51 protein-coding genes and 1 pseudogene (2 of these 52 cut by a window edge) are annotated in these 56,457 nt (G+C 72.0%); 32 read left to right on the top strand and 20 right to left on the bottom strand.

Going from position 1 to position 56,457, the window contains the following annotated elements; genetic code table 11:
- Both ACNJ93_RS29795 and ACNJ93_RS29790 read right to left on the bottom strand, forming a co-directional pair.
- Positions 1-707, bottom strand: partial view of a potassium channel family protein gene (locus ACNJ93_RS29795; protein WP_418960558.1) — the 5' portion only. The gene continues 10 nt to the left of window position 1, outside the view; only the first 707 of its 717 coding nucleotides appear in the window; it begins with the start codon at positions 705-707; the stop codon falls past the left edge of the window.
- Entirely contained in the window at positions 700-2,073 is a 1,374-nt protein-coding gene (locus ACNJ93_RS29790) for a TrkH family potassium uptake protein (protein WP_418960557.1), read from the bottom strand. The genes ACNJ93_RS29795 and ACNJ93_RS29790 overlap by 8 nt, the downstream gene beginning before the upstream one ends.
- Positions 2,074-2,430: 357 nt before the next feature.
- Here ACNJ93_RS29790 and ACNJ93_RS29785 point away from each other — a divergent pair, with 357 nt between their 5' ends.
- Both ACNJ93_RS29785 and ACNJ93_RS29780 read left to right on the top strand, forming a co-directional pair.
- Positions 2,431-3,150 carry an alpha/beta fold hydrolase gene (locus ACNJ93_RS29785; RefSeq protein WP_418960556.1) on the top strand — a complete coding sequence of 240 codons (720 nt, stop codon included), beginning with the start codon at positions 2,431-2,433 and terminating at the stop codon, positions 3,148-3,150.
- A gap of 157 nt (positions 3,151-3,307) precedes the next feature.
- The gene (locus tag ACNJ93_RS29780) at positions 3,308-5,200 is read left to right on the top strand and encodes an NAD-binding protein (protein ID WP_418960555.1); all 1,893 of its coding nucleotides are present in this window, start codon (positions 3,308-3,310) and stop codon (positions 5,198-5,200) included.
- Between the two features lie 68 nt (positions 5,201-5,268).
- Here the strand turns inward: ACNJ93_RS29780 and ACNJ93_RS29775 are convergent, their stop codons facing one another.
- From ACNJ93_RS29775 to ACNJ93_RS29765, 3 genes are all read right to left on the bottom strand, one after another.
- Positions 5,269-5,466, bottom strand: a complete 198-nt coding sequence (locus ACNJ93_RS29775) for a hypothetical protein (protein WP_418960554.1) — start codon at positions 5,464-5,466, stop codon at positions 5,269-5,271.
- A 48-nt stretch (positions 5,467-5,514) separates the two neighbouring features.
- Positions 5,515-6,438 carry an RNA polymerase sigma-70 factor gene (locus tag ACNJ93_RS29770; RefSeq protein ID WP_418960553.1) on the bottom strand — a complete coding sequence of 308 codons (924 nt, stop codon included), beginning with the start codon at positions 6,436-6,438 and terminating at the stop codon, positions 5,515-5,517.
- A 160-nt stretch (positions 6,439-6,598) separates the two neighbouring features.
- Positions 6,599-7,072, bottom strand: a complete 474-nt coding sequence (locus ACNJ93_RS29765; protein WP_418960552.1) for a carboxymuconolactone decarboxylase family protein — start codon at positions 7,070-7,072, stop codon at positions 6,599-6,601.
- A 184-nt stretch (positions 7,073-7,256) separates the two neighbouring features.
- On the opposite strand from ACNJ93_RS29765, the gene ACNJ93_RS29760 reads away from it, so the two are divergent.
- Positions 7,257-7,643: a DoxX family protein gene (locus ACNJ93_RS29760; protein ID WP_418961576.1), complete on the top strand. Its 387-nt coding sequence runs from the start codon at positions 7,257-7,259 to the stop codon at positions 7,641-7,643.
- Between the two features lie 48 nt (positions 7,644-7,691).
- Here ACNJ93_RS29760 and ACNJ93_RS29755 read toward each other — a convergent pair whose 3' ends face one another.
- Positions 7,692-8,939: an SLC13 family permease gene (locus ACNJ93_RS29755; RefSeq protein WP_418960551.1), complete on the bottom strand. Its 1,248-nt coding sequence runs from the start codon at positions 8,937-8,939 to the stop codon at positions 7,692-7,694.
- Between the two features lie 187 nt (positions 8,940-9,126).
- Between ACNJ93_RS29755 and ACNJ93_RS29750 the strand changes: the two genes are divergently transcribed.
- The 3 genes from ACNJ93_RS29750 to ACNJ93_RS29740 all read left to right on the top strand — a co-directional run bounded on the left by ACNJ93_RS29750 (position 9,127) and on the right by ACNJ93_RS29740 (position 13,075).
- Positions 9,127-10,176, top strand: a complete 1,050-nt coding sequence (locus ACNJ93_RS29750; protein WP_418960550.1) for an LLM class flavin-dependent oxidoreductase — start codon at positions 9,127-9,129, stop codon at positions 10,174-10,176.
- A 59-nt stretch (positions 10,177-10,235) separates the two neighbouring features.
- Positions 10,236-12,662: an ATP-binding cassette domain-containing protein gene (locus tag ACNJ93_RS29745; protein WP_418960549.1), complete on the top strand. Its 2,427-nt coding sequence runs from the start codon at positions 10,236-10,238 to the stop codon at positions 12,660-12,662.
- An 86-nt stretch (positions 12,663-12,748) separates the two neighbouring features.
- Positions 12,749-13,075 (top strand): DUF2071 domain-containing protein, encoded by a 327-nt coding sequence (locus ACNJ93_RS29740; protein ID WP_418960548.1) that lies wholly within the window; start codon positions 12,749-12,751, stop codon positions 13,073-13,075.
- 52 nt (positions 13,076-13,127) lie between these two features.
- On the opposite strand, the gene ACNJ93_RS29735 is transcribed toward ACNJ93_RS29740, so the two are convergent.
- The gene (locus ACNJ93_RS29735; RefSeq protein WP_418960547.1) at positions 13,128-13,820 is read right to left on the bottom strand and encodes a TetR/AcrR family transcriptional regulator; all 693 of its coding nucleotides are present in this window, start codon (positions 13,818-13,820) and stop codon (positions 13,128-13,130) included.
- 165 nt (positions 13,821-13,985) lie between these two features.
- Here ACNJ93_RS29735 and ACNJ93_RS29730 point away from each other — a divergent pair, with 165 nt between their 5' ends.
- The 5 genes from ACNJ93_RS29730 to ACNJ93_RS29710 are packed head-to-tail and all read left to right on the top strand — an operon-like array spanning position 13,986 to position 21,987.
- Positions 13,986-15,425 (top strand): M6 family metalloprotease domain-containing protein, encoded by a 1,440-nt coding sequence (locus ACNJ93_RS29730; protein WP_418960546.1) that lies wholly within the window; start codon positions 13,986-13,988, stop codon positions 15,423-15,425.
- Positions 15,426-15,478: 53 nt separating this feature from the next.
- Complete coding sequence (locus tag ACNJ93_RS29725; protein WP_418960545.1) at positions 15,479-17,623, top strand: CHAT domain-containing protein; 2,145 nt, start codon at positions 15,479-15,481, stop codon at positions 17,621-17,623.
- A gap of 13 nt (positions 17,624-17,636) precedes the next feature.
- Positions 17,637-19,052 (top strand): lipase family alpha/beta hydrolase, encoded by a 1,416-nt coding sequence (locus tag ACNJ93_RS29720; RefSeq protein WP_418960544.1) that lies wholly within the window; start codon positions 17,637-17,639, stop codon positions 19,050-19,052.
- A gap of 35 nt (positions 19,053-19,087) precedes the next feature.
- On the top strand, positions 19,088-20,029 hold the full coding sequence (locus ACNJ93_RS29715; RefSeq protein WP_418960543.1) for an SIR2 family NAD-dependent protein deacylase: 942 nt from the start codon (positions 19,088-19,090) through the stop codon (positions 20,027-20,029).
- Positions 20,026-21,987: an ATP-binding protein gene (locus ACNJ93_RS29710; RefSeq protein WP_418960542.1), complete on the top strand. Its 1,962-nt coding sequence runs from the start codon at positions 20,026-20,028 to the stop codon at positions 21,985-21,987. Before ACNJ93_RS29715 ends, ACNJ93_RS29710 begins: the two co-directional genes overlap by 4 nt.
- A gap of 49 nt (positions 21,988-22,036) precedes the next feature.
- On the opposite strand, the gene ACNJ93_RS29705 is transcribed toward ACNJ93_RS29710, so the two are convergent.
- On the bottom strand, positions 22,037-22,489 hold the full coding sequence (locus ACNJ93_RS29705; protein ID WP_418960541.1) for a DUF5709 domain-containing protein: 453 nt from the start codon (positions 22,487-22,489) through the stop codon (positions 22,037-22,039).
- Positions 22,490-22,673: 184 nt separating this feature from the next.
- Here ACNJ93_RS29705 and ACNJ93_RS29700 point away from each other — a divergent pair, with 184 nt between their 5' ends.
- Together ACNJ93_RS29700 and ACNJ93_RS29695 are read left to right on the top strand one after the other, a co-directional pair.
- Entirely contained in the window at positions 22,674-24,134 is a 1,461-nt protein-coding gene (locus tag ACNJ93_RS29700) for a catalase (RefSeq protein ID WP_418960540.1), read from the top strand.
- Between the two features lie 203 nt (positions 24,135-24,337).
- The gene (locus tag ACNJ93_RS29695) at positions 24,338-25,957 is read left to right on the top strand and encodes a hypothetical protein (RefSeq protein ID WP_418960539.1); all 1,620 of its coding nucleotides are present in this window, start codon (positions 24,338-24,340) and stop codon (positions 25,955-25,957) included.
- A 105-nt stretch (positions 25,958-26,062) separates the two neighbouring features.
- On the opposite strand, the gene ACNJ93_RS29690 is transcribed toward ACNJ93_RS29695, so the two are convergent.
- Both ACNJ93_RS29690 and ACNJ93_RS29685 read right to left on the bottom strand, forming a co-directional pair.
- Positions 26,063-26,506, bottom strand: a complete 444-nt coding sequence (locus tag ACNJ93_RS29690) for a hypothetical protein (RefSeq protein ID WP_418960538.1) — start codon at positions 26,504-26,506, stop codon at positions 26,063-26,065.
- 125 nt (positions 26,507-26,631) lie between these two features.
- Positions 26,632-27,060, bottom strand: coding sequence for a hypothetical protein (locus tag ACNJ93_RS29685; protein WP_418960537.1), 429 nt, complete (start codon positions 27,058-27,060; stop codon positions 26,632-26,634).
- A 303-nt stretch (positions 27,061-27,363) separates the two neighbouring features.
- Between ACNJ93_RS29685 and ACNJ93_RS29680 the strand changes: the two genes are divergently transcribed.
- The 4 genes from ACNJ93_RS29680 (at position 27,364) to ACNJ93_RS29665 (ending at position 30,871) form a co-directional block, all read left to right on the top strand.
- Positions 27,364-27,804: a hypothetical protein gene (locus ACNJ93_RS29680; protein WP_418960536.1), complete on the top strand. Its 441-nt coding sequence runs from the start codon at positions 27,364-27,366 to the stop codon at positions 27,802-27,804.
- Positions 27,805-27,862: 58 nt separating this feature from the next.
- Positions 27,863-28,441 (top strand): ImmA/IrrE family metallo-endopeptidase, encoded by a 579-nt coding sequence (locus ACNJ93_RS29675; RefSeq protein WP_418960535.1) that lies wholly within the window; start codon positions 27,863-27,865, stop codon positions 28,439-28,441.
- The gene (locus ACNJ93_RS29670; protein WP_418960534.1) at positions 28,438-29,649 is read left to right on the top strand and encodes an MAB_1171c family putative transporter; all 1,212 of its coding nucleotides are present in this window, start codon (positions 28,438-28,440) and stop codon (positions 29,647-29,649) included. The genes ACNJ93_RS29675 and ACNJ93_RS29670 overlap by 4 nt, the downstream gene beginning before the upstream one ends.
- Positions 29,650-29,911: 262 nt before the next feature.
- Complete coding sequence (locus tag ACNJ93_RS29665) at positions 29,912-30,871, top strand: Acg family FMN-binding oxidoreductase (protein WP_418960533.1); 960 nt, start codon at positions 29,912-29,914, stop codon at positions 30,869-30,871.
- Positions 30,872-30,934: 63 nt separating this feature from the next.
- On the opposite strand, the gene ACNJ93_RS29660 is transcribed toward ACNJ93_RS29665, so the two are convergent.
- Positions 30,935-31,246 carry a universal stress protein gene (locus ACNJ93_RS29660; RefSeq protein ID WP_418960532.1) on the bottom strand — a complete coding sequence of 104 codons (312 nt, stop codon included), beginning with the start codon at positions 31,244-31,246 and terminating at the stop codon, positions 30,935-30,937.
- Between the two features lie 162 nt (positions 31,247-31,408).
- Between ACNJ93_RS29660 and ACNJ93_RS29655 the strand changes: the two genes are divergently transcribed.
- From ACNJ93_RS29655 to ACNJ93_RS29645, 3 genes are all read left to right on the top strand, one after another.
- Positions 31,409-32,611 (top strand): PP2C family protein-serine/threonine phosphatase, encoded by a 1,203-nt coding sequence (locus tag ACNJ93_RS29655; protein ID WP_418961575.1) that lies wholly within the window; start codon positions 31,409-31,411, stop codon positions 32,609-32,611.
- A 191-nt stretch (positions 32,612-32,802) separates the two neighbouring features.
- Positions 32,803-33,408 carry a dihydrofolate reductase family protein gene (locus ACNJ93_RS29650; protein ID WP_418960531.1) on the top strand — a complete coding sequence of 202 codons (606 nt, stop codon included), beginning with the start codon at positions 32,803-32,805 and terminating at the stop codon, positions 33,406-33,408.
- Positions 33,409-33,578: 170 nt separating this feature from the next.
- The gene (locus tag ACNJ93_RS29645) at positions 33,579-34,142 is read left to right on the top strand and encodes a dihydrofolate reductase family protein (protein ID WP_418960530.1); all 564 of its coding nucleotides are present in this window, start codon (positions 33,579-33,581) and stop codon (positions 34,140-34,142) included.
- 56 nt (positions 34,143-34,198) lie between these two features.
- Here the strand turns inward: ACNJ93_RS29645 and ACNJ93_RS29640 are convergent, their stop codons facing one another.
- Complete coding sequence (locus ACNJ93_RS29640) at positions 34,199-34,591, bottom strand: hypothetical protein (RefSeq protein WP_418960529.1); 393 nt, start codon at positions 34,589-34,591, stop codon at positions 34,199-34,201.
- A gap of 286 nt (positions 34,592-34,877) precedes the next feature.
- Here ACNJ93_RS29640 and ACNJ93_RS29635 point away from each other — a divergent pair, with 286 nt between their 5' ends.
- From ACNJ93_RS29635 to ACNJ93_RS29615, 5 genes are all read left to right on the top strand, one after another.
- On the top strand, positions 34,878-36,320 hold the full coding sequence (locus ACNJ93_RS29635; RefSeq protein ID WP_418960528.1) for an ABC transporter substrate-binding protein: 1,443 nt from the start codon (positions 34,878-34,880) through the stop codon (positions 36,318-36,320).
- Positions 36,317-38,032 (top strand): ABC transporter permease subunit, encoded by a 1,716-nt coding sequence (locus ACNJ93_RS29630; protein ID WP_418960527.1) that lies wholly within the window; start codon positions 36,317-36,319, stop codon positions 38,030-38,032. The genes ACNJ93_RS29635 and ACNJ93_RS29630 overlap by 4 nt, the downstream gene beginning before the upstream one ends.
- Positions 38,033-38,261: 229 nt before the next feature.
- Positions 38,262-39,218 (top strand): ABC transporter ATP-binding protein, encoded by a 957-nt coding sequence (locus tag ACNJ93_RS29625; RefSeq protein ID WP_418960526.1) that lies wholly within the window; start codon positions 38,262-38,264, stop codon positions 39,216-39,218.
- Positions 39,215-39,895 carry an ABC transporter ATP-binding protein gene (locus ACNJ93_RS29620; RefSeq protein WP_418960525.1) on the top strand — a complete coding sequence of 227 codons (681 nt, stop codon included), beginning with the start codon at positions 39,215-39,217 and terminating at the stop codon, positions 39,893-39,895. The genes ACNJ93_RS29625 and ACNJ93_RS29620 overlap by 4 nt, the downstream gene beginning before the upstream one ends.
- Positions 39,892-41,118: an MFS transporter gene (locus tag ACNJ93_RS29615; RefSeq protein WP_418960524.1), complete on the top strand. Its 1,227-nt coding sequence runs from the start codon at positions 39,892-39,894 to the stop codon at positions 41,116-41,118. The genes ACNJ93_RS29620 and ACNJ93_RS29615 overlap by 4 nt, the downstream gene beginning before the upstream one ends.
- A 50-nt stretch (positions 41,119-41,168) precedes the next feature.
- Here the strand turns inward: ACNJ93_RS29615 and ACNJ93_RS29610 are convergent, their stop codons facing one another.
- Entirely contained in the window at positions 41,169-41,675 is a 507-nt protein-coding gene (locus tag ACNJ93_RS29610; protein WP_418960523.1) for a hypothetical protein, read from the bottom strand.
- A gap of 236 nt (positions 41,676-41,911) precedes the next feature.
- Here ACNJ93_RS29610 and ACNJ93_RS29605 point away from each other — a divergent pair.
- Positions 41,912-42,588, top strand: a pseudogene (locus ACNJ93_RS29605) (alpha/beta fold hydrolase); the annotation flags it as partial.
- Positions 42,589-42,681: 93 nt separating this feature from the next.
- Positions 42,682-44,085 (top strand): FAD-binding oxidoreductase, encoded by a 1,404-nt coding sequence (locus ACNJ93_RS29600; RefSeq protein WP_418960522.1) that lies wholly within the window; start codon positions 42,682-42,684, stop codon positions 44,083-44,085.
- A 61-nt stretch (positions 44,086-44,146) separates the two neighbouring features.
- Here the strand turns inward: ACNJ93_RS29600 and ACNJ93_RS29595 are convergent, their stop codons facing one another.
- Complete coding sequence (locus ACNJ93_RS29595) at positions 44,147-45,214, bottom strand: threonine/serine dehydratase (RefSeq protein WP_418960521.1); 1,068 nt, start codon at positions 45,212-45,214, stop codon at positions 44,147-44,149.
- 379 nt (positions 45,215-45,593) lie between these two features.
- Here ACNJ93_RS29595 and ACNJ93_RS29590 point away from each other — a divergent pair, with 379 nt between their 5' ends.
- Positions 45,594-46,406 carry a hypothetical protein gene (locus ACNJ93_RS29590; RefSeq protein ID WP_418960520.1) on the top strand — a complete coding sequence of 271 codons (813 nt, stop codon included), beginning with the start codon at positions 45,594-45,596 and terminating at the stop codon, positions 46,404-46,406.
- A gap of 255 nt (positions 46,407-46,661) precedes the next feature.
- Positions 46,662-47,996 (top strand): PQQ-binding-like beta-propeller repeat protein, encoded by a 1,335-nt coding sequence (locus tag ACNJ93_RS29585; protein WP_418960519.1) that lies wholly within the window; start codon positions 46,662-46,664, stop codon positions 47,994-47,996.
- Between the two features lie 73 nt (positions 47,997-48,069).
- Here the strand turns inward: ACNJ93_RS29585 and ACNJ93_RS29580 are convergent, their stop codons facing one another.
- The 6 genes from ACNJ93_RS29580 to ACNJ93_RS29555 all read right to left on the bottom strand — a co-directional run bounded on the left by ACNJ93_RS29580 (position 48,070) and on the right by ACNJ93_RS29555 (position 53,637).
- Positions 48,070-48,690: a hypothetical protein gene (locus tag ACNJ93_RS29580; protein WP_418960518.1), complete on the bottom strand. Its 621-nt coding sequence runs from the start codon at positions 48,688-48,690 to the stop codon at positions 48,070-48,072.
- A 166-nt stretch (positions 48,691-48,856) separates the two neighbouring features.
- Positions 48,857-50,134, bottom strand: a complete 1,278-nt coding sequence (locus ACNJ93_RS29575) for an HTTM domain-containing protein (RefSeq protein ID WP_418960517.1) — start codon at positions 50,132-50,134, stop codon at positions 48,857-48,859.
- 1 nt (position 50,135) lies between these two features.
- Complete coding sequence (locus ACNJ93_RS29570) at positions 50,136-50,678, bottom strand: DUF5819 family protein (protein WP_418960516.1); 543 nt, start codon at positions 50,676-50,678, stop codon at positions 50,136-50,138.
- A gap of 371 nt (positions 50,679-51,049) precedes the next feature.
- A complete protein-coding gene (locus tag ACNJ93_RS29565; protein WP_418960515.1) occupies positions 51,050-51,838 on the bottom strand; it encodes a hypothetical protein in 789 nt (262 codons plus the stop codon).
- 339 nt (positions 51,839-52,177) lie between these two features.
- Entirely contained in the window at positions 52,178-52,468 is a 291-nt protein-coding gene (locus tag ACNJ93_RS29560) for a hypothetical protein (protein WP_418960514.1), read from the bottom strand.
- A gap of 173 nt (positions 52,469-52,641) precedes the next feature.
- Complete coding sequence (locus ACNJ93_RS29555; protein ID WP_418960513.1) at positions 52,642-53,637, bottom strand: helix-turn-helix domain-containing protein; 996 nt, start codon at positions 53,635-53,637, stop codon at positions 52,642-52,644.
- Positions 53,638-53,720: 83 nt separating this feature from the next.
- On the opposite strand from ACNJ93_RS29555, the gene ACNJ93_RS29550 reads away from it, so the two are divergent.
- From ACNJ93_RS29550 to ACNJ93_RS29540, 3 genes are all read left to right on the top strand, one after another.
- Entirely contained in the window at positions 53,721-54,602 is an 882-nt protein-coding gene (locus tag ACNJ93_RS29550) for an NAD(P)-dependent oxidoreductase (protein ID WP_418960512.1), read from the top strand.
- A gap of 171 nt (positions 54,603-54,773) precedes the next feature.
- Positions 54,774-56,138: a Fic family protein gene (locus tag ACNJ93_RS29545; RefSeq protein ID WP_418960511.1), complete on the top strand. Its 1,365-nt coding sequence runs from the start codon at positions 54,774-54,776 to the stop codon at positions 56,136-56,138.
- 98 nt (positions 56,139-56,236) lie between these two features.
- Positions 56,237-56,457, top strand: partial view of an antibiotic biosynthesis monooxygenase family protein gene (locus tag ACNJ93_RS29540; RefSeq protein WP_360641535.1) — the 5' portion only. Its footprint extends 127 nt past the window's final position; the window shows 221 of its 348 coding nt (coding positions 1-221); the start codon lies at positions 56,237-56,239; its stop codon lies off the right edge, out of view.

Raw genomic sequence — 56,457 nt, 5'->3', positions numbered from 1 at the left:
TCCGTGAAGGCCTCGACCGCCCTCGTCTTACCGGTGACGACGATGATGTCGCCCTTCTCGACGACCGTCTCGGCCGTCGCGTAGGTGAAACCCTCACCCGGGCGTTTGATGCCGACGACGGTCACGCCGTACTCGCTGCGGACCTGCGAGACGCCGAGGGGCCTGCCGGTCGCCACCCGCGGCGCGACGGTCTTGACCAGTGCGTAGTCGTCGTCGAACTCGATGAAGTCGAGCATGCGGCCGGTGACCAGATGGGCGACCCGCTCCCCCATCTCGTGCTCCGGCAGCACCACGTGGTGGACGCCGAGGCGTTCGAGGATCTGCCCGTGCTGGCGGCTGACCGCCTTGGCCCAGATGTTGGGGACACCGGCGTCGAGGAGATTGGAGCTGATCAGCACGCTCGCCTCGACGGAACCGCCGATGCCGACGACCGCGCTGGTGAACTCGTGCACACCGAGCTGGCTCAGGACGTCGGGGTCGGTGGAGTCGGCCACGACGGCGTGGGTGAGCACATCGCTGTACTTCTGGACCAGGCGCGCGTCGACGTCGATGCCGAGGACGTCCCAGCCGCGCCGCATCAGCTCGTTGGCGAGGGAGAAGCCGAACCGGCCCAGGCCGATGACGGCCACCCGCTGGTCCGGTTGGCCGCGGCGCTCGCGGGCGGGGCTCTGGCGGCGTTTGCGCAGGTGACGGAAGTAGTCAGCCAATGACGGGTCGCTCCTCGGGCAGTTCGTAGCGTCGCGTGCGCTCGCGCAGGGCTAGCGCGGAGACCAGGGTGATGGGGCCGATGCGGCCGATGAACATCAGGGCGATGAGGACGGACTGGCCGGTGCCCGGCAGGTCGGCGGTGATGCCCGTCGACAGCCCCACCGTCGCGAAGGCGGAGACAACCTCGAACAGCACCGCCTCGAACGACGCCCTGCTCACCGAGAGCAGCGTCAGTGTGGCGGTCATGACCAGCCCGACACCGAGCAGGGCGACGGTCAGGGCCTGACGCAGCACGTGAGGGGCGAGGCGGCGGCCGAGGACGGTGGAGGTGGGCTCGCCGCGGACCTCCGCGACGATCGCGGCGGCCAGGACCGCGAAGGTGGTCACCTTGATGCCGCCCGCGGTGCCGGCGCTGCCGCCACCGATCAGCATCAGCATGCAGGTCAACAGCAGGGTGGAGGGCTGCATCGCGCCGATGTCGAGCGAGTTGAAGCCGGCGGTGCGGCTCATCGCCGAGTGGAAGAAGCTGTTGAGCAGCTTGCCCCAGACGTCATGAGCGCCGAGCGTGGCGGGGTTCGTCCATTCCAGCAGGCCGGTCAGGACGGTGCCGACGAGGAGCAGGGCCGCGGTGGTGATGACGGTGAGCTTGGTGTGCAGGGTCCAATTCCTGCGGCCGGTGGCCCGGGCGCGGTGGCGGTGGCGTAGCGCCTCCAGCAGCACCGGAAACCCGATGCCGCCGAGGATGACGGCGACGGCGATCGGCAGGGTGATCCAGGCGTCCTGCGCGTAGCGGGTGAGGCTGTCGGCGTGGAGGCCGAAGCCGGCGTTGTTGAAGGCGGACACGGAGTGGAAGAGTCCGAGGTACGCCGCGTCGCCGATCCCGTTGCCGTATCCGTAGCGGAAGCGCAGCGCCAGGACGGCGCCGACGCCGAGTTCCACCGTCAGGGTCGTGCCGGCCACCCCCAGCAGGACCCTGCGGACATCCCCGATGCCCAGGCTCTTGGTCTCGGCCTGCGCCGTCAGCTGCATGCGCAGCCGCAGCCGGCCCGAGACCAGCAGCGCGAGCAGCGAGGCCATGGTCATGATGCCGAAGCCGCCGATCTGGATCAGCGCGAGGATCACGCCCTCGCCGAAGCCGCTCCAGTACGTGCCGGTGTCGACCACGGCGAGACCCGTGACGCAGACGGCGGACGTGGAGGTGAACAGCGCGGTCAGCGGACTGGTCGCCCGCCCGTCCGCGGACGCCGCCGGAAGCATCAGCAGACCGGTCCCGATCAGGACGGCGCTCGCGAACGCGATGACGACGGTGCGGGCCGGATGGGCGGAGAAAAACGAGCGGCTCCGTCGGCGTACGGCGGACACCACGTGAGGGGCCCCTTCTTCCGGTGAGCGGGCGCACGGTCGCGTCGTAGGACGGGACCGCATCAGCAATACGTCAAGAACGGCCGTCACCCTACCCGCCGCCCCTCGGCAGACCCAGCACCGTCCCTACGATGCCGCCATGGCGTCCTCGATCTACCGAAGCCCGGCCGCGGAGGCGCGGATACGCGCCTGGTGCGAGACACGTCTCGACGCCTGGCCGGTCCCCCACCAGCGGCGGCGGATCGAGACGTCGGCCGGACTCTCGCACGTCGTCCGCGTCGAGGCCCGGCCGTCGGCAGGCTCGACGACGGTGGTGTTCGTCCCCGGGACGAACATGAACGCGGCCGTGTCGCTGGGCACATGGAGGCACTGGCCGACGTCGGGCCGCTCGTCGTCCTCGACGTGCCGGGGCAGCCCGGTCTCAGCTCCGGGCTGCGGCCCCGCCGGAACCGTATGGACGCCTACGCCACCTGGCTCGCCGAGGCCCTCGCAGAGGTCACGCGGGAGCCGGCGGTGGTCGTGGGCCACTCCCTCGGCGCCGCGATCACGCTCGCCTGCCCGTCGGACCTCGTCGCCGTACGCGTCCTCGTGTCGCCCGGCGGGCTCGTACGGCTGCGTGTCGGAGCCTCCGTACTCGCGGCGACCGTCCCGTGGCTGCTCCGCCCCTCGTATGTACGGGCCCGACGGCTGCTGGGATGCATGACGGCGCCCGGACACGCCGTACCGGACGAACTCAGCACGTGGATGTCGCTGGTGGGCCGCTCCTGCCACAGCAGCCTCGCGCCCTCACCGCTGCCGGACGCCGTGCTCGCCAGGGCGGCAGCGACGACGCCCTGTCTGACCCTCGTGGGCTCGGAAGACGTGTTCCTGCCTCCCAAGCTGCTCGGCCCCGTGGTCGAGCGGCGACTCGGCAGCCGCGCGCGGGTGCTCTCCGGTTCGGGGCACCTCCTCCCCGAGGAGGCGCCCGAGCAAGTGGCGGCTCTCGTGGCCGAGTTCCTGCGGTCCGTTCGGCGATGCCATGGAGGCGAAAGCGCGCCGTCGGCCCCGGAAAAGCAGCAGAACGGCACGGTGGACCGGTGAAGCACTGCCGGATCCCGGCAACGACTTGAACGCCGCGCGGTGGCACGATCCATGCGACGCCGTCGGCACCCGTGGGTGCGCTGGGGAACGGCGGCGAACGCAGAGGGGGACGGTCGTGCTGCCGCACCAGAACACTCGGGTACCGACGGCAGGGCACATGGTGGTCTGCGGGGACGACGGTCTCGCCCACCGTCTGGCGGCCGAACTGCGCGAGGTCTACCGCCAGCGGGTCGTCCTCGTCGTCCCCGGGAGCCGGGTCCGGTCCGACGCGGACCGCAGTCCGGCCGCCCTCGCGTCGCGGGCCGCCGGACTCATGAGCAGGCTCGCCACGGTGCGGCAGCCGGGCACTCCCGAGGCGGACGACACGAGCGGAGGAGCCCCTCTTCCTGTGCAGGAGATCCTCTCCGACTCCCCCGGCGACGACGTGCTGCTGCGTGCCGGGGTGGGGCGGGCCTCCGCTCTGGCGCTGCTCTACGAGGACGACGAGACGAACCTCCGCACGGCGCTGGCCGCCCGTCGGCTGCACCCGGACCTGCGGCTGGTGATCCGTATGTACAACCGGAAGCTCGGCCTGCACATGGAGGAACTGCTCGACCAGGCAGCGCTCTTGGCGATGCCGGACATGGACCGGGCGACGCTGGAGGCGTCCACGACGGTCCTCTCGGACGCGGACACGGCCGCCCCCGCCCTCGCGGCCACCGCCGTCGCAGGCACGAGCAAGGTCGTCCAGGCGGACGGTCTGCTCCTGCGGGCCGTCGAGCGCACGCCGCCCGGACGCGGTGAGGTACCGGACTCCGGACTGTGCACCCTGGCGTTGCTGTCGTCCACCACCGCGGATCCCGCGGGAGCCGAGGGCTCCGAGGCGAGCGGTCCGCAGGCCCCACAACTCCTCCCCGACGACTGGACCGTGGCGAGCTCCGCGGGCCGCGGGAGCATCGTTCTGGAGACTGTGCGGTACGCGGGTCCGCTCCTGCCCGCCCGTCGCCTCGGACGCCGGGGAGCGCCCCTGACGGAGGTCCTTTCGGGGCGTCTGCGCTGGTCGCTCGCCGCCATCGCCGGTTCCGTGCTCGCCCTCGCGGTGGCGGCGTGGCTCACCGGCGACAAGGGGTTCCTGCAGTCCGCGTACCTCACACTCCTCGACCTGTTCTCGATCGGCGACCCGGCGGTCGGCGAACCCGCCTCCCGGCAACTGCTCCAACTCCTGTCCGGCCTGGTGGGCCTCGCACTGCTGCCGCTGCTGATCGCCGGCGCGCTGGAGGCGCTGGGCACCTTCACGGGCACGGCGGCCCTGCGCCGCCCGCCCCGCGGCCTGTCCGGGCACGTCGTGCTCCTGGGCCTGGGCAAGATCGGCAGCCGCGTGCTCGCCCGGCTGCGGGAACTCGACATCCCGGTGGTGTGCGTGGAAGAGGACCTGGACGCGCGAGGCATCCCGCTCGCCCGCAGCCTCGGCGTGCCCGTCGTGGTCGGCGACGTCACGGACGAGGGCGTCCTGGAGGCGGCGCGGATCCACCGGGCCCACGCTCTGCTCGCGCTCACGAGCTCCGACACCACCAACCTCGAGGCCGTCCTCTCCGCCCGCACACTCAAGGCCGACCTGCGCGTGGGGCTGCGCCTGTACGACGACGACTTCGCCACCGCGGTGTACCGCACCCTCCGCACCGCCCACCCGGACGCCCTCACCCGCAGCCGCAGCGTGACCCACCTCGCCGCTCCCGCCTTCGCCGGCGCCATGATGGGCCGCCAGATCCTCGGCGCCATCCCCGTCGAGCGCAAGGTGCTTCTCTTCGCGGCCCTGCCCGTCGCCGGCCACCCCCAGTTCGAAGGCCGCACCGTGACGGAGGCCTTCCGCCCCGGCGCCTGGCGCGTCCTGGCCCTCGACACCGCCGACCCCGCCGCGCGCCGCCCCGACCTGGCCTCCTCCCCCGACGGCGAAGGCTCCCGGCTCCTGTGGGACCTCCACCCCGGCTACGTCCTGCGCCCCGAGGACCGCATCGTCATCGCCGCCACCCGCCGCGGCCTCGCCGAACTCCTGGGAAGGGCGTCGGCCTAGAGGCGGGGAAGGGCTTCGCCCGCCCGCGGCTCGCGGCGCTGGTCGAGCCAGAAGAGGTAGCCGCGCAGCTAGGGCTCCAGGCCGTCGTCGATGTAGGCGATGAAGTCACGATGCCCCTGAGCCGCGTCGTGGTAGTGGCCGAGGTGGCGCGGGTCGGCGTTGAAGTCCCCGTGGGGGTGGGTGTCCGCGCCCCAGTCGGCGGCTATGGCGACAGCCCATTCCCGGACACGGGCTCGCTCCCGCCACCAGTCGCGGACGGCTTCCACCGTCCAGTGGTCGTCGCCGTTTCGCTTCCCCGGGGCCGCCGGGGACGGCTACCTCGTCATTCCGCGGGTCCGCTTGAACTCGCGGTCGACGGCCCAGGCGTCGGCGACCGGGCCGAGGTGGCCGAGCTTGTCGGGGTTGATGACCGAGCGGATGGTCTGGATCCGCCCGTCGAGGACATCGAGGGCCAGGGTGTGCAGGATCCTGCCGTCCCGGTCGCGGAAGACGGCGCCCGGCTGGCCGTTGACCTCGTGCGGTTCGAAGGTGATGTCGATCCGGGCCATGAGCGGGTAGACCCCGGCGAGGAGCTTGGCCACGTTCCGGGCTCCGGCGACGGCCCTGGCCAATTGCGGGGCCTTGCCGCCGCCGTCACCGACGAGTTGGACGTCCTCGGACAGCAGACGCTGCAGCCCGTCGACATCGCCCTGCGACAGCGCCTCGAAGAACCGCTCCGCCAGGGCCTGCCTCTCCTGCCGGTCGGCCTCGAACCGAGGCCGCCCCGCCTCCATGTGACGACGGGCGCGTACGAGCAGCTGCCGGCAGGCGGCTTCCGAACGCCCCACCGCCGAGGCGATCTCGTCGAAGCCGAACGCGAAGACCTCGCGCAGCACGAACACCGACCGTTCCAGCGGACTGAGCCGTTCCAGGAGCAGGAGCGCCGCCATCGACACCGAGTCGGCCAGCTCCGCAGCCCGTGCCGGGTCCTGGTACGGGTCCTGGAGCAGCGGCTCGGGCAGCCACGGGCCGACGTACTCCTCCCGTCGTACGCGGGCGGAGCGGAGCACGTCGATCGCGATCCGGGTCACGGCGGCCGACAGGAACGCCTTGGCCGACACGGGCCGGGTCGTCGAGGCGTCGAAGCGGAGCCAGGTCTCCTGCACCGCGTCCTCGGCCTCGCTGACGCTGCCCAGGATCCGGTAGGCGATCGAGAACAGCAGCGGCCTGAGCTCCTCGAACTCCTCGACCTTGTTCACCTTGTCCCCCTCGTGGTCGCGGTGCCGACGCGCCGGGGGTGCCGGCGCGTCGGGCTTGTCGTGATCATCCGGTCGACCGTCGAGTCCGGCAAGAGTGGCGCTGCTGAAGCCTGGAGCCTGAAGCCTGGAGCCGACCGGGTACCTGCTACAGGCGCCGCTCTCAGTGGAACTGGCCGACCTGGTAGTCGCCGGCGGGCTGCTGGGTGATGACGTTCAGCCGGTTCACCGTGTTCATGAACGAGACGAGGAGTACGAGGGCGGTGAGCTGTTCCTCGTCGTAGTGCTCGGTGACCCGCGCCCACACGTCGTCGCCGACCCCGCCGGCCCCGTCCGCGATCCGCGTCGCCCGCTCGGCCAGCTCCAGCGCCGCCCGTTCCGCCTCGGTGAAGACCGTCGCCTCACGCCAGGCCGCCACCAGCGCGAGCCTCACCGCCGACTCACCGGCGGCCGCGGCCTCCTTGGTGTGCATGTCCAGGCAGACCGCGCAGCCGTTGATCTGGCTCACCCGCAGGGCCACCAGCTCCTGGAGGGCCGCGGGCAGCGGCGACTCCTTGAGCACCTTGCCCACCGCCATGAAGTGCTTGAAGGCCTTCCCGGCGGTCGGGCTGGCGAAGTAGTTCAGTCGCGCGTCCATCGATTGCTCCTCGGTGCTCGTCGGGTGCTTCCCGGTGCCTTCACCTCCCGAGACGAGGCAGCACCCGTCCCTGTGACACGACGGCATGTGACCCACGTCTCCCCCGCCGGCGCGACCGCGCATGTCACAGGACCGGCCGCTGTCTCGTCTCGGGTGACGGAAGACCACGATCAGGGAGCTGATGATGAACGTCGCACTGTGGATCACCGCCGGCCTGCTCGCCGTTGTCTGCCTGGTCGGCAGCGCCAAGATGTTCGTGTCGCAGGACAAGATGTCCGCCATGGGCGGTGCCGCCGCGCAGTGGGTCCACGACTTCAGCCCCACCGCGCTCAAGGCGATCGGCGCGGTCGAGCTCCTTGCCGCGACCGGGCTGATCCTGCCGGCGGTGCTCGGCATCGCGCCGGTCCTCGTGCCGCTGGCCGCCACCGGACTCGTCCTGCTCTTCACCGGCGCGATCACCATGCGGCTCCGGCGGGGCGAGCGAGCGACGATCGCGGGCGACGTGGTCTACCTCGTGCTGGCGGCGTTCGTCGCCTGGGGGCGCTTCGGTCCGGAGTCCTTCACGGGCTGATCACGCAGCGGTGCCGCCCACCCGACGACGTTCACGGGTGAGCGGATCTCACGGACCGATCACCTCCAGCGAGATCCACAGGGCGACCGTGGCCGCGAGAAGGGCGGCGGGAACGGTGAGCAGGCCCAGGAGGGTGAACTCCCTCAGCCGGATCTCGTGGTCGTGGCCGTGGGCGATCCGCCGCCACAGGAGGGTGGCCAGCGAGCCGGCGTACGTGAGGTTGGGGCCGATGTTCACGCCCAGCAGGACGGCCAGGACGGCGCCGGGACCGGAGGGGGCGGCCAGCGGGATGAGGGCGAGGACGGCGGGGAGGTTGTTGATCAGGTTGGCGAGCAGGGCCGCGAGCGCCGCGGTGCCGAGCAGCGCCGGCAGGGAGGTGCCGTCGGGCACCAGCCGCCCGAGCGCCTCGCCGAGTCCTTGGTCGACGACGGCCCGTACGACGATGCCGAGGGCGAGGACGAACGCGAGGAACGGTACGGCGGCGGAGCGGACGATCGCCGCCGGTGTGGTGTGACGCCGGGCCAGCGCGCGTACCGCCATCACCGTCGCCCCCGCGGCCGCCGCCCAGGCCGGGTCCACGCCGATCGCCGAGGCCACGGCGAACCCCACCAGCGTCGCCGCCACGGTGACGAGCGCGAACAGCGGAAGCTCCGGCGGCTCGTCCGGCTCCACCGGTTCGGCGGGTGCGTCGAGGTCGCGGGCGAAGAACCGGCGGAAGACCGCGTACTCGACGGCGATGGCGGCCAGCCACGGCAGGGTCATCAGCAGGGCGAAGCGCGTGAAGGTGAGCCCGGCGGCGGTGAACGCGAGCAGGTTCGTCAGGTTCGACACCGGCAGCAGCAGCGAGGCGGTGTTCGACAGGTGGGCGCTGGCGTAGACGTGCGGCTTCGGCCGGGCGCCCATCCGGGCGGCGGTGGCGAAGACCACCGGGGTCAGCAGGACCACGGTGGCGTCCAGGCTCAGCGCCGCCGTGATCGCGGACGCGAGGGCGAACACCGCCCCGAGCAGGCGCCGCGGCCGGTGCCGCGACCAGCGCGCCATCCAGGTCCCGCAGGCGTGGAAGAGCCCCTCGTCGTCGCAGAGCTTCGCGAGCACCAGCACGGCGGCCAGGAAGCCGATCACCGGCCCGAGCCGGGCGGCCTCGTCCCGGACGTCGGCCATCGGGATCGCCCCGGCCACGACGACGAGCGCGGCGGCGGGCACCGCGAACGCGGCCTCCGGCCAGCGGAAAGGACGAACGACCGCGCAGACCAGCACCACGACCAGCGCGGCGACGGACAGAAACTCCAGCACCATGCCCCCGATCATCCGGGGCGGGCCGCCGAGGGGAAGCAGCGGCCCCATGCGAGGGCCTGCGTGTCGGCCTCGGCGCGAACCTGTTTCCCCGAGGCATTCGCGCTGGTGCCCGGCCTGCCGCACAAGGACCCGCGGTCACTTCCGCGCGCACCGCAGGACCGTGAGCCCGCGGGAATCCCGGGGCCGCGTGAACGTTGAACCGTACGTGAGCTTCCTCGGCGCGGACATCCGCTTCTCCGTTCTCGACCGTTCCCGGACCCGTGAGGGCCAGGACGGCGCCCGGGCCCTGCGTGACACCGTGCGGCTGGCCCAGGAGGTGGAGCGGCTGGGCTACCACCGGTTCTGGGTGTCCGAGCACCACGGCGTGCCCGGAGTCGCGGGGTCCGCGCCGACCGTGCTCGCCGCCGCCGTCGCCGGGGCGACCCGGACGATCCGGGTGGGCACCGGCGGAGTGATGCTGCCCAACCACCAACCCCTCGTCGTGGCCGAGCAGTTCGGCGTCCTGGAGGCGCTGTATCCGGGACGGATCGACATGGGCCTCGGGCGTTCCGTCGGGTTCACCGACGGGGTCCGGCGGGCGCTGGGCCGCGAGAAGGAGGAGGCCGGGCGTTTCGCCGAGCAACTGGACGAGCTGCTCGGCTGGTTCGACGGCACCCAGACGGCCCATCCGCACGTGCACGCCCGCCCCGCCGAGGGCCTGCGCGTCCCGCCGTACGTGCTCGCCACCGGCGAGGGCGCGGCGATCGCCGCGGCGGCCGGGCTGCCGCTGGTCATCGGCGACCTGCGCGGCCGCGACCGGATGCTGTCCGCGATCGACCGGTACCGGGCCGCGTTCCGGCCGTCGTCGTGGGCGGCGGAGCCGTACGTCGTGGTGTCCGGCACGGTTGCCGTCGCCCGGACGGAGGCCGAGGCGCACCGGCTGCTGCTCCCGGAGGCCTGGTCGCAGGCGTATTCCCGGACCCACGGGACCTTCCCGCCCCTGCTGCCGCCGGAGCGGATCGAGGCCCTGACGATGACGGACAAGGAGCGCGGCTTCTACGAGCAGGGTCTGCGCGGCCACCTGTACGGCACCGGGGACCAGGTCCGCGAGGCGCTGGAGGGCCTGGTGAAGGAGGGCGGGGCGCAGGAGGTGCTGGTGACGACGAGCACGTACGACCGCGCCGCCCTGCTGGATTCCTTCCGCCTCCTGGCCGACGCGGTCGGGCTCGCCCCCGAGGGGGCGGCGGCGGGCGCGTAGGGCGGGACGTCGGCAGCGCGCTGCGGCTGGGCCTCGCAGACCCGCCTAGACTCGGGGGAATGCACGGCAGCCCCACCCCGCAGGACCCGCAGAACCCCGGTGACCTCCGCACTCCCCCGCCCGGCGCGCCCGGGCGCGATCCGTTCGTGAGGGTGCGGGGCGCGCGGGAGCACAACCTGCGGGACGTCGACGTGGACCTGCCGCGCGACGCGCTCACGGTGTTCACCGGGGTCTCCGGCTCCGGCAAGTCGTCGCTCGCGTTCGGGACCGTGTACGCCGAGGCGCAGCGGCGGTACTTCGAGTCGGTGGCCCCGTACGCGCGCCGGCTGATCCACCAGGTGGGCGCGCCGAAGGTCGGGGAGATCACCGGGCTGCCTCCGGCGGTCTCGCTGGAGCAGCGCCGTTCCGCGCCGAACGCCCGCTCCTCCGTCGGCACGGTCACCACGCTGTCCAACTCGCTGCGCATGCTGTACTCGCGCGCCGGCGACTACCCGCCCGGCGCGCCTCGGCTCGACTCGGACGCCTTCTCGCCCAACACCGCCGCAGGGGCCTGTCCGGAGTGCCACGGCCTGGGCCGGGTGCACACCACGAACGAGGAGCTGCTCGTCCCCGACCCGTCGCTGTCGATCCGGGAGGGCGCGATCGCGGCCTGGCCGGGCGCCTGGCAGGGCAAGAACCTGCGGGACGTGCTCGACGCGCTCGGGTACGACGTGGACCGGCCGTGGCGTGAGCTGGCGGCGAAGGACCGCGAGTGGATCCTGTTCACCGACGAGCAGCCCGTGGTGACGGTGCACCCGGTACGGGAGGCGGGCCGCATCCAACGCCCGTACCAGGGCACGTACATGAGCGCCCGGCGGTACGTGACGCACACCTTCGCCGAGTCGAAGAGCGCGACGCTGCGGGCGAAGGCGGAGCGGTTCCTGACCAGCGCGCCGTGCGCGGTGTGCGGGGGCCGGCGGCTGCGCCCGGAGGCGCTGGCGGTGACGTTCGCGGGGCGGACCGTCGCGGAGCTGGCGGCGCTGCCGCTGACGGAGCTGGCGGAGGTGCTGGGCGACCCGGCGGTGCGGGGCGACGAGACGGCAAGGGTGCTGACCGAGGACCTGGTCGCGCGGATCGCGACGGTGACGGAGCTGGGCCTCGGCTATCTGAGCCTGGACCGCGCGACGCCGACGCTCTCCAACGGCGAGCTGCAGCGACTGCGGCTGGCCACGCAGCTGCGGTCCGGGCTCTTCGGCGTCGTGTACGTCCTGGACGAGCCGTCGGCCGGGCTGCACCCGGCGGACGCCGAGGCGCTGCTCGTGGTCCTGGACCGGCTGAAGGCCGCCGGGAACACGGTGTTCGTGGTGGAGCACCACCTGGACGTGGTGCGGCACGCGGACTGGCTGGTGGACGTGGGCCCGCGGGCGGGGGTGCACGGGGGCCGGGTGCTGCACAGCGGCCCGCCCCAGGAGCTGGCCGCGGTGGCGGAGTCGGCGACGCGCCGGTACTTGTTCGACCGGGAGTCCCGGCCGGGGCGGGAGGTGCGGGAGCCGACGGGCTGGCTGCGCACCGGCCCGATCACCAGGCACAACCTGGTGGACCTGGACGCGGCCTTCCCGCTGGGCGTACTGACGGCGGTGACGGGTGTCTCGGGCTCCGGCAAGTCCACGCTGGTGGGCACACTGACGGAGGAACTCCCGGGCGTGGAGCGGGTCGTGACGGTCGATCAGCGGCCCATCGGCCGTACGCCCCGCTCCAACCCGGCGACGTACACGGGCCTGTTCGACATCGTCCGCAAGCTGTTCGCCGCCACGGACGAGGCCCGGGCGCGCGGCTACAAGGCGGGGCGTTTCTCGTTCAACGTGGCTGGGGGCGCCTCCTCCGGGGGAGGCCGCTGCGAGACCTGCCAGGGCGAGGGGTTCGTCGCGGTGGAGCTGCTGTTCCTGCCGAGTACGTACGCGCCCTGCCCGGACTGCCACGGCGCGCGCTACAACGCGGAGACCCTGGAGGTCCGCCTGCGCGGGCTGACGGTCGCGGAAGTCCTGGACCTGACCGTGGAGTCGGCGGCTGAGTTCTTCGCCGGCACCCCCGCCGCGGCCCGGATCCTGCGGGCCCTCCTCGACGTCGGCCTGGGCTACCTGCGCCTGGGCCAGCCGGCCACGGAGCTGTCCGGAGGCGAGGCCCAGCGCATCAAACTGGCCGCCGAGCTCCAGGCCGTACGCCGCACGCACACCCTCTACGTCCTCGACGAGCCCACGACCGGCCTGCACCCGGCGGACGTCGAGGTCCTGATGGCGCAGCTGAACGCCCTCGTGGACAGCGGCCACACCGTCGTCGTGGTCGAGCACGACATGGACGTGGTCGCCGGCGCCGACTGGGTCCTGGACCTCGGCCCCGGCGGCGGCGCGGCGGGCGGCCGCATCGTCGCCCAGGGCCCACCGGCAGCGGTCGCCGCGGACTCCGACAGCCGCACGGCCCCCTACCTCGCGCGTGCTCTGGGAACCTGACCCGCGGCGCAGTGGGTTGCCGTGCCGCGGGCGGGGCGTAGCGTCGAAGGGGAAGAAGCCCCCGCCGAGGAGTGGGATGACGTGAGGTGAACGGTCTGCCGCAGGGTGGAGCCGCCGCCGCCGCGCCTGCCGTGCGTCTGCCGGTGCTGTCGATGCACTGGCGGCGGCAGGCGTTCGTGCACTGGCCGTACCGCCCCGACGACGTACGGACCTTGCTGGCGCCCGGACTCGAAGCCGATCTGTACGGGGGGCGGGCGTGGGTGAGCCTGACGCCGTTCGTGATGACCGCGGTGCGCGCGGCGGGGGGTGCCGATGGCGACCCGTACGGGGACCCCCTGGCCCACACCTCGCCCGGCGTCGGCCCGGTCGCCCTGGGCGCCGCCCGCCCCGCCCGAGCCACGTTCGCGTCCTGACAAAGGTCACGCCGACCTCGCGGGCGGCTTCGCACAGTCCGCGCCGGACGCGTCAGAGGTAGCGGCTGAGGATCGCGTCGAGCCCCGCGGACAGCTGCTCCTCGCCGCCGCGCGCGGCCAGTGCCGGGCCGAGGGAGCGCAGCCGGGGGAACTCCTTGACCGGGAGGCGGTGCAGGCCGAAGCGGAAGGCCGGATCCGACTCGTCGGGGTTGTCCACGACTTCGCGCAGCTCGATGACGATGTAGCCGAGCACCCACGAGATGAACGCCCGGTAGAGCTTCAGCGTGGTCTCCTCGTCCAGACCGGCCGAGCCCAGCAGGGCGAGCAGACGTTCGTGGGCGCGCAGCACCGCCGGGGGCCGGCGCGTCAACGGCACGGTGAAGGGGCGCGTGGCGACGAGCGGCACGACGTTGGGGTGCGCGAGGGCGACCCGGTACATCGCCTGCGCTATGCACAGGAGCGTCTCCCGCCACAGCAGCGCGGCAGCGCCCCGCGGGCCGGGAGCCGGATGCGGGGCGGGGGGCACGGCGCCCTCCAGCATCTCCTCCAGCTCGATGAACAGGTGCTCGACCAGCCCGTCGAGCAGGTCGTCCTTGCTGGTCGTGTACCGGTAGATCGCCATGGCCTCCACGCCCAGCTCGTCGGCGACCCGGCGCATGCTCAGGCTGTCCAGACCCTCGTGATCCACGACGCGCAGCGCCGCTTCCACCACGCGCTCGCGGCTGAGCCGACTACGGGCGGCCATGGCCGCACCTCCCTCGTTCCCGGCGCGACCCGGCCTGCGCTTGACGTCGATCCGGGGCGGGTGGAGCCTGTATGTGTACAGCATAAACGGATGACGTACGTAGACGTCTTCAGCGCCGCGGTCTCCCCGGCGCCCGGTGATCATCCGAACAGAAGAGTGGTCGCGATGCGACGCACGAACCCAGTCCCCCGGCGACACGATCCGATCTGTACCGGCCCCTGCCCGGTCCCCCTGTCCCCCGAAGCACTGGCCCAGCTCTACGCCGACTACCGGGATCTGCTGACGTCCCGACGACTGCCGGACGGCACCACCTTCGAGGAGTACTACCTCACGTGGCGGTCCACCCGGCGCGGCGAGCGGCTCGTCGGCCTCGACGACGGCGCCGTACGGGCCGAACCGGCTCCCGGACGGCGGCTGATCACACGGCCCGACAAACAGCTGAAGGGAGTCGTCCGCACCCTCGTGCTGCTGGTCGACTTCCCCGACAAGCCGCACGACCCGGACCATCGTCCGGGCCACTACGAGCAGCTGCTGTTCAGCACGAATTCCCTGCCCACCGGCAGCATGCGCGAGTACTACCGCACGGTGAGCGGCTTCGAGGCCCTCGGCGATCGCGGCATCGACGTCCAGGGCGAGGTCCACGGCTGGTTCCGGATGCCGCGGCCGCTGTCGTTCTACGCCGACGGCAACTCCGGCATGAACGGGTTCCCCCGCAACGCGCAGGGCATGGCCCGGGACGCGGTGCACGCGGCCAAGGACGAAGGCGTGGACTTCACGCCCTTCGACGCGCTGGAGGAGAACATGGTCACGGCCCTGTTCATCGTCCACGCGGGGTCCGGAGCCGAGAAGACGAAGAGCGCCGACGACATCTGGAGCCTCAAGTGGGGCGTGCCCGGAGGCGTCCGCGTCGGCCCCAACCTGACCGTCGAGACGTTCCTCACCGTGCCCGAGGACTGCGCCATGGGCGTCTGCGCGCACGAGTGGGGCCACCTGGCGGCGCGTTACGCCGACTACTACGACACGGGCGAGCTGGACGCGACCAAGTCCAACGGCCTCGGCAACTACTGCCTGATGGCGTCCGGCTCCTGGGGCAACAGCGGACTCACCCCCGTGCTCCCCAACGGCATGCTGCGGATGTTCCACGGCTGGGCCACCCCGAAGCGCATCAGGAGGACCACCAAGGACGTGGTGCTGACGCCGGCCGCGGAGGGCGGCGACCTGCTCTTCGTCCAGAACGAGGACAGGATGTCGGAGATGCAGTACATCCTCGTCGAGTACCGGCGCCGCCGGGGGCAGGACGCCTTCCTGCCGGACGAGGGCATCTCCGTCTGCACGGTCGACGAAGCGATCCCCGACGTGAACGACGAGGACCGCCTCGCGATCGAGCTGCTGCAGGCCGACGGCCGACGCGATCTGGGCGCGATCTTCGGCCTGGGCAACCGCGGAGATTCCAACGACCTGTACCCGTCCCTGGGGAACAGGATCGTCGGCGAGACGACGAACCCGGCGCTCAACCTGCCCGACGGCACGTGGACCGGCGTCACCCTCGAGATCGAGGGCGATCCCGCCGCCGGCTCGATGGCCGTCGACATCCACATGGAGTGAGGCCGGGCGAACGGCCGTTCCGACGGAGCTCCCGCGCGGAAGGGAGGAACAAGGTGAGCACCCCCGTCGTCCGCATCGCCGACCTGCTGGAGGACGCGCCCACGGACTCCGCGCCGCCCCCGCGCCCCTCCGCTCCGGCGTCCCGCGAGCCGCCGCCGGCCGGCCGCCCCCCGCTCACCGTGACCGTGGTCTGGGGCGACCTGCCGGAGGTGCCGGCCGATCTGCACGTCACCGGGCACTACCAGGCGGTCCTGCCCACGGCCGCCGAACGCGCCCTGGACCACGCCATCTCCACCGAGCCGCGCCGGCTCATCACCGAGCACACCAAACTCGGCTGGATCGACGCGCAGCTGGGAGAGGTGACGTACTTCCCCTGCCGGGAGGGCACGGTCCGCTCCGCCGCCGTCGTCGGGATGGGCCCGATGGGCACCCTGACGGAGCGCCGCGCCGCCCAGTTGCACAGGTCGCTGCTCGTCGAGGTCATGGGGCTCGGCCACGTACGGACGCTCGCCACGGTGCTCATCGGCTCGGGGACCGGCAATCTCACCGTCGCCGAGGCGGCGCGGGCCCTCGTGCACGGCTTCGCCGGCGCGCTGCGCGCCCAGGCGCCGGCATCGGCGGCGGCCGGGCTCACCGAGGTGCTCGTGGTGGAGATCGACCGGCTGCGGGCCGAGCAGCTCCTCCGGGCCCTGCGCGAGTGCGCCGGGGAGCAGACGTCGGTCCGGATCGCACCGCGGCTGCGCGAGGAGAGCAGCGGGAGCCTGTCGCCCCAGTCCGCGGCCGTGTACGCGCTCACGGCGCTGACGGGGCTCACCGGTCGCACGGGCACGACGCCCGACGGAGCCGGTCCGCCGGAGGGCGCCGGGTCACCGCCCGACGGCGACCTGCTGGGCGAGGTACTGGCCGGCCTGGAGCCCTCGCTGCGCCACCGGGTCCGGGCCCAGCTGGGCCGGCTCGCCGACGTCGACCGGACGGACCTGTCCCTGAAGGTGCGCCGGACCATGGACGCCGTGCAGGGCGCCACGCCGGTGCGGGTCTCCGCCCTGTCGGGCGTCGGCGGACTGCGCTGGGCGGCCCTGACGGAGCGGGCCACCGTTCCCGAGCGGCTCGTCCCGGTGGACATGGACCTGTTGCGCCAGCTCGTGGACCGCTTGACCGAACCGAGCGCCGAGGACGCGAGGGACCTGCCGGACCTGTTGTCACGGTTCGTGGTCCCCGCGGACTTCCAGCAGCTCCTCACGGACGAGGCGACCGTGCTGATGGAGCTGGACCAGGAGACCGCGCTCGTGCCCTGGGAGTTCCTGGCCGACGTCAAGCAGCGCAGCGGCGAGAGGGACGCCCCGCTGGCCGTCCGCACCCCGCTCTCCCGGCAGCTGCGGACCCCCTACTCGCGAGTGATCACCGAAGAGGTCGCGGCGGGCCCGCTGAAAGCCCTGGTGATCGGCGATCCCGGCGATCCGGAGAAGGGTTTCGAGCTGGCGGGAGCGCGCGACGAGGCGTTCGCCGTGTCGAGCCGGCTCAGCAGCCTGGGCGTCGAGGTCACGCTGTTCGTCGGCGCGGCGGGGGCCGGCCGCCTGGCGGGCGTTCCGCCTGCGAGCCGCCTGGACGTCCTGCGCGTCCTGCTGGCCGGCGGCCATCACATCGTCCACTACTGCGGCCACAGCTCCTTCGACGCCTCCGCCTCCGGGGTCCGGTCGGGTTGGGTCTTCGCGGACGGCCTGCTCACCGCCCAGGAACTGGCCCAGCTCGAACGCCCGCCGCGGATCGTGGTCGCCAACGCCTGCTACTCCGCTCTGCTCGCGGGCACCGGCAGGGCCGCGCCGCCGGCCGAGCCGCCGCCCGGCACGCCCTGGGGAAGTCCGCAGGCCCGTCTCGTACCCAGCCTCGCCGACGAGTTCCTGCGGGTGGGCGTCGCGCACTACATCGGAGCGGGCTGGCGCATCCCCGACGACCAGGCGACCGCGTTCTCCGAGGCCTTCTACACGCATCTGCTGGAGACCGGGCCGGGCGAACCCGAGCACACCGTCGGCGCCGCGGTGCACACGGCACGCCGAGCGCTGTACGACGACTCCCCGCACGCCGCCTCGACTCAGCACCCGGCGGGCACCGCGCCGGAACGGCACCGGAACAGCACCTGGGCCGCCTACCAGCACTACGGAGACCCGACCGACCCGTTCGTCAGGGCGAGGAGCGACTAGAAAGGGCCCGCTCATGACCAGGATCCCCATGACCGACGTCGTCGTACTCCTCCCCGGCATCACCGGGAGCGTGCTCACCAAGGACGGCAAGGACGTGTGGGCCCCCTCGCTGGGCGCCGTGCTCGGAGCGCTCACCAGCCTGGGCCGCTCCCTGGACGCGCTGGAGCTGGAGGACGACGACTGGCGGGCCGACGACCTCGGTGACGGCATCGTCGCCGAGCGGCTGGTGCCCGATCTGCACACCCTGCCCGGCCTGTGGAAGATCGACGGCTACAGCCGGATCGAGACCTTCCTGACCTCGCGGTTCGACCTCAAGGAGGGCGAGAACTACTTCCCGTTCCCCTACGACTGGCGGCGGGACAACCGGGCCGCCGCGCGCCGGCTGAGGGACCGGAGCCACGGCTGGCTCACGGAGTGGCGCCGGATCAGCGGCAACGACGACGCCCGACTGGTTCTGATCGGCCATTCCATGGGCGGTCTGGTCGCCCGCTACTTCGTGGAGGCGCTGGGCGGCTGGAAGGACACGAGGGCCGTCGTGACCTTCGGGACGCCGTACTACGGTTCGCTCAACGCCGTCGAGTTCCTCGCCAACGGCTTCGCCAAACGGTTCGGCCCCTTCACCCACGACCTCAGCCGGATGCTCCGCTCCCTCACCGCGATGCACCAGCTCGTCCCCGTCTACAAGTGCGTGTACCCGCCGAACGGCGAGCCGGTCACCCCGGTGAAGGCGGGGCTGCCCGGCTGGCAGCCGAACTGGACCGCCCATCTGACCGAGTTCTTCGGCGAGATGGAGTCGGCCGCCGCCGCCAACCGCCAGGATCCCGCCTGGGCCGCGCGCGGGGTGACCTACCACCCGATCGTCGGCCTGGACCAGCCCACCCGGCAGTCCGCACGGCTGGTGGACGGGAAGGTGGAGACGCTGCTGACCCGCGGGGACCAGGAGGAGAGCGGCGACGGGACCGTCCCCAAGCTGTCCGCCGCGCTCTCGGGCACCGAGAACGCGCGCACGTTCGTCCCGCAGCGGCATGCGAGTCTGCAGAACCAGGACGCGATGCTCGACCATCTCAAGGGCGTCCTCCAGTCCCTGCACGACGTGCGCATCGACGACCTGCGGGCCGCCGTGACCTCCTGGTTCAGCTACCTCGGCGACGACCTCTATCTGACCAGCGAGCCCGTGGTCTGCGAGATCGGCTTCGTGAGCGCCCTCGGCGAGGCCCAGCTGCCCGAGGTGCGGGCGCGCGTCACCGTGACCGACCGGCTCACCGGCCGGCCGGTCCACGACCGTCCCGTCACGGTGACGCGGCAGCGCCGGCCGTTCAGCCTCGAACCGCTGCCCCCCGGCACGTACGACCTGCTCGTCAGCGCGGGGGCCGACACCGCGCCGCTGTCCGAGGTGTTCGTCGTCGCACCGGACGACGCCGACGGCTGAGCCGCGGGCCCGCAGGGGCGACAGGAGGCGACACGATGAACTCCAGCGACATCGAACCACCCCCGTACGGCTTCATCGCCAAGGAACTCGTCGACGGCCGCGCCGTGCCGTTCCTCGGCGCGGCCGCGTCCTACGCCGGGGTGCCCGACGACGCACCGCGCCGGCTGCCCGGCGGCCAGGGCCTCGCGGAACGCCTGATCGACCTCTGGAAGGGGTACCCCGGCACCGCCAGCGACCCGCTCACCCAGGTCACGCAGTACTACGAGGAATGCGTGGCCAGCCATACCGACCTGTGCCGCTGCTTCCGCCAGGTGTTCTACGAGGAGCAGCTCGAACAGACCCCGCCTCCCACCGCCCGGCTGCTCGCGGCCATCGAGCCGCCCGCCGCGCGGCCCTTCGTGATCATCACCACCAACTACGACTGCCTGGTGGAGAAGGCGCTCGACGAGGCCGGCCGTCCCTATGCGGTGGTCATCCAGGACTCGAACCCCGGGAGCCCGCACAACCTGAGGGTCCGAGAGCGCGAGAGCCAGGGCTTCAAGGGGGTGCAGAGCCAGGACCTGGTGCTCGACGACTACGCGGGAGCCACCCTGATCTACAAACTGCACGGCGGCTTCGCCGACGGCCTGGACGAGGACGTCGACACCCTCGTGGTGACCGAGGGCGACTACATCCGGTTCGTCGCCTCGCTCGCCTCCAACACGGTGCCGCCCAGCGCCATCGCCACGCACCTGCTCAACGACCGGCGCATGCTCTTCCTCGGCTACTCCATGGCCGACTGGAACATGCGGGTGATCCTCTACCAGCTCGCCCAGCGGCGCCCCAACCCCAAGGACGTCCTGAGGTCCTGGGGCGTGCGCCGGAACGTCTCCGTGGTCGAGAAGCGATTCTGGGACAAGCGCGACGTCGAACTCTTCGACATGGACCTCGCCGAATTCGTGGCCCAACTGGACGAGGCGATCGGAGCGGCGGCATGACCACGACACCGGCAGCCCACGGCAACGCCCCCTACGTGGGCCTGCGGCCCTTCACGGAGGACGACCGCCACCTGTTCTTCGGCCGCGAACGCGATGCCGAGGTGCTGTTCAACCTCGTCTACTCGACCCCCCTCACCCTCGTCTACGCACCGAGCGGCGTCGGCAAGTCCTCGTTGCTGCAGGCCGGTCTGAGGCCCATGCTCGACAAGGCGGGGAACTTCGAGGTCGCCCACGTCCACTCCTGGCGGCCCCCCGTCGCCGAGCAGCTCACCGAGGTGATCGCCGAGACCTTCCCGGCCCGCAGGGCCGGCCGCTCGTGGTGCGAGGGGCTGCGGGCGCACGCCGCCGACACCGGCCAGTGCCCGGTGCTGATCCTCGACCAGTTCGAGGAGGCGCTGCACTACCCGTCGGGGCTGGAGGCGGTGTGGGAGGAACTCTCCGTCATCGGCACCCACCCGCGCAGCGGCGCCCGCGTGGTGCTCGGCATCCGCGAGGACCACTTGGCCGAACTCGACGAGCTGCTCCGGCGCGTCCCCATGCTGATCGAGAACGGCCTTCGACTGGGCCGGCTGAACGAGAAGAGCCTCTACCGTGCGTTCCACGAACCGCTGCGGGTCCTGGATCCGCCGTTCGAGGCCGACCCCGAGCTGTTCCCCCAGATGATGGGCGACCTGGCCGAGAACCGACCGGACGGAGCGAGAGGCTTCGCCGAACCGGGCTACTTCCAGGTGGTCTGCCAGCACCTGTGGGAGCTCGACCGGGACCGCCCCGACCGCACGCTCACCCTCGGCACCTACGAACGGGAGGGCCGCGCCCCCAAGGTCGTACGGTCCTACGTCCGGGGCAAGCTGGACGATTCGCTGCCGTCCGAGCATCTGGAGGTGCTCTACGCCATCACCCGGTACCTGGTCACCCCCACGGGAGCGAAGATCCCGCTCGGTGTCGACGACCTGACCGAGATGGCGACCGTCCACGACTTCACCCCGCAGGCCCGGCGGAGATTCGGACTCGGGGACGACGAGTCGGAGACGGAGTGGCCGTTCAAGAAACCGGCCCTGCAGAGGCTGCTGTCGGACGTGCTCGAAGAACTGTGCGGCAGCAGTGTGCTCATCCTGCGCCGCGTGTCCCACGGCGCGACCCCCCGGTACGAGCTCTTCCACGACCTGCTCGGTCCGATCCTGCGCAAGTGGCGCGCCCGGCGCCGGTCTCAGGCGGAGCGGGAACTGGCACAGCTGGCGGCACCGGTCGAGGGACTGCGGGGGACGGCCATGGAGTCCTTGGAACACGCGAGCCGGCTGGAGGAAGCGGACGAGGAGGCACGCCGCCAGGTCGTCAGGGAACTGCGCGAGGTGCTGTTCCAGTCGACGGCCCTGAAGGACGAGGCCCTGTCCAGCGACGCACGCAAGCGGCTGGAGGCCCTGCGCAGACACGAGGACGACTGGAAACTGCGGCTGGAGGCGGGGCGCGCGCTCGGACAGTCCTCCGTCATCGAGAGCCCGTCCTGGGTCCGTGCTCTGCCGGCGCTCGTCGTCTACACGTTCTTCAGCATGGCCACCGTCTTTCTCCTCGCCTACGGCACGAGGGAGGCCATCACGGCCGTCGGCCCGCCGAGCCTGGCGGTGCCGTGGCCGAGCCTGATCCTCGGTCTCGGCTGGATCGCGCTGGTATGGCCCCTGCTGTACTTCGCCCAGGGCGTCTCCCACGGGCTGTACTCCCGGCGCGGCCGCTGGAGAGCCGTCCTCCGCCCCCCGTTCGAGCCCCATAGCCTGGCCATCGGCTGGTTCGAGCACTCCTCCGGCTGGCCCTTCAACTTCGCGGTGAGCGTGGTGCCCGCGGTCATGGTGGCCCCCCTGCTCGCCCAGCTCGCCCTGCCGTTGCTGTTCTGGCTGGCGGCCCTGGCCTGCCTGGGCACGGCGTTCAGCCTCGTGGCGTACAACCGGGCCGTGGTCCTTGTCTGAGGTCTGGGTGTTCCGGGCCTGGTCGAGCGGGTGTCGTCCCGGGCCGGGCTCACTCCTCGTCGACGATGTGCATCGCGGCCTCTTCGGCGGACGCCGCGCCGCCGTCGATGCCCACGTCGTGGGCGTTCAGTTCCGAGACGACGGGCCCGGTCCCGTGGTCCTCGGACATGAGGCGGCCGGCGCGCCTGCTGCCGACCTGGTCGTCCAGGAGCTCGCCGTCGGTGTCCGTGGCGTCGCCGATTCCGTCGCCGTCGGGGACGGCGAGATCGGGCTCCTCCTTCGCGAGGCGCTCGTCCAGGGACTCTCCGCGTACCCGCTCGGCCGCGGTCACGCCCTTCCGCTCGACCCCGAGGGGCCGCTCCGGCGGTGAATACCCCTCGTCGAGGGGGTCGCCCCCGGGTCCGACGAGGGTGTCCTCGTAGTCCAGGACGCCCGTGTCGTCCTGGACCTCGCTGCCGTCGGGCTGGTAGACGTCGTCGCCCCACGGCTCCGTCTCCGTCATGGGGAACTCCCCTCGCTCCGGCGCAACCGACGCACCAGGAGACCTCGCCGCCCTCACTCCATGATCCCCGCCCGCCGTGCGCGCGCAACCCGGCGGGATCGAGCCGGTCGGCGTCCGGTCAGGTGGCGGCTTCGGCGGAAGCGGCGGAAGGTGGGTTGGTCGTGCACGACGAAAGGGCAGAGTGATGACGGAGAGCCGACCCGCTACGACCACCGACTCCGGCGCCCCGGCAGAGAGCGACGAGCACTCGCTCACCGTGGGGCCGGGCGGCCCGATCCTCCTCCAGGACGCCTATCTGATCGAGCAGATGGCGCAGTTCAACCGGGAGCGCATCCCGGAGCGTCAGCCGCACGCCAAGGGCAGCGGCGCGTTCGGCCGTTTCGAGGTCACCCACGACGTCAGCCGGTACACGAAGGCCGCGCTGTTCCAGCCGGGAACCCGTACCGACCTGGTCGCGCGCTTCTCCACGGTGGCCGGCGAGCGCGGCAGCCCGGACACGTGGCGCGACCCGCGCGGCTTCGCGGTGAAGTTCTACACCTCCCAGGGCAACTACGACATGGTCGGCAACAACACGCCGGTGTTCTTCGTCAAGGACCCGTTGAAGTTCCAGCACTTCATCCGGTCCCAGAAGCGCCGTGCCGACAGCAATCTCCGCGACCACGACATGCAGTGGGACTTCTGGACGCTCTCGCCGGAGTCCGCGCACCAGGTGACGTGGCTGATGGGCGACCGCGGCATCCCTCGCACGTGGCGCCACATGAACGGATACACCTCCCACACGTACATGTGGATCAACGCCTCCGGCGAGCGGTTCTGGGTGAAGTACCACTTCAAGACCGACCAGGGGATCGAGTTCCTCACCCAGGACGAGGCCGACCGGATGGCCGGCGCCGATTCGGACTTCCACATGCGGGACCTGTTCGAGCACATCCGGGACGGCGACTTCCCGTCGTGGACGCTGCACGTGCAGGTCATGCCGTACGAGGAGGCGGCGACGTACCGGTTCAACCCGTTCGACCTGACCAAGGTCTGGCCGCACGGCGACTACCCGCTCATCCCGGTGGGCCGGATGACGCTGGACCGCAACCCGACCGACAACCACGCGGAGATCGAGCAGGCCGCGTTCCAGCCGAACAACTTCGTGCCCGGTATCGGGCCCAGCCCGGACCGCATGCTGCTCGCGCGGCTGTTCTCGTACGCGGACGCCCACCGGGCCCGCCTCGGGACGAACTACCAGCAGCTCCCGGTGAACGCGCCCGTCGTGGACGTCCACACGTACTCCAAGGACGGGGCGATGGCGTACCGGAAGACCTCCGACCCGGTCTACGCCCCGAACTCCAAGGGCGGGCCGGCCGCCGACACCGAGCGCTACGGGAGTCCCCCGAGCTGGACCGCCGACGGCGAGATCACCCGGGCGGCCTACGTCTCGCACCCGGAGGACGACGACTGGGGCCAGCCGGGCACCCTCGTACGCGACGTCATGGACGACGCGGCACGCGACCGCCTCGTGGACAACGTCGTCGGCCACCTCCTGGAGGGCGTGAGCGAGCCGGTCCTGGAGCGCGCCTTCACGTACTGGAGCAACATCGACCCGACGGTGGGCAAGCGCATCGCCGAAGGCGTCCGGGCCGAGCAGCGCTCCTAGAGCCCGTTCCGGGGGACCAGGGGACCGGCGTGCGTGCCGAGTCCCCTCCCCCGTGCGGGTGATCCGGCACCATCCGGCTGCGGCGGTGACGTCGGATGAGGAAGATCGGCAACCGTGGCGCGCGCCGACGGAGAACCCAGGAGAGCCCTGGGACGGGCGGCGTCACCACGGGGGTGGTCCGAGTGGCAGAGGAGAGCCGAGCCATGCGCCTGTTGCTGACCGTCCTGGAAGGCGACCGGTTCACGGGCGTCTCCGAACGCGGCCTCGTCCGCGCCCTCGTCACGGCCCTCGAGGGCCAGCACATGGCGAGGGAGCTCCCCGACCACTGGATGCTGCACGGCGGCATCGGACTGCCGGCCCAGCCGGACGTGGCCGCCCTGCCGCCGCACCGCTGGCAGCGCGTCCACGATCAGGTCTTCGCGGAGTACGTCGAGTTCGACGTGATGCCGGACGAGACCGTCGCCGCCCTGCAGGACCGCTTGCTGCGCATGGCCCGGGAGCGCGGTCTCGCCCTTCCGGAAGACGGGGGTGCCGCCCCTGTCGAACGCATCTGGCTGGCCGACCTGTTCGCCGGTCTGGCACTGGACCCCCGGGAGACGGTCCGGGGATCCGGCCTCGTGTCGGGGGACGTCGTCGTCCTGTGCATCCTGCACGAGCTGCGGCACAGCTACTCCCTGGGCCCCGTGCCGCGTCCGCAGGACATGCTGGCGATCCTCCAGGCCGCTGCCGCGTCGAGCGACGAACGGCCGGGGTTGTGGGGTGCGTTGCTCTACACCGACGCCGATGCCGGGCTCGCCCGCTACGTCCGGGAGCACTTCGACGAACTCAACGCGCTGACAGGCCCCGACCTGCGCGTCTTCGTCGTGGAACGCCCGGAGTCCTGGCGTACCGCGAAGCGCTACTGGCGCGACTCCCTCGACCCCGAGCTGTACCGCACGTTCGCCGCCCTTCGCTGGCTGCGGTGGAAGCCGTACGAGCGTCACCGCGTCTACGACCTGGCGCGGGAGCTGGGCGTGGCCGTCGATCAGCTCCCCTGCCTGGTGTTGTTCCACCACGTCCAGGACCCGCAGAAGGCGGTGTTCCCCCTGGCCTCGACCAGCCCCGTCTATCTGCGGCGCCTGTTCTCCCGCGTGCACGCGGCGGTCCGCCCCGGCGCTCCGGGGTTCCGGGACACGGCCGTGGAGGACGCCACGGGCATCCAGCGAGCGCTTCCCCTGGCGGACGCCGCCTTCCGTGCTGCGGAGCAGTGGCCCGAAGGGACGCCGGAACGTGAAGAGGCGCGCGCACGGGCGCTCGACCTGCTGGGCGGCCCGTCGAAGCGTGACGGCCGAGGCGGCTCTCCCCTGGACCAGGTACGCGCGCTGCCCGCGGGCACGCCGGAGGGCGTCGCGGCGCTGGACCGCGTCCTCGCCGCCGCTCCCGGCATCAACCGAGAACTGAACGAGATCGTCATCAAGGCTGCCGAGGAGACCCGCGTAGTGACGCAGAACAACTTCCACTTCAACGGCCGGACCACGTTCATCAACCAGCCGGTGGACACGGTCGTCACCGACTTCCAGAACGATCACCGCACCGGCCCCGGCGCTGCCGAACTGGCTCGGGCGCTGCGATCGGTGCTGACGAGCACGGACCTGTCCGACGCCGACCGGCAGGAGGCGGCGACGCTCGTCCACGCGGTGCGGGACGACCTGGCAGCCGGCGACCCGGACGGCCGCGTGCCGAGCCGGCTGGAGCGGTTGCGCGCCCTGGTGGCGGGCGCGGCCGATGTCGCCCAGCCGGTCGCCCTGCTGATCGCCGCCGTCAGCGGTCTGGCGCCGCAGTGACCCGTGGCGACACCCTGCCCTCGGAGAACGGCTCTGCCGCTGCCCGCCGGCCGCTGGTGCGGCGGGAACGCCCTCGGGCGTTCCCACCGCGCTGGTCCAGCAGGTTCACCCCTGCACGCCGGTGCACACGTGCTGCCATTCGTTGACGTGTACCCACATACACGCCTGGGCGCCGTTGTGGCTCCAGATCGCCGGGGTGTTCAGACCACGCTCACCCCCTTGCGCGGAGACCGAGTGATGCACGTGGCCGTCACCGTCGAGGATCTCGACCGACTCGCTGGGCTGGATCGGATTGGTCCCCGGGTTGGCCAGCATGTCCGCGTGGTACCAGGGCGTGTTCGGCTCCTCGTCCTTGATGCAGCGCCAGAGCCGGACCCGGTAGTTGGAGATGCTGTCGCTGTCCAGGAGCGCGCAATGCTGCGCGGCACGGGAGACGGAGGCCCGAGGGGCCGACTGCTCGGCAGCCGCAGGTTGCTGTGCGGCGGCGGGCGCGGCCGCCGAGACGGTGAGGACGAGCGCGCAGACGGCGCTCCGCAGGTTTCTGATCACTGCTCCGTGCTAGCCGCCCGCAGCGCCGGACACACCGACCTCCCGCCGGAATCACACCCACGGGTGATGTGCCCGCCGGGGCCCGAGCGTCCGCACGTGCGGCCCGCTCAGGCCCCGGGGGTCGATCAGAAGTGCGGGTCGAGCATCGAGCCGAAGTTGTACGTGCCGGCGGAGAGGTGGAGCGGGTTGGGGTCGTTGAGATACGCCGCGCCCTCACCGGGCTTGAGCAGGGTGGACGTCTGCTTGTAGTAGCCGTCGTAGGCACGGATGCAGTCCCTCCAGGTGTACGTGTCCGCGGCCAGGTAGATGGTGCGGGTCGGGGTGCGGCTGGTGCCGAAGATCTGCGTCCACGTGTAGGTACCGCTCGCCAGGGCGATGGTCCTGGTGACGCACGCGTCGGCGTCGGACGCCCGGGGGATGCCGTCCAGCCACACGCTGCGCGTGTTGTACGCCGCGCTGGCCGCGCTCGCCGGGCTCCCCGCGAGCGTCACGACCGCCGTCGTCGCGGCGGCCACGGCCGCGAGCTTCCCGAGCTTGCCGAGTGTTCCGTTCATGATCTCTCCCGTTGATGAAGGCGTTGCCCATCGGCAATGACGTCATGAAGCAGCTGTCGGGCCTCTGACTGAGCCAGGGCGACCGACCACCGCGACACTAGCAACAGTTTTCACTTAAGTGAACAGAGTTGGGATCTGAGATCACGTCACGCAGCTTGGCGTGAACGCCTGTTGCAGGCTCGACCCCGCGCGGCGAAGGCCGTCTCTTCACCTAAATGTTCTGCCAAGCCCCGCCCCGACTCCGGCACCCCCGGCGGACGGCATAATGCCCGGACGGCAGCGGGCGACGAGAGGCGAGCAATCGTGAGTGAGACCGAGGGGCAGCGGCTGGCCGCCCGGCTCGACTACCTCTTCGAGCATGTGCAGCCGCTGGGCCGACGCCACACGTTGCAGGAGGTCGTCGACGGCATCAAGGCGGTCGAGGAACCGGGAGGGGTCTCGCTCTCGGTGGGCCGGCTGTCGATGCTGATGAACGCGAAGGCGCCCAACCCCACCGTCGGCACGCTGCGCGCGCTCGCCTCCTTCTTCGGTGTGCCGGTCGGCTACTTCGTCGACGACGCCGTCGCCGAGCAGACGATGGCCCAACTCGCCCTCATCAAGGCGATGCGCGAGAACGACGTCAGGACGGTGGCCCTGCGCGCGGCGGCGGTGGCCACGTCCTCCGCCCACGGCCTGGACGTGGTGCGCGGCCTCGTCGAACGCGCCGCCGACCAGCAACGACGGCACGACGGCGGAACGAAGTAGTCCATCTGCCCCGCGAGCTATGATCACCCGGCACATCGTCGAGGGGCGGGGGAGAACGATGGGGGCTGATTCGTCGCGGGCGGATTCCTGGGCCGACTTCCGTGCCCACTGCGACGCCGTCCTGGACGGCCTCCCGCTCGAACCCGCACAGCCCCTGACGATCGACGCGCTGTGCGCCGCCATCGAGCGGCAGCGCGGCAGGCGGCTGACCCTGTCGCCGCTGCCGAGGCAGGCCGGGGCGGCCGCCGGCCTGTGCGGACTGTGGGTCGGCCTCGCCGACGGCGACCACATCTTCTACGAGACGGCCACCAGCGCCTTCCACCAGCGGCACATCATCCTGCACGAGCTCTCGCACCTGCTGCTGGACCACACGACGGACTCCGACGGCAGCGGCGTCGACGACCGTCCGGAGGTGGAGATCCTGTTCCCCGGTCTCGACCCCGCCATGGTCCGCAGGCTGCTCGCCCGCGGCCGTACGGACTACACCGAACTGCAGGAGCAGAAGGCCGAGTTGATGGCCACGCTGATCCATCGGCGGGCGTCCGACCGTGCGTCGCGGAGCATCCCAGGCAGCGCACACGGCTCCGGGCTCCTGGAGCAGCTGGCCCGCGCCCTCGGCCCCTCGCGTCCCCGATGACGGCGATCCGGCCGTACGAGGTCGTGCTGCTCGTTCCCTTGTGGTCGCTGACGGCGCACACCGCCCGCCGGGCGCTGCGCAGCCGCGGCGCACCCGAGTCCGCGCCCTCCCGGCTCATCGCCGGAGTCATCGCCCTGGTCACCCTGTCGGTCACCGTCGGCGTCCCCGTAGCGCGCCGCGCGATCGACGAGGTGACCGGGATGCAGAGCATCACCAACCTCCTCAGCCATCTCCTGGGCATGTCGGCGATCGCCTGCCTGACCGGTTTCGTCCGTCGGATGTCCCTCGCGGCGAAGGGCGCTCCGAGGCGCCGGACCGGCTCCTGGCTGCCGCTTCCCGCGGTCGCGGCCACGATGTGCGCGGCCTTCTTCCTGACACCGCGCCCGAGCGGCGAGCAGTACTTCCTGACCACGGGCCGTTCGACCGCCCACACCGTCTACTGGTCGGTGTTCCTCGGCTACGTGATCCTGGGGGTGGCGACGGTGGGGGTGCTGTGCCTGCGGCACCACCGGCAGGCCCCGCCGGGGCCCCTGCGGACCTCCCTCAACCTGATCGGCGCGGGTGCTCTGACAGCCCTCGCCTACGTCGTGCACCGGTGTCTCTACCTGGCCCTGCGGGACTCGGGAATCCCGCTGTTCCAGGAAGCCGTCGTCGTGCCCACGACGCAGGCCCTGCTGGTCGGCTCCCTTCTGCTGGCCGGCACGGGGATCGCCTGGCCGGCGCTGGCGGGCCTGCACCGCGCCCGCTCCGACCGCCGCCGACTGCGCCGCCTCGAACCGCTGTGGCGGACGCTGACCGAAGCCGTACCGGAAGTCGTCCTGCCCCTTCCGCCCATGCTGCGCGCGGACCCCGAACTCATGCTGTACCGCTACGCGGTCGAGATCAGTGACGCGGTCCTCGCCCTCGACCCGTTCCGCAGCACCGACGTCGAGGCGGCGGCCCGGGAGGCGCTGCGCGCGCACGGCTTCAGCGGTACGGAGCTGGCGGCCGCCACCGAGGCCGTCGTACTGCGCTGCGCCCTGGCCCGGGCACGCGCGGCACAGAGCGTGCCACCGCCACCGCCGGCCCCGGAGCCGTCGCACGACAGCATCGGCCACGGCGACGCCCCGCTCGACTGCCCGCAACCCCTGGCCGCGTTCTTCGGACACCCGCACGTCCTGCGCGTGACGGCCACCTTGCTCAGGGAGCGCGGCGACGACGGGCCGTGAACGCACCCCACCGAGCCCTTCCGACAGGTGGAGCACGGCCTGCACTGGGACAATGCCGATAGGGGCTGTGAAGAACCGAACGCTGTGAAGAACCGAACGAACCCAGGAGCGCAGATGTCCGACGGGCCCGTCGCCTGATGCGCGGACCCTGCCTTCGCACGCTGCTGCCTGCCGGCAGGATCGCCGCCGAGGCCCGCTCCTCCGCGGCGATCACGAACAGACGGGACGGACCGTGTCGCCCAGAGACCTTGATGCCGCGTTCGTGACGTCGCTCGTCGAGGACGCCGTGACAGCCCCGTCCATGCACAACGCCCAGCCGTGGCGGTTCGTCCATCGCACCGGCGGCCGCACTGTCGCGCTGTACGGCGATGCCGAGCGCGTGCTGCCTGTCGCCGACCCTGACAACCGCGCCCTGCACCTCGGCTGCGGCGCCGCCCTGTTCAACCTGCGCGTGGCAGCCGCCCACCACGGCTGGACCAGCGACACCCACCTGCTTCCCGACCCCGGCGACCCCTGGCACCTGGCCGACGTACGGCTCCGGCACACCGACGGCGTGGACCGCGATCTCGCCGACCTCCACCCCGCTGTACGGCGGCGGCACACCAGCCGCTTCCCCTTCTCCGACGAGCGGATTCCCGGGCCCGTTCTCGACGGGCTCCGCGCGGCCGCGCTGCTGGAGGGCTGCCGGCTGATCACCCCGGGCGCCTGGCACACCGACGCCGTCATGGAACTCGTACGCGACGCCGAGATGCTCGAAGCCGCCGGCGAAGCCGTGCGCGCGGAGATCGCCGCCTGGACGCGCACCGGCGACTCTGGTGAGGCGGCGGCCACGGAGGGCATCCCGGCGGACGCACTCGGTCCACGGCAGTACGGCGTGAGCGCCCCCGCCCGGGACTTCGACACCCAGCGCCATCTGCCGGACCGAGACGCGGCCGTGTTCGAAGAACACCCCCAGCTTGCCCTGCTCGGCACGGTGGAGGACTCCCCGGCGGACTGGCTCCGAGCGGGCCAGGCGATGCAGCGTGTGCTGCTGCAGGCCACCCTCGACGGCCTGGCGACCTCGCTGATGTCACAACCCCTCGAATGGCCCGAGCTCCGCACCTCCGTCCGCGATCCGAGCGCCCCGACCGGCTTCGTCCACATGGTGTTCCGGCTCGGCTACGGCCCCGCAGGAGCGGCAACACCGCGCAGGCCCGTGACCGAGGTGCTCAGCCTGCGGTGACGACGCCCCTCGACCTGCAGTGACGACGCCCCCCTTCCACGCTGCCCACCGACATTCGGACGGTCATGATGTGCTTCCGCGTCCGGGACCACGCCGCGGGACGAGTTCCACGGGGCAGTGGGAGTGCTGCAACAGCCCGAGTGTGCTCCTGCCGAGCGCCGGTCCCAGGTAGCCGGGCGACCGCCGTCCGCCGGCGACGACGAGGATCGCGTACCGGGACGCCTCGGCGAGCGCGCGGGCCACGCTCTCGTCGGATCGTCCGCGCACGACGACCACCGGTGTGGTGGCGCCGGCCGCGACCTCATGGCCGATCGAGCCCAGGAGGAGCGAGGCGACCCCTCCGCGTCCGCGGTTGCCGACGACGATCGTGCCCATGAACCCTCCGCTCCCGTTGCCCAGGACCCCATTCACCTTGGCAGGCCGCCGGGACACCGGCACCCCGGCGAAAATCAGACCGAACGGGCAAAATCATCCTTGAAGAGGAAGGGAACCGCCCGATTGCCTGCAGAACCGAGCATCGACTACAGGGCGCTGTTCATGGTCACGCCCAGCCCGTACCTGGTGCTGGATCCAGCGCTGGTGATCGTCGACGTCAACGAGGCGTACCTGCAGGCCACCAGCCGGAGCCGGGAGGACCTCGTCGGCCAGTACGTGTTCGACGCCTTCCCCGACAACCCGGCCGATGCCACTGCGGACGGCGTGCGGAACCTGAGCGCCTCGCTCCACCGGGTCCTGCAGTCGAGGCAGCCCGACACGATGGCGGTGCAGAAGTACGACATCCCGCTCCCGTCGCGCGCCTGGACGTTCGAGGAGCGGTGGTGGTCGCCCATCAACACGCCCGTCCTCGGGCCCGACGGGCAGGTGGCGTGGATCATCCACCGGGTGGAGGACGTGACCGACTTCGTCCGCTCCCGCCCGCCCGGCCCCGCAGGAGGACCCTTGGGCAGGCCCGAGCTGATCGAGGCCGAACTGTATGCCCGGGCGCGGGAGCTGCAGCGCCTGAACGAGGAGCTGCGGCAGGCGCACGCCCGGGAACGGCAGGTCGCGCTCACCCTGCAGGAAGCCATGCTCCATGCGCCCGACCTGGACCGGCACCCCGACATCGCCGTCCGCTACGTGCCGGCGGTCGGCTCGCTGAACGTGTGCGGCGACTGGTACGACGTCGTCGACCTGCCCGACGGCGCCTTCGCCGTCGCCGTCGGAGACGTCGTGGGCCACGGCCTGGAAGCCGCCACCGTCATGGGCATGCTCCGCAGCGCACTCAGCGCCGCCGTCAGAGCCCTCCAAGAACCGGCCCGGTCACTGGAGGTGCTCGGCCTGTACGCCCGGTCCGTCGAAGGAGCGCTCGCCACCACCGCCGTCCAGGCCGTCATCGACACCAGCCGCCGACAGATCGCCTACAGCAGCGCCGGCCACCCCCCACCCGTCCTTCTGCACCCCGACGGCACCTGCGACCTCCTGGACCAGGCCACCGACCCACCCCTCGGCGCTCGCCCCGACCACGTCCCGCGCCCGCAGGCCGCCCTGCCCTACAGCCCCGGCGACCACCTCGTGCTGTACACGGACGGCCTCATCGAACGCCGCGACCAGGACATCGAAGCCGGACTGCGGCAGCTCACCGAGGCTCTCACCCGCCACCCGGGCCTGAGCCCCGAACGCCTCGCGGACGCCGTCCTGGCCCACCTCGGTGTCGCCGGCGGCGCACGCGACGACATCGCCCTGATCACCGTCCGCCTCTGACAGCACGCCGACGCGGCGCGTCACTCGAGCAGTCCGTGCAGCCGACCGACACCGCTCGGCCTCATCGGCCAGCCCGCTCCGCCCCTGATCGGCTGATGCGTCCTGGGTTTTCTCGTCGGTGCGCAGCGCGGCCGATGAGTTCGTGGCTCCCGGCCGGTCCAAGCTGGTGAGGCCTAGGAAAGGACACCGTCATGTCGGAGCTTCTCGTCGACTTCATCACCACCCTCGACGGCTACGCGTCGGGAGAGGGATGGCCCGGGTTCTGGGGCGTCGAAGGCCCGGAATACCTCGCGTGGCTCGGCAAGCAGCCCGAGGTCACCTACCTGATGGGGGCGAACACCTACCGCCTGATGTCGGGCTTCGCCGCAGGCGAGGTCCCGGGCGGCCAGGACGAGTTCAGGCCCGAGGAGGAGGCGTCCATCGACGAGCTCACCCGCGCCTCCAAGGTGGTGTTCTCCTCCTCGCTCGAGGAGCCGCTGGCGTGGGCCAACTGCACGCTCGTCCGCGACGACGCCGTCGAGACGGTCCGCGCCATGAAGGCGAACGGCTCGGGCCTCCTCAGCACCATCGGAAGCCTCAGCCTGTGCCGGTCCCTGCTGCGCGCCGGACTCGTCGACCGCTTCCGGCTCGTGATGTTCCCGGTGATCACCGGGGCCACGGGCGAGGAACGCATCTACGACGGCTATCCGGACGTCGCCCTCGAGATGACCGATCACCGCACCTTCGACGGCCGCATCCAGCTGGTCGAATACAAGCCCCGCGTGCTCGAACACCCGCCGCTCGTCGCCCCTGCGTGACGTCGCCCCACCCGCCGATCCGGCCGGCCGCCGCGCCGGCGCCCGCGGGCACGGAGCAAGAGGTCCAGCCCGTGTACAAGGAGGGCCGCACCGTCCGCTTCGCGCACCGATGAGTTTCCCGCGCCGCGCCGGTCGGTACTCGTGAGACCGACTCCCGGAAGGCCGGCACCATGCGGAAACTGATCTACGGCATGAACCTGACCCTGGACGGCTACATCGCCGCGCCCGGCGACGACATCGGTTGGAGCGAGCCGAGCGACGAGCTGTTCCAGTTCTGGTCCGACCAGTTGCAGGCGACCGACCTGACGCTGTACGGGCGCAAGCTGTGGCAGACGATGAGCTCCTACTGGCCGACCGGTGACCAGCAGCCCGACGCCACCCCGGCGGAGATCGAGTTCGCGCGCCGCTGGCGGGACATGGCGAAGGTGGTGTTCTCCTCGACGATCGACAAGGTCGACTGGAACACCCGCCTGGTCACCGGCGACGCGGTCGCCGAGATCACCCGGCTCAAGGCGGAGGACGGCGGCCCGATGGACATCGGCGGCGCGACGCTCGCCGCGGCGGCCATGCGGGCGGGGCTGATCGACGAGTACGTGATCGCCGCCCATCCGGTCCTGGTGGGCGGCGGCACGCCGTTCTTCACCGCGCTGGACAACTGGGTGAACCTGAACCTGGTGGAGACCCGGACGTTTCCCGGCGGCGTCCTCCTGACCAGGTACGAGACGAGGCGCTGAGCGCCCGTCCCAGCACGTCCTCCGGCTCGGAGGGCCCCAGCCGGCGGATCATCTCCTCACCCAGCTCCAGCAGGGTGAGGAGACGTTCTCCGGCGAGCGGCCGCTTGAGCGATCGCCACGAGAAGGTCACTGCCCAGGTCCACGAGGCGGGCGTGGACGACTGTTTCCGTGTACCCGCCCTGCGGCATCTCCCTCTGCGGCAGTCGATCGGTGGCTCCGCATTCCCGAAGGAACGCCAGTACGGCGCGCTCGGCTTGCAGGGCCTGATGTCCGGTCCCGAACTCGATCGCCGTCTCGGTCGTCCAGCCCCGGCGCGTGTGGGCCCTCAGCCTGGCCTCGCGGGAAGCCTCACCGACGACGCCGACCTTGAGCGCATCCCACTCCTCGTGTCGCACCACGTACAGCAGGGCCGCTTCGTCCGCCCGGTCGTGGAAGTTGCCCCCAGCCATCGCACCTCCTCGTCGTGTCAGCTGCGAGGACTGTAGTGCGAACCTCCGACACTGCCCCCTTCCGCGACCTGTAGCGGCGGGCGCGAGGCGACGGGGCAACCAGCGAAGCGGTTTTTGAAAACGATTGTCATAATGCTAATGTCCCTCGCGCTTGCCCTTCTCTTCTCCTTACCTTTCTCCACTTCGAGTAGCCGAGGGATCCGCCGTGCCCCCTACCTCCCGCCCGCCCCGGATATCCCGCCGCGGGGTGCTCGCCACGCTCGCCGCCGGTGCCGGGGGAGCCGTTGTGACCGGATGCTTCCCCGAGGGCTCCGGTACGGGCCGGGCCGCCGGTTCGGGCGGTCGGCGGATCCGGGTGGCGATGATGCAGCCGCCGCGCTCCGCTCTCTCCCCGCTCTCCGACGACGCCTTCAAGCTCTCGCGCTGGTCGACCGCCGAGACCCTCGTCGTCCTGGACGAGAACGGCGACCCGAAGCCCGCGTTGGCGACGGAGTGGAAACGGAACGGGAAGAGCTGGACCTTCACCCTGCGGGACGGGGTGACCTTCCACGACGGGACGGCATTCGACGCGCAGGCGGTCGTGCGGTCGCTGCGGCGCGCCGCCATCGCCTCCCCCAAGCCGCGCATCCTGGACGGCGTGGAGCTGACGGTGCGGGCCACGGGCGACCGGACGGTCACCGTGACCACCGCCGAGGAGGACCCTCTGGTACCGCACCGCCTCTCCTCCCCCCAGTTGTCGATCCTGGCGGCGAAGGCGTACCGGAACGGGAAGACGGTGGACCCGGTCGGCGCAGGCACCGGCCCCTTCGAGCTGGTCGGGGTCCGCGGAACCTCGGCGGCCACCCTCGACCGCTACGACGGCTACTGGGGCGGCAGGGCCAGGCTCGCCGGGATCGACGTGACGTTCGTGCCGGACGGCACGGCCCGCGCGGCGGCGCTGCGCAGCGGCGAGGCCGACGTCGTGGAGGCCGTCCCGGTCTCGCAGGCCGCGCTCCTCGACCAGGACCTGATCACCGAGGTCCCGATGCCCCGCACCTGCACGCTGTACCTCAACACCGAGACCGGCCCCTTCCGCAAGGCCGGGCTGCGGGCCGCCGCCCGCGCGGCCATCGACGCCGAGGCGCTCGTCACCGGCGTGTACGAGAAGCGCGCCGACCTCGCCCGGGGCCTGCTCGGCCCCGCGCTCCCCTGGGCGGCCGAACTGCGCGGCGAGGTGACGTACCCGAAGGCCACCGCCCCGGCCGGTGCGCGGATCACCCTCGGCACCTTCACCGACCGGGCCGAACTCCCCGAAGTGGCCCAGCTTTTGCAGCAGCAGCTGGAGAAGGCCGGCTTCACGGTGGAGCTGGAGGTGAGGGAGTACGCCCAGATCGAGGCGGACGCGCTGGACGGCGCCTTCGACGCGTTCATCCTGTCCCGGGCGACCGTGCTCGACTCGGGCGACCCGGTGGCGTACCTGTACAGCGACTTCGCCTCCGCCGGCTCCTTCAACATCTCGCAACTGGCCGACGCCGGCGTCGACACCGCCCTGGACACGGCGGGCGCCACTCCGTCGGGCACGGCCCGTCGCAGGGGCGTGATGAAGGGCGAGGCGGCCGTGCTCGCCACCGTCGCCGCCGTGCCGATGCTGCACGAGCGCGTCATCCAGGGCGACGCCAAGGGCGTCACCGGCGTCGCGCACGACCCGCGGGAGCGCGAACTGATCACGATCGACACGGATCTGGCATGACGAAGTACCGCGTGGCAGCGGTCCGGACCGTCGCGGTGCTCGCGGTGACCGCTCTGGTCGGGCTGCTCCCCTGGCTGTCCGGCAAGGACCCGGCACTCGGCCTGCTCCGTGCCCGCTCGGCCGAACAGGAGGCGACCCCGGAGGCGTTGGCCGCGATCCGCGCCGACCTGGGCCTGGACGCGGGCCCGCTCGGCCTCCTCGGCCGGTGGGCGTCGGGTGTGGTCCGGGGCGACCTGGGGGTGTCCTGGGTCACCGGCGCCGAGGTCCTGCCGGCGGTCCTCTCCGGCCTTCAGGTGTCCCTGGCGCTGATGGGGGCGGCGCTCGCGGTCGCGCTGCTCCTGGGCTCGCTGCTCGTGATCCCCGTGCTCGTACGCCGCCGCGGCACCTCCGGTGTGATCGCCGCGGCGCTCGGCGCCCTCCCCGAATTCCTCCTGGCCACCGCCCTGTTGATCGTGTGCGGTGTGCTTCTCGGCCTGCTGCCGACGTCCGGCTGGACCGGCCCCGTGGACATGGTGCTGCCCGCCCTCGCCCTCGGCATCCCCGCCGGCGCGCTGCTCGGCCGGCTGGTCGCGGACGCGCTCCCGGCCGTCCTTGAGGAGCGCTGGGTGGAGCTGTGGCGCGGGGCCGGGGTGTCCCGTACGCAGATCTCGAAGGCCGGCCTGAAGCGGGTGCTCCCGCCCCTGGTCCCCCAGTTCGGCATGGTCGTCGTCGGCCTGACCGGCGGCGCGGTCGCCGTCGAGACGATCTTCGCGATACCCGGGCTCGGCCGGACCGCACTCGGCGCCGCCAAGTACCAGGACCTGCCCCTCCTCCAGGGCGCGGTCCTCGCCCTGCTCGCCCTCGGCCTGCTCGCGGGCGCCCTCTCCTCCTGGCTGCGCCGACGGCTCCTCGGCCCCGGCCTGCGCGACGCGGGCCTGACGCTTTCCGCGCCCCGTCCGGCACGGGTGCCCGCCGCCGTCCCGGTCGCCCTGGCCGCGATCCTCGCGGTCACCATCGGCTGGGGTCTCCTCCGCGACCCCTACGCCGTCGACCCCGCCCTCCGTCTGGCCTCCCCCGGCTGGGCCCACCCGTTCGGCACCGACGCCCTCGGCCGTGACGTGCTCGCCCGCCTCGGGCACGGCGCCGCGTTCACGGTGGGCACGGCGCTCGCGGTCTGCGGCCTCTCCTACCTGATCGGGCTCGCGCTCGGCTTCCTGCCGAGTGCCGGCACCGGCTTGTCGGACGTGGCGAACGCGCTGCCCCCGGTGATCGTCGGCATCCTCACCGCCGCCGTACTCGGCCCGGGAACCGGCGGCGCCGCCCTCGCTGTCGCCCTGATCTCCTGGCCCCCGCTCGCCGCGCATGCGTCGGCGCTGGCCGGCGAGGTACGGGCGGCCTCCTTCCTCCAGGCCCAGCGGGCCCTGGGCGCCGGTTCCTGGTGGGTCCTCTCCCGCCATGTGCTGCCTTCGGTGGCGGGCCCCGTAGCCCGGCACGCGGTCCTCCGGCTGCCCGGCATCGCGCTCGCGCTGGCCTCCCTCGGCTTCCTCGGTCTCGGCGCCCAGCCGCCGTCCCCGGAGTGGGGTCTCCTCCTCGACGAGTCCGCCGACTACGTGGAGCGCGCCCCCGTCGCCGCCCTCGCCCCGGTCGTCGCCCTCTGCCTGCTCGCGGCCCTCGCGGTCTCCCTCTCCTCGCTCACCACGCGCCGAAGGAAGGTGCACAGCCTTGCGGCCTGACCCGTCCGCAGTCGTACGGCCTGCCCCGTCCGCAGCCTCGCGGCCCGACCCGTCCGCGGCCTCGCGGCCCGACCTGTACGTGGCCATGGGGTCTGCCCCGTCCGCAGCCACGCGGCCCGACCCGTCCGCAGCCCTGCGGCCTGATCCGACCGTAGCCTCGCAGCCCGACCTGTCCGCAGCCTTGCCGCCAGATCCGTCCGTAGCCACGCGCCCCGATCCGTCCGCAGTCTTGCCGCCCGACCCACCCGCAGCCACGCGGCCCGCCCCACCCGTCCTCACCGTCGACGACCTGCGGGTGGCCTTCCCCGGCGCCGGCGAGGCAGTCCGCTGCGTCTCCTTCACGCTGCGGCCCGGCGAAGTCCTCGCGCTGGTCGGCGAATCGGGCGCGGGCAAGTCCCTGACCGCCCGCGCCCTGCTCGGCCTGACCCCGCGCGAGGCCCGTGTCACCGGCACGATCCGCCTCCACGGGCAGCCGGTGACCACCGATGACCTGGGCCACCGCATCTCCCTGGTCCCCCAGGACTCCCTCGCCGCCCTCTCCCCCGTGCACCGCGTCGGCGACCAACTCGCGCTGGCCGCACTCTCACTGGACCCGCGGCTCTCACGGCGCGAAGCCCGCGACAGCGCGACCGCAGCCCTCCGCTCCGTCGGCCTCGACACCGCCCAGGCCGCCGCCTACCCCCACGCACTGTCCGGGGGCCAGCGCCAGCGCGCCGTGATCGCGATGGCGACACTCGGCGCACCCGATGTCCTCGTCGCCGACGAACCGACCACGGCCCTCGACCCCGACGTCCGCGCACACATCCTCGGTCTGCTCCGGTCCACCGGCGCGACGGTCCTCCTGGTCACCCACGACCTGGACGTCGTCAGGGGCCACGCGGACCGGGTGGCGGTGATGTACGGAGGCCGGATCGCCGAGACGGGACCGGCGGCAGCCGTTCTCCAGGACCCCCGCGCGCCCTACACGGCGGCCCTGGTCGGTGCCGTGCCGACGGCCCTCACACCCCACCGCTCCCGCCTCCCGGTCGTCCCCGGCGACGCCCCCGCCCCTGGAGAACCGGCCTCCGGCTGCGCGTTCGCGCCCCGCTGCGCGTACGCCGAGGACGCCTGCCGGACCACCGTCCCCGCCCTGATCCGCCTGCCCGGCGACCGTGAACTCGCCTGCCCCGTACGGGAGTCCGTATGACCGTCCCGCTCCTCGACGTCCGTGACCTGGTCGTCCGGCACGGCGACCGGACGCTCGTCGACGGGGTCTCCTTCACCGTCGCCGCCGGGGAGACCGTCGGCGTGACCGGCCCGTCCGGCTCCGGGAAATCCTCCACCGTGCAGGCCGTGCTGCAACTGCGCCGAGCCGCCGCCGGCCAGGTCCTCTTCGAGGGCCGCGACCTGTGCGCCCTCCCCGAGGCCGAACTGCGGGCCGTCCGCCCCCGTATCCAGCCGGTCTTCCAGGACCCCTACGGTTCGCTCTCGCCGCGCCGCCGCATCCGCGACCAGGTCGCCGAACCACTCAGGCTCCACGGCCGCTGGGCCAAGGGCGAAGGCCCGAGCCGGGTCGCCGAACTCCTCGCCCAGGTCGGGCTCGACCCGGCCCTCGGCGACCGGCTGCCCCATGAACTCTCGGGCGGCCAGTGCCAGCGCGCCGGCATCGCCCGCGCGCTCGCCTGCGCGCCGAAACTCCTGATCCTCGACGAACCGGTCTCCGCCCTGGACCCGTCACTCCGCGCCGGAATCGTCAACCTGCTCCTGGACCTCCAGGAGAGCCACCGCCTCGGCTACCTCTTCATCTGCCACGATCACACACTCGTCCGCCATGTCAGCCACCACGTCCTCGCCCTGAACGAGGGAAGGATCACCGAGGCGTGACCCTGCCCACCCGTCGCCCGACCCTCGCCGACCTCCTCATATCCAGCCAGTTCGCGTTCAACGTGGGCTTCTACGCGGTACTCCCCCACCTCTCCGCCCACTTGAGCGGGACCCTCGGCCCCGCAGGCCGGCTGGTCGGGCTCGTCCTCGGCCTGCGCACCTTCAGCCAGCAGGGCATGTTCGTGATCGGCGGCGCACTGGTGGACGGTTACGGCCCCCGGCCGCTGGTCCTGACCGGCTGCCTGCTCCGTATCGCGGGCTTCGTGGGGCTGGCGTTCGCCGAGGCGACCTGGGCGGTCATCGCCTCCGTCCTCCTCGTCGGCTTCGCCGCCGCGTTCTTCTCCCCGGCCGTGGAGACCGAGATCGCCCGAGAAGCGGTCCGTGCCGAGCACGGCGGCGGCCCGGCCCGCACCCGCACCCTTGCCCGCTTCTCCGCCGCCGGCCAGGCGGGCGCCCTGATCGGCCCGGTCATCGGCGCCCTGCTCCTCCACGGCGGCTTCACCGCCGCCTGCCTGGCCGGCGCGGGCGTCTTCGTCCTGGTCCTCCTCGGCCACCGGCGCCTGAAGCCCCCCGGCAGGCGATCCGCCACGAAGCAGGCGAGGCGGCCGTTCGACCCGCGGCCGGTCCTCGCCCACCGCCCGTTCCTGCTCCTCGCCGCCGCCTACTCCACCTATCTCCTCGCGTACAACCAGCTCTACCTGGCCCTCCCCTCCGAACTCGACCGCGCCACCGGATCGCAGGAAGCCCTCGGCTGGCTCTTCGCGCTCTCCTCGGCGCTGGTCGTGACCTGCCAACTTCCCCTGGAACGCCTGGTCTCGAAGCGGCTGACCTGGCCGGGCACCATCCGGCTCGGCCTCCTCGTCCTCGCCGTGTCCTTCGCCGCGACCGCCGCGCTGCTCCCCCTCGGCGGCCTCTGGCCCGCCACCGTCTTCGTCGTCCTGCTCATCCTGGGCCAGATGCTGGTGGTCCCGGCGACCCGCGCCTGTCTGACCGGACTCGTCGATCCGGACCGGCTCGGCGTGTTCACCGGAGCGCTGTCCTCCCTCTCCGGCCTCCTCGTCCTGCTCGGCTCGATCCCCGCGGGCGCGCTGCTGGGCGTGGGAGGACCGGCACCCTGGCTTGCGCTGGCCGCGCTGCCTCTCGTCGGCGTGCTTCTGGTCCCGAACACAAACCGCACCCGCGGGCTCGCCGTTGCCGCTTCGTCACGGCGCTCACTTGGCTGATCCCATCAGCGGCTGGTCGGCCAACGCGGCCGAGCGCGTATCGAGAGCTCCTACGGTGTACGGCTCCCGCCCGTCCGGCTCCGTTGGCAGGACGTCCACGGGGTGATCGCCGAGGCCGAGATGACCTCCCGGCCTCCGGGATATGCAAGGTCGATCCGCGCGGCCCGGTCGAAGGAGAAGTCGACCTCGACAAGCCGCACGGCAGCAGCCAATGCCGCAGGCAGCTCGGACAACGAAATGGGCTGCGTCGGTACGCCGTATCGCGTGTAGCGATCGTCGTACTCCTCGTCCCAGGTGAACAGATACGGCGCCCGTGCCAGCTCCACGACGCAGTGCTGTGGACAGTCGTCCTCCACGCACCCCTCGTAGAACCACTCCGGATGCCGCGTCCTGGCCCAGGCCGTCGCCTCGTCCAGGGTCCGAGCATGGGCGTTCGCCGCCGAGGGCACCGGGCCGAACGCCGAGTAGAACAAACCGACTCGGCCGCACGGATCCACCGCCCACCAGTGGAACTGGAGTCCCCAACGGGGATGCGCAAAGGCGCTCGGTGCCGTCATGCGAAAAGGATATGGGAGACGCCCTATTCCTCTGAGGCGCCGGACCTGACCTACTGAGAAGAGCCCGCGTTCATACCTTTTCCGCTCCGGTCGGACCCACCGCAGTTCTGTTTTGCCGATTCGGCAAACCGACTCGTCGTGCAGGTGGGTACGCGCCCAGGATCGGTGACGAGTCGGCGGGACGGTGAAAGGGAGTCTTCCTCCGGGCGGGGGAGACCGACGGTCCTGGAGGGTACGGCCACGACTGGGGCGCCTCCATCGCCGCGAACTCCGCCCTTCTCCGGCCGGAGGTCTTCCGGGCGGTGGGGCTGCTGAGCGTCCCCTACGCACCCCGGGGCGGCCCCCGGCCCAGCGACGCCTTCGCCCGGATGGGAGGGGACGAGGAGTTCTACGTCTCGTACTTCCAGGAGCCGGGCCGCGCCGAGGCCGAGATCGAACCCGATGTACGGGGGTGGCTCTCGGGCTTCTACGCGGCCCTGTCCGCCGACACGATGCCCGCGCCCGGCGCGCGCCCGATCCGCACTTCGTCAGCAGGGATGGGACTTTGCGCGACCGCTTCCCCGTCGACCGGCTCCCCGCCTGGCTGAGCCGGAGCGACCTCGACGTGTACGCGGGCGAGTTCGAGCGCACCGGACTCACCGGAGCGCTGAACCGTTACCGGAACATGGACCGCGACTGGGAGGACCTCGCCGCCTTCGACGGCGCTCCCCTCACAGCGCCGTCGCTCTTCATCGGCGGCAGCCTGGACGCCTCCACGACCTGGCTGTCCGCCGCGATCGAGGCGTACCCGGTCACCTTGCCGGGCCTGGTCTCCTCGCACCTGCTCGACGGATGCGGCCACTGGGTCCAGCAAGAACGCGCCGACGAGGTCAACCGACTCCTGACCGACTGGCTCGCCGCCCTCCCCGCCTGATCGGATCGCTCGGCGTCACCCCGTGAGTTTTTCTTCCGTGTGGCGGGGAGCTAGCGTGGAAGGAGAAGCCTCATTTGCTCTGCGGAGGCCGCCGTGACCCAGCTCACCGATCATGCCGTCAGCCTGCTCAGGGGCGGGATCAAGGGAGAGGTCCTCGGGCCGGAGCATCCTGAGTACGACGCCGCCCGCTCCGTGGCCAACGGAGCCATCGACCACCGGCCCGCGCTGCTCGTCCGCTGCGCCGAGGCCGCGGATGTCGCCGCCGCACTTTCCTTCGCCCGTGACGAGCACCTCGAGGTGTCGGTCCGCTGCGGAGGACACAACCCGGCAGGTGCCGCGGTCTGCCCCGACGGGCTCGTCGTCGACCTGACCTCGATGCACACCGTCACGGTCGATCCCGAGGCCCGCACCGCCCGCTGCGGCGGCGGAGCCACCCTCGCCCGGCTCGACGCCGCCACCCAGGCGCACGGCCTCGCCGTGCCGGCCGGCACCATCAGCCACACGGGCGTCGGCGGTCTGACCCTCGGCGGCGGCATGGGCTGGCTCACGCGCCACCACGGCCTGACCATCGACAATCTGCTCGGCGCCGAGGTCGTGCTGGCCAACGGCACCCTGGTGCACGCGTCGGCGCAGGAGAACCCGGACCTGTTCTGGGCGCTACGAGGCGGCGGCGGGAACTTCGGGGTGGTCACGGCCTTCGACTTCGGGCTGCACGCGGTGGGGCCCGAGGTGCACGTCGGCATCTTCTTCTGGGACATGTCGGTGGGCCGCGAGGCGATGGAACTGATCCGCGAGGTGGTTCCGGCCATGCCGCCGAAGCACAGTGTGCTGGTCGGCATCGGGCTGAACGCCCCGCCGGAGCCCTTCGTACCGGTCGAGCACCAGGGCAAGCTCGGCCACGCGCTGATCATCGGAGGTTTCGGAAGCGCGGAGGAGCATGCCGCGGCAGCCGCCCTGCTGGACGGTGGGCCGCCGAGGCTCTTCGAGATGCGGACCCCGCTGCCCTACACGCACCTGCAGAGCATGCTCGACGAGTCCTCGCCGTACGGGATTCTCGACTACGAGAAGGGACTCCCCGTCACGGAGTTGACCGACGACGTGATCGCGCTGCTGAACGAGTACCTGCAGCGCAAGACCTCGCCTCTGACCTTCTGCCCGACCTTCCGGCTGGACGGTGCCTTCACCGAGGTCGACGAGGACGCCACGGCCTACGGAAGCCCGCGCGAACCCGGTTACATGATGGCCCTCACCGCCCTCACCTTCGACCCGGAGGATCTGGTGGCCGACACCGCCTGGGTCAGGGCGCTGTGGACCGAGCTGCTGCCGCACGCGGTCGGCCCCGGTGGCTACGTCAACTTCATGACCGAGATCGAGGAGGACCGCGTCCGGGCGTCCTACGGGCCGGAGAAGTACCAGCGGCTGTCCCGCATCAAAGCCAAGTACGACCCGGAGAACGTCTTCCACCGGAACGCCAACGTCACGCCCGCCGCAGGCTGACGCACCATCACGCGCGAACAGTGAGTTCCTCCTGGACGGAGCGAGGCACGCGGCCACGGAGTCACTCCCGGCCGGGGGCCTGCGATGTCCGGGCGACCAGGTCGCTCGGGTCGGTGTTCGCGCCGCAGACCACGACGGCGACCTTCTCCCCGTTGCCGGGAACGTAGCCCTGGAGCGCGGCAGACCGGTTTCTCGGCAGCTCCCGCTCCGGGGCGTGGGCGGGCGGGGTGAGCAGCGCGGCCAGGGCGGTGGCCGCGCCGTGCTCGACGGCGAGGCGGTGGTGGTCCCACAGCAGCTGCCGTGCGCGGCTGATCTCGGCGTCCGGCACGAGGACCGAGGTGACACCGTCCTGCTGGGCGGCGTGCAGGGCCATGGCACCGGCCCGGCGGGCGCCGAGGGAGTCGGCGGCGATCGAGTCGACGGTGACGTCGACGGGGCGTCCGGCCTCCAGGGCGGCGTTGAGGGCGCGGCAGTTCTCCGGCTCGACGGCGACGGTGCGGATGCCGTGGGCCTGGGCGGCGGTGGCGATGCCGGCGAACAGGCCGCCGCCCCCGACGGCCACGACGATCGTGTCGAGGTCGGGGATCTGCTGGTGGATCTCGTCCATGAGCGTGCCCGCTCCGGCGGCGATCAGTGGGTGGTCGTAGGCGTGCGAAGGGAGGGCGCCGGTGGTGGCGGCGAAGTCCTCGCAGGCGGCGAGAGCTTCGGCGTACTCGTCACCCACGAGTCGTACGTCCGCGCCGTAGCCCCGCAGCTTGTCGACCTTCACTCGGGGTGCGGTCGCGGGCAGGAAGACGGTGGCCCGGACGCCCTGCTGCTGGGCGGCCCAGGCGCACGCCAGTCCCGCGTTCCCGCCGGAGGCGATCGTCACGCCCGCCTCGGGCAGCGCCCCCGCCTCGCGTTGGGCCTGGATGAAGTTCTGCGCGCCCCGGGCCTTGAAGCTGCCGGTGTACTGCATGAACTCCAGCGCCAGGTACAGCTCGTATGCCTGCCGCGGGTGCTCGCCGAGCGGGTCAGGTTGCGCGGTCCTGAACGCTCCCGGGTCGACACGCGTGACGGTCACGGGGCGGACGTGGCCGGCGATGCGATCGGCGGCGGCCTTGACGTCGCCGTACATCAACTCATGCATGCTTCTTGCTCCTGCAGGTCGTCACGATCGGGCGATGAGCCGGCCCGTGGTGGTGAGGCCGAGCTCGTCCCGGCCGGCGTGTGCGTTCCCCCCGGCCGGGACGATCAATCATGGGGCGCGCGACCCTCCATGCGATACGGCGCCGTGGTCCGAAGCATCGTCATGTGCGGGCGCGGCCCGGCGCCGGCGAGGGAGCACGATCGGTCGCCGCCGGTTCCGGGTGCCGACGCTGCCAGAGCAGGGCCGGGGCGACGAGCAGCACGACGGCTGGGGAAATGGTGGGCGCCGTCACGACCAGTACGCCCCACACCCCGAAGGGCCGAACGAGCGGGGATTCCAGGGGCTGACCAGAACCGCGCCCCGCTCTACGATCATGCCCATGCCGACCTCCATCTCCTCCCTCCCGGTCCTCCGAGGCCGGGGCGGGGCCGTCCTGTCCGCCGATGACATCGGACTGGTCCTCGACCTCCCGCGCGAGCAGGTCACGTTCACCCCCGACGGGCTGCGCCGGATACGTGCCGAGGGGCGCTCGGTCCTGATCGAACTGCGGGCGAAGGCCGGGACGACGCCGCGCGTCCACCGCATCGACGACGTGGACGAGGCCGCGGCCACCGCCTTCGCCGACGGGGTCAACGCGATCCTGGCGAACCGGACGGACAGCGACGACGTCGACGGGGCCCCGTTCGCCGTGGTCCGCTCACTCGCCCCCACCTGGCGGACGAGGTTCCACCGCCGGATCCTGCGCGGCGCGCTGTGGCACCTGCTGGCGCTCGTCGTCCTGTGCGTGGTGGCCGGCGCGCTGGGCACGTGGGATCTGGTGCTCCTCACGGTCCCGATCGGCGGCTTCGCCTGGCTGGGCCTGTGGCTGGGCCTGTACGGGGTGATCCGCGCGCGGCGGGAACGCTGGCTCTACCGGCACGGCGTCACGGTGACCGCCACCCGCGCCACGATGTCCCGCGGGGCGTACGTCTACCCGGACGCGACCGGCACGTACCGCGGCTTCCTGCACGGCGAGGCCGGCCCCACGATCACCGTGGCGCACCCCCCGGAGGACCCGGCGGACGTGTTGGTGCCGGCGCCGCCGTTCACCCACCTCGTGAACACGTACGCAGGCGCCGTCCTGGTCCTCGGCTGCAGCGCCTTGATCGTCCTCCACGCCGTGATGGCGGCGGACTTCCTCCTCGACGGCTAGGGGGTGTCCGGAAAGTCCCGCCAGGCGTCGCGAGCCAGGCGGGACTTTCCGGACACCCCCTAGGTCCGAGGTCTTCGACAAGGGCGGTTGATCGCTTGCGCCGGCGGGCGGCCCGGCTGTCGTGGTCGTCGGGCCCGTCGCCCGTACCGCGGTACGAACGTCCCTTCCTCACTCGTGACTCCCGTCCTTATGATCATCGGGACTGGGAATGTTCGACGTGCTGTTTCCGGCAGCGTCGCGGTGGGGGGAGCGGCTGTGGCCGAGAGAACGGATGACGGCGCGTCTTCGCGCGGAGGACGGATCGGCTGCGCGCTGCTCCTGGGCGGTGCGGCCGTGGTCCTGATCGGTTCCCTCACCGCCGGATGCCTCGCCTTCATGGACCGCTTCCCGGGCGACTCCATGGACATCGCCTGGGAGACCCCGGCCGACAGCAAGGACTCCGAGCAGGGCAACGGCGCCTGGCTGGCCGGCGACACGCTGGTGCGCAGCCGCTTCGACGCGGCTTCCGGCTACGACGCCCGTACCGGCAAGCGCGTCTGGGACTACCGGCCGCCCGGACGCTCCCAGATCTGCGTCGCCGAGGCCGACGTCGAGAACTCCGTCCTGCTCGTCGCACGAGACGACGAGAACCGCCCCGCCGCGGCCAGGCGCGAGCTCTGCACCACCGTCGCCGCCATCGACATGAAGAACGGACGCGAGATCTGGCGCGCCCCGCTGCCCGTCAACGCCGACGACTCTGGCCTCGATCGCCGGCCGGTGGCCGCGGGAGGCGGTCTCGCCGTGATCGCGGACAAGGGCCTGCGCGCCGTCGACCTACGCACCGGAAAGACCCGCTGGACGGCGGCCGTTCCCCAGAACTGCGTCCCTGGCGAGGCCGCACCGGCCGAGCGCCACGTCGCCGCCGTCCTCGCCTGCGGCGACCCCAAGAAGCCTCGGCGGGACGGTGACATGCCCGAAGACGCGGAACTGCACGCGGCCGCCTTCGCGCCGGCCACCGGCGCACTCCTGTGGTCCACCCCGCTCGGCGACCGCGAGCCGGTCGGAGCGAACCAGGTCTCCTCCATCGTGTCGGCCGACCCGCTGGTCGTCACCGCAGCCTCCGGCGGTGGGGACAGGACGTTCGGGTCCTACTACTCCTTCGGCAAGGACGGCCGACCCCATCCGCCCATCGATTACGACAGCGAGCACGGCCACCTCAACGACAAACTGCGCGTGGCAGCGGTGGACGGCACCAGGCTCTACGCCCTGGCCGGCTACTACGGCAAGGGCGGCACCCGGCACCGCGCGGTCGCCTTCGACCTGGCCACCGGTGAGCCGGCCTGGAAGGCCGACCTCGGCGACCTCCCGGGCATCAACCTGCGTCTCCAGGACGGCAAGGTCACGGTGCTCGTCAAGGGCAGCGCGACATCGGCGGTCCCGGACGAGGACCTGTACGTCCTCGACGCCGCCACCGGCAGGGAACGCGACTCCCGCAGCTTCCACGACGCCGTGGCCCCGGCGGACGAGCTCTTCGACTACGAGGGCCTGCTCATCGTCGCCCGCACCGGCATCTCTTCGGTGCCCGCCTTCACGGCGTACGAACGCTCGTGACCCCGTGACGCCGGCTCGCCCACTCACAGCGCCTTGCGCCGCCCACCACTGGGCAGGGCTCGGTCGCGCAGGTTCAGGACGTGGGTGCGTCCAGCTGCCGCTCCACCCGGACCTCGGTCACGCTCACGCCCTCCGGAGCGCCGAACGCCTCGACCATCACGCTCCGGTACGTACCGGTGGCCTCCAGAGCCACGTGGTCGGCGCCCACGCGCAGGTCGAGACGTACCACGGGCTCACCCCCGAAGTCCGGCATGCGGTGGATCCGCGCCTCCGGGTAGCCCAGGTTCGCCAGCCCCGCCCGCAGTTCCTCGTACGTGGCCGTGTCGGTGCCCGAGAACGCGTTGTAGATGCGCGAGGCATGCTTCCCGGCGACGCACTCCTCCTCGGCCGTCAGCGGCACCTCGTCGACCAGGACGGGCATGGTGGAGTCGGGTACCGGCTCCACCGCGGGGCCGTCGGCCGTGGCGGACGGTGCCGCCGGATCGTCGCCGTTGCCGGAGACGTCCGGAGCGCAGCTCTGGTAGATGAGGTCCGCCAGCTCCAGGAACCGCATTTCGGCGGCGTCGTCGTCGCTCGCCGCGGCGACGCTGATCATGGAGGGCCGGTCGGCTGGAGTGTGCTGCGCGCCGAGGCCGCCCAGGACGACGACGCCGCCGAGCGCGGTCACCAGAAGGGACTTCGGGAGAATGTTCATTCGCATGGCTGTACGGTGCTGCCTGCGGGCCACCGCCCACATGAGTACCCGTACTCAATCCGACGGAGCATCAGCTGTCGGACGACGACCGCGCCGGCGGTCACTCTCCTTGGTCCCGCCACCTCGGCCCGGCGGACGCCGGTAACGCGTCGACGCGGCCGCGTGCTCACGCCTTGCTCGCGGGTTCCGGAGTGACCGGCTCCTCTGCCTGCGTCTGCGCGTCGGACTCCTTCGGGTGCACGGCGTCCGGCTCCCTCGGCACCGTCGTGTCCGGGTCGTGCGAGACCGGGCCGCCCGACCGCCGGCCGACGAGCCGTCCGAACCGTCCGAACCGTCCGAACCGTCCGAACCGCGTACGCAACCCGAGCAGCAGCGCTGTAGGCAGGAACACCGCGTCGCACACCACCATGACCAGCGACAGGAAGGGGATGCCGAGAAGGACGGCGATGCCGAGGTGCTCCATGATCATCACGGCCAGCAGCACGTTCTTGACCTTGCGGCTCCCGAGGGTGAACGGGAAGGCGACCTGCGCCGCGACCGTCAGGTAGGTCAGGGCCAGGACGAGCACGGCGTTGGCCGAGACGGCGGCCGAGAGCCACGGCCATGGGGTGAAGTAGTCGAGGTGCAGGGCGTAGTGGAGGGCCGAGCCCTCCTGCCAGCGAACCCCCTGGATCTTGTACCAGCCGGCCGTGGAGTAGATCAGGCAGACCTGGGCGGCGATCACCAGCATGGCGGCGTTGTGCAGCATGGCCGCGCAGCTGTCCAGTACCGAGCGCACCTCGTGCTCCGGCAGCCGGCGGTTCACCACGTACCACACGCCGTGCACCGCCCACAGCAGCCACAGGACCAAGGGCCAGCCCGGCTGCGGAGGAAGACCGAAGGCCCAGAAGAGCAGGGCCCCTGTCACGGTCCACAGCACGATCCCGGTCCGGTCGGCGGGCACGCGCGGTTCCCGCGCCTCCGTGCTGCGGGCCCGGGCGGCGCGGGCGCGGCGCGCGTCCAGCGACCACACCTCGGCGCAGCGGGTGAACACGAGGTAGATCACCATGATGCGGATGATGTTGTCGCCGCCGTCGCCGACCAGGGTGTTGCGGTTCTCCAGCGACATCACCCCCACCATGAACAGGATGGTCGTCGTCCTGGTGCGCCAGCCGGCCATGACGGCGAGGGCCGCCATGATCGTCAGGCCGTAGACGAGTTCGAACCAGAGCCGGCCGCCCCACCAGCTCAGTACGCTGAAGGTCCCCTCCTGCTCGATCAAGGTGAGGGCCATGTCGTACGACAACGGGCTGCGGTCGCCGAAGAGCACGCGGCGGTGCGGCCATTCGCGCAGGAGGAAGGCGGCGACGACGGCGGCGAATCCGATCCGGAACACCGCGGCCTGATAGGGCGCGCGCGTGGTGCAGAGGAACCGGCCGAGCCGTTGGAGGGGTACGGTGCTCAACTCACAGCTCCCTGTAGTCCTGGTCGGTCACCGGCCACCAGGGCAGCACCCGGTAGGCGGTGGTGTCCGAAGCCTTCTCGTGGTGCCACGAGGGCGGTGGTACAGCGGTGAAGCGCCCCGCGAGCTGGAGTCCGACGATCCGCCGCCCCTGCCACTCGCGGCCGATCCGCTGGAGGACGACGCGCTTGAGGTAGGTGCGGGACAGCTCGCTGAGCGGGCCCCGCCGCGGGCGGTCCTTGGGGCTGTGGCTGTTGACGTAGCCGTCCCACGCCCGACGGAGCATGTTCTGGTGGGCATGGCTGGGCGCGAGATTGCCCCTGATCGCCTCGATGTCCTCGGCGGTGAGGTTGACCCACTCGGAGAGGGTGGAGGTCCCGTTCTCGCCCGCCGTGCGCAGCCGGACGCCGACGGCTTCGTTGCGCTGTTGGGGATTGGGGGCGAACAGCCTCCAGTCCTGACCGAATTCCGGCTGCACGTAGGCGTCGATACGTGCCCGATGCTTGTTGCTGACGGCATTGGCCGGAGCCAGACTCAGGAACACCATGGCCAGGTGCGTCAGCACAGCGCCCGCCAGCAGGACGGCGGTCAGAGCGAGTGCCGCGACCGACCACGGGGACCTCGGGGGGAGGCTTCCCCCGGGAGAAGCGATGCTCGCGCCGGAGTCCGGCGCGGACCGCGGTGGGGGGAACACCGTCGTGTCGGTTGTTCCGCGCTCCGGGTGCTGGGGGACGGCCCGTTCGCCCGTGTCCCTGGATGGTTCCATCGGGTTCCTTCAGCTCCGACGGCTCGTGTGGTGAGCGGTCGCCGCCCACCACACGAGCCATGTGTTCACTGCCTGTCTGTCGCTGATCCGCGAGGCGTCAAGCCGTCGTCAGGCCGGCAAGCGGCCTGACGCGTGCGTGCCGACGGCCTGCGTCAGCCGCCGTTCGCCTCGTCCGCGCTGAACGGGCAGGTGGCCCCGGCGTGGTCCGGGCTGGTCCACTGCAGGCCGGCCGCGTCGCTCAGCAGGTCGGCGATCTGCTCCCTGCGCTCACCGGGCGACGGCGGGCCCTGGTAGTACTCGGCGTTCAGCAGCATGTACCGCAGGGACGGGTTGAGCGGCGCCCCGTTCATCTCGCCGACAGGCGAGAGCACGAGGGGAGCCTCGTCCGGGAACGAGGCGAGGTAGGCCGATCCGGGCGGCACCGTCAGGGCCGGGTTGTACTGCGTGTCCCCGCGGTTCGGGTCCATCCACGCGCCGGGGTTCTGAGCCCAGTAACCGGGCGAGCACCACTGGTTCTGGGGAGGCGTGGTGGTGCCGTTGGTGGTGGGCGGGGTGGTGGTGCCGTTGGTGGTCGGCGGAGTGGTGGTGCCGTTGGTGGTCGGCGGAGTGGTGGTGCCGTTGGTGGTCGGCGGAGTGGTGGTCCCGCCGATGAGGCCGATCAGACCCGTGGTGACGTCGCCGATCAGCTTCGGGCTGAACACCACCTTCTGCGTGCAGTACCCGAACGTCTTGCCCTGGCAGCTGTGGTCCAGGTCGTTCTTCTCGACGTGGATCTTCTTGCCGCCGTGTCCTCCGTGTTCCTTGTCCCCCTCCGAGGGCTGGTACGAGCGGGTGTGGGCCGCGCCGGGGTGGTGCAGATCGATCGCCTGAGAGATCGCGGTCATGCCCACGGAGAGAGCGCCGACGGAAACCGCGACGACGAGGGCCTTGATGGAGCGCATGAATTCCCTTTCTTCTCGAATGAGAGGAAATGACGAACCTGGCTCTCTCAGAACGAAGGCCGAAAGCACCGGTCACCACGGCCTGTCCGCCAAACGAACCACCTTCAGGCCCTTTTCGCCTGAATGGCTCATTCGCGCCCTGGTCGGACCCGTCGCGCCGAGCGCGCGGCGCGCGGCCTCGACGTTTGCGCTCCCGGCCGGCGGCTCGGCGTCGGACGTCGTCGGGCGCGGGCCGGCCGTCGAGGGGTGCTGGTACGAGGTCCCTGTCGGCGGGTGACGGTACGAGGTCCCGCTCGACGGGCGCGGCGGGCGATGAACGTCCGGTGCGCCTCCGGCGACTCAGTCGGATGGATGTCCCTGTGGTGCAGCGAGGTGCCCGGCCCCGGTGCGGGGCCGGGCAAGACGTCCGTCACCAGCGCTCATAGCGCCGTCGACGCGACTGCGGACGACGCTTCCGCCGACGAGCCAGGTGTCGTTCCCGCCCTCGGCGGCCTCGCCGTCACGCGGCGCCTCCCATACGGTGGTCATCGCGTTGAAGGGCAGGTAGCCCGGCATCACGAGGTGGACGAAACCCATGAGGAAGGCGAGCCCGAGGGCGGCCACGACGGTCACGGCGGGGAGGCGCCCCACCTGATCGTCGGTCCTCCTCGAACGGCGCCCGCGCCCCTCGTCATTCGTTCCGTCATACGACCCCACCCCTGGTTCCGACTGGCGAAAAAGAACAGGTCAGGTGATCTACGTCCAGCAGAGGCCATGCGGTTGCCGCGCCAGGCCCCCGCCCACTGCCATGGACCGCCTCCTCGTCAACGGTCCGTCGAAAGTGGCCCCGAGGGCCTGAACGCCCGGCGGTACGCGGTGGGAGTGACCCCGACGCTGCGGGCGAAGTGCCGGCGCAGGTTCGCCGCCGAGCCGAGCCCGCACTGCTCGCCGATCCGCTCGACGGGCAGGTCGCTGCGCTCCAAGAGCGTCTGGGCGCGGGCGATCCGCTGCTGCAACAGCCACTGCAGCGGGGTCGTACCGCAGAACTCCTGGAGCCTGCGGTGGAAGGTCCGGGGCGACATCCGCGCCCGGCGCGCCAGTTCGTCGACGGTCAGCGGCTCGGCCAGCCGCTCGGTGGCCCACTGGAGCACCGGGCCCAGGCTGTCGTCGTCGGTGGGCGGCAGCGGCGCCTTGATGAACTGGGCCTGGCCGCCGGTGCGGTGGGCCGGCACGACGAGGCGCCGGGCGAGCTGCCCGGCGACGTCCGCGCCGAGGTCCCGGCGGACCAGGTGCAGACACAGGTCCAGGGCCGCCGTCGCCCCGGCGCTGGTGAGCACGGAGCCCTCGTCGGTGTAGAGCACGGAGTCGTCGACGACGACCCGCGGGTGGCGGGCGGCGAGTTGGGCGGAGTGCTCCCAGTGCGCGGTGGCCCGCCGCCCGTCGAGCAGGCCGGCGGCGGCGAGCGCGAACGCGCCGGTGCACAGCGACACCATCCGGGCCCCGGAGTCGGCGGCGGCCCGCAGCGCCTCGACGAGTTCGGCGGGCACCTCCTCGCCGTCCTCCACGACCGCGTCGGGGACGGAGGGCACGATCACGGTGTCCGCGCCGACCAGGCCGTCGAGTCCGTGGTCCGCGCGCACCGAGAAGACCCCTGCGTCGCCGCTCTCTCCGCACATCCGCAACTCGTACCAGGGGTCGGCGAGATCGGGCTGCGGGATGCCGAAGACCGCGCAGGCGAGGGAGATTTCGTACAGCTCCCACAGCGAGGTCCCGACCCGGGGATCCGGTACGACGGCGACGGCGACGACTCCTGGGCGCATGCCGCGACCCTATGGCAGGAATGGTGCGGGCGGCGTCAGTCCTGCCACTGTCGGCCGGTTTCCGCCGCTGAGAGCGTGAAGCCATGAACGACCACGTGAACGCCAAGCCCTCCGTCACCGTCCTCGGCCTCGGCCAGATGGGCGCGGCCCTCGCCGGCGCCCTGCTCGCGGCCGGCCACCCCACAACCGTCTGGAACCGCACCCCCGCCAGGGCCGAACCGCTCGCCGCCCGCGGGGCGGTGCACGCCGCCTCCGTCGCCGAGGCCGTGGAGGCGAGCGAGTTGGTCCTGGTGTGCGTCCTGGACTACGCCGCCGTACGCGAGCTGCTCGCCCCGGTCGCCGGCCGGCTGCGCGGCCGGGTGCTGGTCAACCTCACGACGGGTTCGCCGGAACAGGCCCGGACGGAGGCGGAGTGGGCCGCCGAGCACGGCGTCGGGTATCTGGACGGCGGGATCATGACGACGCCCCCCGGTGTCGGCGACCCGGCCAACATGTTTCTCTACAGCGGCGACCCGGAGCTGCTCGCCGCGCACCGCGCCACCCTGGCCGTGCTCGGCGACCCGGTCGGCCTCGGCGCGGACCCGGGGCTGGCCTCCCTCTACGACGCGGGACTGCTCGGCCTGATGTGGTCGGTCTTCGGCGGCTGGCTGCACGCGACGGCGTTGGCCGGCGCGGACGGGGTGGCGGCCCGGGACTTCACGGCGGTCGCGAACCGCTGGCTGAGGACGGTCGCGTGGTTCATGACCGGGTACGCGGAGCAGATCGACGCGGGCGTCTACCCCGGGGACGACGCCACGATCGACGTCCAGATCGCGGCGATCGGCCACCTCCTGCACGCCAGCGCGGACCGCGGCGTCGACACCCGCCTGCCGGAGCTGCACCTGGAGCTGATGCGATCGGCCGCGGCGGCGGGCCACGGCGGGGACAGCTATGCCCGGATCATCGAGGAGTTCCGGAAGAAGTAGCACGCGAGGGCGAAAGGGCCGTCGCCGCTCCCCCGTGGACTGACGGCCCTTCACCGTGGAAGGCGGATGACCAGTACCAGTGGATCCGGACGGCACCGGAGGGCGGGCCCCCGTCCAGGGAGTTTGTCATTCGCTTGAACGACAGCAGGGTGGACGTGGCAGGCTTGCGCGGTGATCGTCGAACTGTCCCCGCATTCTCTGACCTGGGACGACGTGGATCCCGCCCGTCACTTCTTCGACAGCGCCTCGGCTTCGCGGGTGGTGCGCTCGCTCGGGCCCGCCCTGAGGGTGCCCAGCCGCCCCGACATCCCCTTCGGTGACCCGGCGATGAGTACCTGGGTTTGGGGCGAGGGAGAGCCCTGGGCCGACGCCATGTCGCACGCGCTCGCCGAACGCTACGGTCGCTGGGCCCTGGGCTGGCGCTGGGCGCACGACGAAGGCGACTTCGACGGCGGCCCCGTCGGGAACTGGTGCTGCCCGCGAGACTCGATCAGCACACCGCAGGAGACACTCGACCGTGTCGTCGCGGCGCTGTGCGAGTGGCGCGAGTGGCTGGAGAGTCTTGCCGGGTGGTTCGACGCGTACCCCTTCGAACTGACCGAGGTCGGGGACCAGCGCATCGTGTGGGAACGCGCCGCCCGGAACCTGATCCTGCACGTGACCGACCGCACCGGATGCGGAAGTGGCTGGCACGGACACTGCCGTCAAGTGCTCACCTGGTTTCTGAGCCGCTGGGGGGTCGCTCCCGACCGCGCGCAGGAGCTGGTCGACGAGGCGATCGGCGGGCGGTTCGCGAGCTGGACCGGACCCGACCCGGCGCTGGTCGAGGATGTCGCGCAGCGCCTCGCGCTGTCACTACGGCCTGACGACGGCGCACGATCCGCCGAGCCCGCGCCGCAGGACCACCTCGAGCGCTGGCTCGTGGTGCGCGAGAACGTGCCCTGGCATGAGGTGTCACAAGACAGCCTGGACGACCCGGTCGCCCCGTCCCTCGATGGCGCGGCGGAGGACGTTCGCGCCTTCGACGGCGCCTTGGACCCCGCCCGCGCACAGGGCCTGCTCACCGCCCTGGAAGTGCTGCGGGCCGACGCGGCGCGCGGCGCCGGCCTCGACTTCGAGCTGCTCCAGCGCTGGCAGCACCATGTCCTCGGCTCAACGCAACCGCCCCCGTTCCGCGACCTGCCGGCCTTCGCCAAGGGAGGCCGGGAGCGCTACGGCATCGGCCCGGACACCCGAGCCCGCCTCGACGCCTGCCTGGCCGAGAGCGGCCGCCATGTCGAGCGGCCTCTTCCCCTCATCGGCCGGGCCGCACGGGCCTATCTCGACGTGTGCTTCTTCCACCCGTTCGACGACGGCAACGCCCGGGCCGCCTTCCTCGCCCTCGTCTTCGTCCTCGCCCGCGAGGGTGTCGCGCTCGACAGCGTCAGCTTGCTTCGTCGCGTCAGCTTTCGCGCCGACGAGCCGCAGGACGCTCTCATCCTCATGCGGTACATCGGCCGTCACCTCTCGCAGACCCGGCACAACGCCACCTCCTAGGAGCGCGGGTCAGTAATGAGCAATGGGGTTGTGGGTTCAGGTGGGTGCGCGAGATCGTTTGAGGCGATACCCCCGTCGCTGCCTGTTGGAGGACCTCCGTGGCCGATCTTGCGCCCGCATCGCTGCCAGCCCCGCCCTACTACGCGGTGGTGTTCACCTCCGTGCGGACCGCTGGCGACGAGGGCTACGGGGACAGGGCCGAGCAGATGCTGAAACTGGCTGCCGACCAGCCGGGTTTCCTCGGCGTCGATTCGGCTCGCGGCGCGGACGGTCTGGGGATCACGGTGTCGTACTGGAGCGATGAGGAGTCGATCGCGGC

This window comes from Streptomyces tritici (genome assembly GCF_048500665.1).
GTDB lineage: Bacteria > Actinomycetota > Actinomycetes > Streptomycetales > Streptomycetaceae > Streptomyces > Streptomyces tritici.
The sequence above is the reverse complement of the archived record's forward strand: the minus strand, read 5'-3'. Positions and strand labels throughout refer to the sequence as shown.

Excerpts from the sequence above, each read along its gene's own strand:
- ACNJ93_RS29755 (WP_418960551.1), bottom strand. The coding sequence starts at position 8,939 with ATGGTGCTGGAGTTTCTGTCCGTCGCCGCGCTGGTCGTGGTGCTGGTC.
- ACNJ93_RS29695 (WP_418960539.1), top strand. The coding sequence starts at position 24,338 with ATGCGCCTGTTGCTGACCGTCCTGGAAGGCGACCGGTTCACGGGCGTC.
- ACNJ93_RS29640 (WP_418960529.1), bottom strand. The coding sequence starts at position 34,591 with ATGGCTGGGGGCAACTTCCACGACCGGGCGGACGAAGCGGCCCTGCTG.
- ACNJ93_RS29705 (WP_418960541.1), bottom strand. The coding sequence starts at position 22,489 with ATGACGGAGACGGAGCCGTGGGGCGACGACGTCTACCAGCCCGACGGC.
- ACNJ93_RS29710 (WP_418960542.1), top strand. The coding sequence starts at position 20,026 with ATGACCACGACACCGGCAGCCCACGGCAACGCCCCCTACGTGGGCCTG.
- ACNJ93_RS29650 (WP_418960531.1), top strand. The coding sequence starts at position 32,803 with ATGTCGGAGCTTCTCGTCGACTTCATCACCACCCTCGACGGCTACGCG.
- ACNJ93_RS29620 (WP_418960525.1), top strand. The coding sequence starts at position 39,215 with ATGACCGTCCCGCTCCTCGACGTCCGTGACCTGGTCGTCCGGCACGGC.
- ACNJ93_RS29685 (WP_418960537.1), bottom strand. The coding sequence starts at position 27,060 with ATGAACGGAACACTCGGCAAGCTCGGGAAGCTCGCGGCCGTGGCCGCC.
- ACNJ93_RS29660 (WP_418960532.1), bottom strand. The coding sequence starts at position 31,246 with ATGGGCACGATCGTCGTCGGCAACCGCGGACGCGGAGGGGTCGCCTCG.
- ACNJ93_RS29720 (WP_418960544.1), top strand. The coding sequence starts at position 17,637 with ATGACCAGGATCCCCATGACCGACGTCGTCGTACTCCTCCCCGGCATC.
- ACNJ93_RS29610 (WP_418960523.1), bottom strand. The coding sequence starts at position 41,675 with ATGACGGCACCGAGCGCCTTTGCGCATCCCCGTTGGGGACTCCAGTTC.
- ACNJ93_RS29745 (WP_418960549.1), top strand. The coding sequence starts at position 10,236 with ATGCACGGCAGCCCCACCCCGCAGGACCCGCAGAACCCCGGTGACCTC.
- ACNJ93_RS29655 (WP_418961575.1), top strand. The coding sequence starts at position 31,409 with ATGGTCACGCCCAGCCCGTACCTGGTGCTGGATCCAGCGCTGGTGATC.
- ACNJ93_RS29590 (WP_418960520.1), top strand. The coding sequence starts at position 45,594 with ATGCCGACCTCCATCTCCTCCCTCCCGGTCCTCCGAGGCCGGGGCGGG.
- ACNJ93_RS29780 (WP_418960555.1), top strand. The coding sequence starts at position 3,308 with ATGGTGGTCTGCGGGGACGACGGTCTCGCCCACCGTCTGGCGGCCGAA.
- ACNJ93_RS29630 (WP_418960527.1), top strand. The coding sequence starts at position 36,317 with ATGACGAAGTACCGCGTGGCAGCGGTCCGGACCGTCGCGGTGCTCGCG.
- ACNJ93_RS29785 (WP_418960556.1), top strand. The coding sequence starts at position 2,431 with ATGGAGGCACTGGCCGACGTCGGGCCGCTCGTCGTCCTCGACGTGCCG.
- ACNJ93_RS29550 (WP_418960512.1), top strand. The coding sequence starts at position 53,721 with ATGAACGACCACGTGAACGCCAAGCCCTCCGTCACCGTCCTCGGCCTC.
- ACNJ93_RS29715 (WP_418960543.1), top strand. The coding sequence starts at position 19,088 with ATGAACTCCAGCGACATCGAACCACCCCCGTACGGCTTCATCGCCAAG.
- ACNJ93_RS29570 (WP_418960516.1), bottom strand. The coding sequence starts at position 50,678 with ATGGTGTTCCTGAGTCTGGCTCCGGCCAATGCCGTCAGCAACAAGCAT.
- ACNJ93_RS29555 (WP_418960513.1), bottom strand. The coding sequence starts at position 53,637 with ATGCGCCCAGGAGTCGTCGCCGTCGCCGTCGTACCGGATCCCCGGGTC.
- ACNJ93_RS29735 (WP_418960547.1), bottom strand. The coding sequence starts at position 13,820 with ATGGCCGCCCGTAGTCGGCTCAGCCGCGAGCGCGTGGTGGAAGCGGCG.
- ACNJ93_RS29700 (WP_418960540.1), top strand. The coding sequence starts at position 22,674 with ATGACGGAGAGCCGACCCGCTACGACCACCGACTCCGGCGCCCCGGCA.
- ACNJ93_RS29645 (WP_418960530.1), top strand. The coding sequence starts at position 33,579 with ATGCGGAAACTGATCTACGGCATGAACCTGACCCTGGACGGCTACATC.
- ACNJ93_RS29670 (WP_418960534.1), top strand. The coding sequence starts at position 28,438 with ATGACGGCGATCCGGCCGTACGAGGTCGTGCTGCTCGTTCCCTTGTGG.
- ACNJ93_RS29565 (WP_418960515.1), bottom strand. The coding sequence starts at position 51,838 with ATGCGCTCCATCAAGGCCCTCGTCGTCGCGGTTTCCGTCGGCGCTCTC.
- ACNJ93_RS29595 (WP_418960521.1), bottom strand. The coding sequence starts at position 45,214 with ATGCATGAGTTGATGTACGGCGACGTCAAGGCCGCCGCCGATCGCATC.
- ACNJ93_RS29760 (WP_418961576.1), top strand. The coding sequence starts at position 7,257 with ATGAACGTCGCACTGTGGATCACCGCCGGCCTGCTCGCCGTTGTCTGC.
- ACNJ93_RS29730 (WP_418960546.1), top strand. The coding sequence starts at position 13,986 with ATGCGACGCACGAACCCAGTCCCCCGGCGACACGATCCGATCTGTACC.
- ACNJ93_RS29580 (WP_418960518.1), bottom strand. The coding sequence starts at position 48,690 with ATGAACATTCTCCCGAAGTCCCTTCTGGTGACCGCGCTCGGCGGCGTC.
- ACNJ93_RS29675 (WP_418960535.1), top strand. The coding sequence starts at position 27,863 with ATGGGGGCTGATTCGTCGCGGGCGGATTCCTGGGCCGACTTCCGTGCC.
- ACNJ93_RS29765 (WP_418960552.1), bottom strand. The coding sequence starts at position 7,072 with ATGGACGCGCGACTGAACTACTTCGCCAGCCCGACCGCCGGGAAGGCC.